The 57,440-nt window shown below is 70.8% G+C and carries 52 protein-coding genes, 1 tRNA gene and 3 pseudogenes (1 of these 56 running past the window's edge); 28 read left to right on the forward strand and 28 right to left on the reverse strand.

All coding sequences use genetic code 11. The features are described from left to right. Positions 1–759: SDR family oxidoreductase (locus QOZ89_RS36810; protein WP_312628508.1), on the reverse strand; the 759-nt coding region annotated here is incomplete at its 3' end. Positions 760–907: 148 nt separating this feature from the next. Between QOZ89_RS36810 and QOZ89_RS36815 the strand changes: the two genes are divergently transcribed. From QOZ89_RS36815 to QOZ89_RS36850, 9 genes and pseudogenes are all read left to right on the forward strand, one after another. Beyond that, positions 908–1,792 (forward strand): helix-turn-helix domain-containing protein, encoded by an 885-nt coding sequence (locus QOZ89_RS36815; protein WP_312628510.1) that lies wholly within the window; start codon positions 908–910, stop codon positions 1,790–1,792. 215 nt (positions 1,793–2,007) lie between these two features. Beyond that, positions 2,008–2,784 (forward strand): AraC family transcriptional regulator, encoded by a 777-nt coding sequence (locus QOZ89_RS36820; protein ID WP_312628512.1) that lies wholly within the window; start codon positions 2,008–2,010, stop codon positions 2,782–2,784. Between the two features lie 76 nt (positions 2,785–2,860). Then, entirely contained in the window at positions 2,861–3,730 is an 870-nt protein-coding gene (locus tag QOZ89_RS36825) for a hypothetical protein (RefSeq protein ID WP_312628514.1), read from the forward strand. Between the two features lie 32 nt (positions 3,731–3,762). Continuing rightward, positions 3,763–4,134: a VOC family protein gene (locus QOZ89_RS36830; protein ID WP_071049541.1), complete on the forward strand. Its 372-nt coding sequence runs from the start codon at positions 3,763–3,765 to the stop codon at positions 4,132–4,134. Between the two features lie 29 nt (positions 4,135–4,163). Then, positions 4,164–4,721, forward strand: coding sequence for a dihydrofolate reductase family protein (locus QOZ89_RS36835; RefSeq protein ID WP_312628516.1), 558 nt, complete (start codon positions 4,164–4,166; stop codon positions 4,719–4,721). 83 nt (positions 4,722–4,804) lie between these two features. Continuing rightward, positions 4,805–5,302: a GNAT family N-acetyltransferase gene (locus QOZ89_RS36840; RefSeq protein WP_071049539.1), complete on the forward strand. Its 498-nt coding sequence runs from the start codon at positions 4,805–4,807 to the stop codon at positions 5,300–5,302. Between the two features lie 305 nt (positions 5,303–5,607). Further along, a pseudogene (locus QOZ89_RS47825) lies at positions 5,608–5,778 on the forward strand (winged helix-turn-helix transcriptional regulator); the annotation flags it as partial. Between the two features lie 47 nt (positions 5,779–5,825). Next, positions 5,826–6,347 carry a hypothetical protein gene (locus QOZ89_RS36845; RefSeq protein ID WP_071049538.1) on the forward strand — a complete coding sequence of 174 codons (522 nt, stop codon included), beginning with the start codon at positions 5,826–5,828 and terminating at the stop codon, positions 6,345–6,347. 487 nt (positions 6,348–6,834) lie between these two features. Continuing rightward, positions 6,835–7,137 (forward strand): sigma-70 family RNA polymerase sigma factor family protein, encoded by a 303-nt coding sequence (locus QOZ89_RS36850; RefSeq protein WP_312628519.1) that lies wholly within the window; start codon positions 6,835–6,837, stop codon positions 7,135–7,137. Between the two features lie 160 nt (positions 7,138–7,297). Here the strand turns inward: QOZ89_RS36850 and QOZ89_RS36855 are convergent, their stop codons facing one another. Beyond that, positions 7,298–7,729 carry a nitroreductase/quinone reductase family protein gene (locus QOZ89_RS36855; protein WP_071049535.1) on the reverse strand — a complete coding sequence of 144 codons (432 nt, stop codon included), beginning with the start codon at positions 7,727–7,729 and terminating at the stop codon, positions 7,298–7,300. 77 nt (positions 7,730–7,806) lie between these two features. Between QOZ89_RS36855 and QOZ89_RS36860 the strand changes: the two genes are divergently transcribed. Next, positions 7,807–8,253 (forward strand): winged helix-turn-helix transcriptional regulator, encoded by a 447-nt coding sequence (locus QOZ89_RS36860; RefSeq protein ID WP_198543289.1) that lies wholly within the window; start codon positions 7,807–7,809, stop codon positions 8,251–8,253. Between the two features lie 213 nt (positions 8,254–8,466). Here QOZ89_RS36860 and QOZ89_RS36865 read toward each other — a convergent pair whose 3' ends face one another. The 3 genes from QOZ89_RS36865 to QOZ89_RS36875 form a co-directional block, all read right to left on the reverse strand. Next, positions 8,467–8,781, reverse strand: a complete 315-nt coding sequence (locus QOZ89_RS36865) for a group II intron maturase-specific domain-containing protein (RefSeq protein ID WP_274536545.1) — start codon at positions 8,779–8,781, stop codon at positions 8,467–8,469. Between the two features lie 66 nt (positions 8,782–8,847). After that, entirely contained in the window at positions 8,848–9,270 is a 423-nt protein-coding gene (locus QOZ89_RS36870) for a hypothetical protein (RefSeq protein WP_071049533.1), read from the reverse strand. A gap of 53 nt (positions 9,271–9,323) precedes the next feature. Then, positions 9,324–9,749, reverse strand: coding sequence for a hypothetical protein (locus QOZ89_RS36875; RefSeq protein ID WP_312628525.1), 426 nt, complete (start codon positions 9,747–9,749; stop codon positions 9,324–9,326). Positions 9,750–9,829: 80 nt separating this feature from the next. Here QOZ89_RS36875 and QOZ89_RS36880 point away from each other — a divergent pair, with 80 nt between their 5' ends. Together QOZ89_RS36880 and QOZ89_RS36885 are read left to right on the forward strand one after the other, a co-directional pair. Next, a complete protein-coding gene (locus QOZ89_RS36880) occupies positions 9,830–9,952 on the forward strand; it encodes a hypothetical protein (RefSeq protein ID WP_274536544.1) in 123 nt (40 codons plus the stop codon). 181 nt (positions 9,953–10,133) lie between these two features. Then, positions 10,134–10,562 (forward strand): SgcJ/EcaC family oxidoreductase, encoded by a 429-nt coding sequence (locus tag QOZ89_RS36885; RefSeq protein WP_071049529.1) that lies wholly within the window; start codon positions 10,134–10,136, stop codon positions 10,560–10,562. A gap of 748 nt (positions 10,563–11,310) precedes the next feature. Here QOZ89_RS36885 and QOZ89_RS36890 read toward each other — a convergent pair. From QOZ89_RS36890 to QOZ89_RS36900, 3 genes are all read right to left on the reverse strand, one after another. Then, on the reverse strand, positions 11,311–11,919 hold the full coding sequence (locus tag QOZ89_RS36890) for a hypothetical protein (protein WP_312628530.1): 609 nt from the start codon (positions 11,917–11,919) through the stop codon (positions 11,311–11,313). Between the two features lie 172 nt (positions 11,920–12,091). Next, the gene (locus tag QOZ89_RS36895; RefSeq protein WP_312628532.1) at positions 12,092–13,369 is read right to left on the reverse strand and encodes an amidohydrolase family protein; all 1,278 of its coding nucleotides are present in this window, start codon (positions 13,367–13,369) and stop codon (positions 12,092–12,094) included. A gap of 45 nt (positions 13,370–13,414) precedes the next feature. Beyond that, a complete protein-coding gene (locus QOZ89_RS36900; RefSeq protein ID WP_241842387.1) occupies positions 13,415–13,618 on the reverse strand; it encodes a response regulator transcription factor in 204 nt (67 codons plus the stop codon). A gap of 75 nt (positions 13,619–13,693) precedes the next feature. On the opposite strand from QOZ89_RS36900, the gene QOZ89_RS36905 reads away from it, so the two are divergent. Together QOZ89_RS36905 and QOZ89_RS36910 are read left to right on the forward strand one after the other, a co-directional pair. Next, a complete protein-coding gene (locus tag QOZ89_RS36905; protein ID WP_312628535.1) occupies positions 13,694–16,045 on the forward strand; it encodes a toll/interleukin-1 receptor domain-containing protein in 2,352 nt (783 codons plus the stop codon). A gap of 730 nt (positions 16,046–16,775) precedes the next feature. Beyond that, positions 16,776–17,873, forward strand: a complete 1,098-nt coding sequence (locus QOZ89_RS36910) for an integrase core domain-containing protein (protein WP_312628537.1) — start codon at positions 16,776–16,778, stop codon at positions 17,871–17,873. Between the two features lie 152 nt (positions 17,874–18,025). Here the strand turns inward: QOZ89_RS36910 and QOZ89_RS36915 are convergent, their stop codons facing one another. Further along, a complete protein-coding gene (locus QOZ89_RS36915; protein ID WP_312628539.1) occupies positions 18,026–18,703 on the reverse strand; it encodes a hypothetical protein in 678 nt (225 codons plus the stop codon). A 282-nt stretch (positions 18,704–18,985) separates the two neighbouring features. On the opposite strand from QOZ89_RS36915, the gene QOZ89_RS36920 reads away from it, so the two are divergent. Next, complete coding sequence (locus QOZ89_RS36920) at positions 18,986–22,510, forward strand: AfsR/SARP family transcriptional regulator (protein WP_312628540.1); 3,525 nt, start codon at positions 18,986–18,988, stop codon at positions 22,508–22,510. Between the two features lie 78 nt (positions 22,511–22,588). Here the strand turns inward: QOZ89_RS36920 and QOZ89_RS36925 are convergent, their stop codons facing one another. Next, on the reverse strand, positions 22,589–23,521 hold the full coding sequence (locus QOZ89_RS36925; RefSeq protein WP_312628542.1) for a TauD/TfdA family dioxygenase: 933 nt from the start codon (positions 23,519–23,521) through the stop codon (positions 22,589–22,591). 508 nt (positions 23,522–24,029) lie between these two features. Here QOZ89_RS36925 and QOZ89_RS36930 point away from each other — a divergent pair. After that, positions 24,030–25,385, forward strand: a complete 1,356-nt coding sequence (locus tag QOZ89_RS36930; RefSeq protein WP_312628544.1) for a M20/M25/M40 family metallo-hydrolase — start codon at positions 24,030–24,032, stop codon at positions 25,383–25,385. Between the two features lie 188 nt (positions 25,386–25,573). After that, entirely contained in the window at positions 25,574–25,981 is a 408-nt protein-coding gene (locus QOZ89_RS36935; RefSeq protein ID WP_312628546.1) for a RidA family protein, read from the forward strand. A 53-nt stretch (positions 25,982–26,034) separates the two neighbouring features. On the opposite strand, the gene QOZ89_RS36940 is transcribed toward QOZ89_RS36935, so the two are convergent. After that, entirely contained in the window at positions 26,035–26,523 is a 489-nt protein-coding gene (locus QOZ89_RS36940) for a hypothetical protein (protein WP_131804224.1), read from the reverse strand. A 309-nt stretch (positions 26,524–26,832) separates the two neighbouring features. On the opposite strand from QOZ89_RS36940, the pseudogene QOZ89_RS47830 reads away from it, so the two are divergent. Continuing rightward, positions 26,833–26,904, forward strand: a pseudogene (locus tag QOZ89_RS47830) (hypothetical protein); the annotation flags it as partial. A 101-nt stretch (positions 26,905–27,005) separates the two neighbouring features. Here the strand turns inward: QOZ89_RS47830 and QOZ89_RS36950 are convergent. The 4 genes from QOZ89_RS36950 to QOZ89_RS36965 form a co-directional block, all read right to left on the reverse strand. Next, positions 27,006–28,073: an integrase core domain-containing protein gene (locus QOZ89_RS36950; protein WP_312628551.1), complete on the reverse strand. Its 1,068-nt coding sequence runs from the start codon at positions 28,071–28,073 to the stop codon at positions 27,006–27,008. A 297-nt stretch (positions 28,074–28,370) separates the two neighbouring features. Continuing rightward, positions 28,371–29,057: a response regulator gene (locus QOZ89_RS36955; RefSeq protein WP_312628552.1), complete on the reverse strand. Its 687-nt coding sequence runs from the start codon at positions 29,055–29,057 to the stop codon at positions 28,371–28,373. Then, complete coding sequence (locus tag QOZ89_RS36960) at positions 29,012–30,184, reverse strand: sensor histidine kinase (RefSeq protein ID WP_312628554.1); 1,173 nt, start codon at positions 30,182–30,184, stop codon at positions 29,012–29,014. The genes QOZ89_RS36955 and QOZ89_RS36960 overlap by 46 nt, the downstream gene beginning before the upstream one ends. Positions 30,185–30,211: 27 nt before the next feature. Then, positions 30,212–32,230 carry an MMPL family transporter gene (locus QOZ89_RS36965; protein WP_312628556.1) on the reverse strand — a complete coding sequence of 673 codons (2,019 nt, stop codon included), beginning with the start codon at positions 32,228–32,230 and terminating at the stop codon, positions 30,212–30,214. Between the two features lie 838 nt (positions 32,231–33,068). On the opposite strand from QOZ89_RS36965, the gene QOZ89_RS36970 reads away from it, so the two are divergent. After that, the gene (locus tag QOZ89_RS36970) at positions 33,069–33,395 is read left to right on the forward strand and encodes a hypothetical protein (RefSeq protein ID WP_312628558.1); all 327 of its coding nucleotides are present in this window, start codon (positions 33,069–33,071) and stop codon (positions 33,393–33,395) included. Positions 33,396–33,523: 128 nt separating this feature from the next. On the opposite strand, the gene QOZ89_RS36975 is transcribed toward QOZ89_RS36970, so the two are convergent. After that, positions 33,524–34,066, reverse strand: coding sequence for a hypothetical protein (locus QOZ89_RS36975; RefSeq protein ID WP_312628560.1), 543 nt, complete (start codon positions 34,064–34,066; stop codon positions 33,524–33,526). 137 nt (positions 34,067–34,203) lie between these two features. Next, the gene (locus tag QOZ89_RS36980; RefSeq protein WP_312628562.1) at positions 34,204–34,512 is read right to left on the reverse strand and encodes an SGNH/GDSL hydrolase family protein; all 309 of its coding nucleotides are present in this window, start codon (positions 34,510–34,512) and stop codon (positions 34,204–34,206) included. 788 nt (positions 34,513–35,300) lie between these two features. Between QOZ89_RS36980 and QOZ89_RS36985 the strand changes: the two genes are divergently transcribed. Further along, positions 35,301–36,680, forward strand: coding sequence for a site-specific integrase (locus QOZ89_RS36985; RefSeq protein ID WP_312628564.1), 1,380 nt, complete (start codon positions 35,301–35,303; stop codon positions 36,678–36,680). Between the two features lie 218 nt (positions 36,681–36,898). On the opposite strand, the gene QOZ89_RS36990 is transcribed toward QOZ89_RS36985, so the two are convergent. After that, the gene (locus QOZ89_RS36990) at positions 36,899–37,204 is read right to left on the reverse strand and encodes a hypothetical protein (RefSeq protein ID WP_312628566.1); all 306 of its coding nucleotides are present in this window, start codon (positions 37,202–37,204) and stop codon (positions 36,899–36,901) included. Between QOZ89_RS36990 and QOZ89_RS47835 the strand changes: the two are divergent. From QOZ89_RS47835 to QOZ89_RS37010, 4 genes and pseudogenes are all read left to right on the forward strand, one after another. Next, positions 37,124–38,001 (forward strand): annotated as a pseudogene (locus QOZ89_RS47835) (site-specific integrase). The gene QOZ89_RS36990 and the pseudogene QOZ89_RS47835 overlap by 81 nt on opposite strands. Next, on the forward strand, positions 37,998–38,930 hold the full coding sequence (locus tag QOZ89_RS37000) for a tyrosine-type recombinase/integrase (RefSeq protein WP_071047986.1): 933 nt from the start codon (positions 37,998–38,000) through the stop codon (positions 38,928–38,930). Before QOZ89_RS47835 ends, QOZ89_RS37000 begins: the two are co-directional and overlap by 4 nt. After that, positions 38,927–39,916, forward strand: coding sequence for a tyrosine-type recombinase/integrase (locus tag QOZ89_RS37005; RefSeq protein WP_071047985.1), 990 nt, complete (start codon positions 38,927–38,929; stop codon positions 39,914–39,916). The genes QOZ89_RS37000 and QOZ89_RS37005 overlap by 4 nt, the downstream gene beginning before the upstream one ends. 88 nt (positions 39,917–40,004) lie before the next feature. After that, a complete protein-coding gene (locus tag QOZ89_RS37010) occupies positions 40,005–40,262 on the forward strand; it encodes a tyrosine-type recombinase/integrase (protein ID WP_312628574.1) in 258 nt (85 codons plus the stop codon). Positions 40,263–40,300: 38 nt separating this feature from the next. On the opposite strand, the gene QOZ89_RS37015 is transcribed toward QOZ89_RS37010, so the two are convergent. Further along, positions 40,301–40,373 (reverse strand) — tRNA-Lys (locus QOZ89_RS37015). A 541-nt stretch (positions 40,374–40,914) separates the two neighbouring features. Between QOZ89_RS37015 and QOZ89_RS48420 the strand changes: the two genes are divergently transcribed. From QOZ89_RS48420 to QOZ89_RS37030, 3 genes are all read left to right on the forward strand, one after another. Next, positions 40,915–40,983: a hypothetical protein gene (locus tag QOZ89_RS48420; protein ID WP_491677125.1), complete on the forward strand. Its 69-nt coding sequence runs from the start codon at positions 40,915–40,917 to the stop codon at positions 40,981–40,983. A 9-nt stretch (positions 40,984–40,992) separates the two neighbouring features. Further along, entirely contained in the window at positions 40,993–41,706 is a 714-nt protein-coding gene (locus QOZ89_RS37025; RefSeq protein ID WP_312628577.1) for a Clp protease N-terminal domain-containing protein, read from the forward strand. A 104-nt stretch (positions 41,707–41,810) separates the two neighbouring features. Beyond that, positions 41,811–43,103 carry a glycerophosphodiester phosphodiesterase family protein gene (locus tag QOZ89_RS37030; protein WP_312628579.1) on the forward strand — a complete coding sequence of 431 codons (1,293 nt, stop codon included), beginning with the start codon at positions 41,811–41,813 and terminating at the stop codon, positions 43,101–43,103. 93 nt (positions 43,104–43,196) lie between these two features. On the opposite strand, the gene QOZ89_RS37035 is transcribed toward QOZ89_RS37030, so the two are convergent. Beyond that, positions 43,197–44,081: a TetR/AcrR family transcriptional regulator C-terminal domain-containing protein gene (locus QOZ89_RS37035; RefSeq protein ID WP_312628581.1), complete on the reverse strand. Its 885-nt coding sequence runs from the start codon at positions 44,079–44,081 to the stop codon at positions 43,197–43,199. A gap of 631 nt (positions 44,082–44,712) precedes the next feature. Between QOZ89_RS37035 and QOZ89_RS37040 the strand changes: the two genes are divergently transcribed. Further along, on the forward strand, positions 44,713–46,449 hold the full coding sequence (locus tag QOZ89_RS37040) for a DHA2 family efflux MFS transporter permease subunit (RefSeq protein WP_312628583.1): 1,737 nt from the start codon (positions 44,713–44,715) through the stop codon (positions 46,447–46,449). 97 nt (positions 46,450–46,546) lie between these two features. Here QOZ89_RS37040 and QOZ89_RS37045 read toward each other — a convergent pair whose 3' ends face one another. The 8 genes from QOZ89_RS37045 to QOZ89_RS37080 all read right to left on the reverse strand — a co-directional run. Further along, the gene (locus QOZ89_RS37045) at positions 46,547–47,311 is read right to left on the reverse strand and encodes a 3-hydroxyacyl-CoA dehydrogenase (protein WP_071047996.1); all 765 of its coding nucleotides are present in this window, start codon (positions 47,309–47,311) and stop codon (positions 46,547–46,549) included. 179 nt (positions 47,312–47,490) lie between these two features. Continuing rightward, a complete protein-coding gene (locus tag QOZ89_RS37050; RefSeq protein WP_312628587.1) occupies positions 47,491–48,666 on the reverse strand; it encodes a CaiB/BaiF CoA transferase family protein in 1,176 nt (391 codons plus the stop codon). 289 nt (positions 48,667–48,955) lie between these two features. After that, on the reverse strand, positions 48,956–50,833 hold the full coding sequence (locus QOZ89_RS37055; RefSeq protein WP_312628589.1) for an enoyl-CoA hydratase-related protein: 1,878 nt from the start codon (positions 50,831–50,833) through the stop codon (positions 48,956–48,958). A 385-nt stretch (positions 50,834–51,218) separates the two neighbouring features. After that, positions 51,219–52,487, reverse strand: a complete 1,269-nt coding sequence (locus QOZ89_RS37060) for an acetyl-CoA C-acyltransferase (RefSeq protein WP_491723689.1) — start codon at positions 52,485–52,487, stop codon at positions 51,219–51,221. 404 nt (positions 52,488–52,891) lie between these two features. Continuing rightward, positions 52,892–53,584 carry an alpha/beta hydrolase gene (locus tag QOZ89_RS37065; protein ID WP_071047999.1) on the reverse strand — a complete coding sequence of 231 codons (693 nt, stop codon included), beginning with the start codon at positions 53,582–53,584 and terminating at the stop codon, positions 52,892–52,894. A 1,129-nt stretch (positions 53,585–54,713) separates the two neighbouring features. Then, positions 54,714–55,643 carry a DUF459 domain-containing protein gene (locus tag QOZ89_RS37070; RefSeq protein ID WP_083418396.1) on the reverse strand — a complete coding sequence of 310 codons (930 nt, stop codon included), beginning with the start codon at positions 55,641–55,643 and terminating at the stop codon, positions 54,714–54,716. A 158-nt stretch (positions 55,644–55,801) separates the two neighbouring features. After that, positions 55,802–57,298, reverse strand: coding sequence for a CBS domain-containing protein (locus QOZ89_RS37075; protein ID WP_312628593.1), 1,497 nt, complete (start codon positions 57,296–57,298; stop codon positions 55,802–55,804). A 13-nt stretch (positions 57,299–57,311) separates the two neighbouring features. Beyond that, positions 57,312–57,440, reverse strand: partial view of a GmrSD restriction endonuclease domain-containing protein gene (locus tag QOZ89_RS37080; RefSeq protein ID WP_312628595.1) — the 3' end only. It continues 1,743 nt past the right edge of the window; only the last 129 of its 1,872 coding nucleotides appear in the window; the start codon falls outside the window, past its right edge; the stop codon is at positions 57,312–57,314.

Genomic DNA, 57,440 nt, shown 5'->3' on the forward strand with positions numbered 1-57,440 from the left:
AATGATCTGGTAGGAGTCGCTGCCCAACACGATCCGCCTGGGTGCCGGAGTCGTGTCCACGCTGCCGATGATGATCGTCGCCATCTTGGCCGGGTCCCCCGGAGATAGATGGGTTTGATCGGCGAGCATGCCGCGGACGAACGCGGCTGGTGTGCCGGCGTAGGCGTCCAGCGCCGGGGCGAGCTGGGCACTGCCGTGTCGGAAGCCGGTGCGGGCGCCGCCCGGCTCGATGATGGTGACGCCGATGTTGAAGGGGGCCAGCTCGGCCATCAGTGCCTCGCTGAAACCCTCGATGCCCCACTTGCTGGCGTGATACATCGACCCGCCGGGAAGGGCGGCCTGCCCGCCGAACGTGGAGATCTGGATGATACGGGCGTGCTGCTGCGCGCGAAGGTGCGGCAGTGCGCTGCGCACGACCTGGATTGAGCCCAGCAGGTTGGTGCCGATCTCGTGGACGACCTGCTCGTCAGTGAACTCCTCGGCCGCCCCAAACAGGCCATAGCCCGCGTTGTTGATGACGACGTCGATCGTGCCGAAGGCGCTGAATGCCGCGTCGACGACCGTGCGAATCTCGGAGGTGTCCGTGACGTCCAGGTGGGCGGACCAGAAACGGTCGCCGTACTTGTCCGTGAGGTCGCGCACCGAGCCGAGGTTGCGGACCGTTCCGGCTACCCGGTCGCCACACTCGAGTAGCTGTTCGGTCATCTCGCGGCCGAATCCGCTGTTGACGCCCGTGATGAACCATGCGCGCTGTGCCATGAGTTGTCTCCCTGTCGAATGGAGGCGGTTCGCCTTCTCATCCGGCAGCATCGGCCTGGTTCAGCGGGGGTAGCCATACTCCCGTCGAGGGGTGCCCCGCTGGGGGCAGGCTAGGACGTGCGCGCGGGCCTACCGTCGTGGTGTGAGCGTGAACAGCATCGGTGAGTACCTGCGGGCCCGCCGGGAACTGGTCCGACCGGACGAGGTCGGCATCCCCGACAGCGGGCGGCGCCGCGTTGCCGGCCTCCGCCGTGACGAGCTCGCTCTGCTGGCCGGCATCAGCACCGAGTACTACACCCGACTGGAACAGGGCAGCGATCACCACCCGTCCGCGCAGGTCCTCGACGCGATCGCCCGCGCGCTGCGCCTGGACACCGACGCCACCGCCCACCTGCACGAGCTGGCCACCCCGACCACCGCCCGTCGGCGACGGGCCCGCCGATCCGAACAAGTCAGTCCCAGCGTGCGACAACTGCTCAACTCCTGGCCCGCCAACCCCGCCTTCGTCCAGGGCCGCTTCCTGGACGTGTTGGCGGCGAACCCGCTGATGACGGCTCTATCGCCGATGTACACACCCGGCCACAACATCCTCCGCGCGGCATTCCTCGACTCCGCGGTGAGCGACCTCTTCTGCGACCCCGAGGTCAGGCTGGAGAACGTGGTCTCCGCTCTGCGGGCCTCGGTCGGCCCCGACGTCGATGACCCGCAGCTCACCGACCTCATCGGCGAGCTCTCCCTCAAGAGCGCTGACTTTCGTCGACTGTGGGCACGTCACGACGTCAAACCCCACGTCGGCACCGGTGTCCACCGAATGCAACACCCTCAGGTCGGTGAGCTGGAACTGCACTACGACAAGTTCCACCTCGCCGGCGCCGACCGCCAGATGCTGACGGTCTATCAAGCTGAACCGGGTAGCCGCTCCGCCGAAGCACTGACACTGTTGGCCACGATCGCAGCCGATCAGCAACACCGCCCCGTCGGACGCGCCACCGACATAGATGCCGACAGCGCCAGCCCGACGCAAGAGACCTAACCACCAGTCCTCCCCAGGCGGCGAGCACATCCAGTCAATCAACGCGAAATGCTTCCGGCCTACCAGACGATCAAAGCAAGGACTCCAGGCAGCCGGGGTTTAGGTCGGCTGCCTCCGCCTTCGACGCCGTCTCGCTCGGCGCCGGACGAGTGGCTAACGTCAAGAGGTGCCGACACATGCTGTCGGTCTCCTCGTGACGGGTGAAGGAGCGTGGTGTGGGCGCCGATCACGCAGACCAGGCGGGCTACGCCGAGTTTGCCGCCCAGATGCACGACGTGTTCCGATGCACGTGGAGGCGCCTCGGGTCGGTGCGACGGGGTGCGAGCGCCACCGTCCTGCCGGACGCCTGTGCGGATGTGGTTGTCGATCAGTCGGGGAGTGCGGTCCTGGTGGGACCCACGATGATCCCTCATCGGCATGAACTCGATGCATCGACCTCGTTGCGGGGGCTCCGTCTGCAGCCCTGGGCGATCCCGCTGCTGTTCCGAACCACCGCGAGCGACCTGCGTGACCAGGTGATCTCGCTGGAGGATCTGCTCGGGAGCCGAATGGCCCGGGCGGTGGCCGAGGCCGTGTGGCATGGCCGCGTGCCGGCGTGCTGGCGCGCGGTGGACACGTCGCCGTGGCAGATCGACCTGGTCAAGGGGCTGCTGACTGCCCCGAGCAGCCTGGTCGAGCACACGGGACGCCGCATCGGGGTCTCGGAGAGGCAGGCGCGTCGCACGACGCGGCAGCTGACCGGTCTGTCGCCCCGCGAGTTGGCGCAGGTCGGTCGCCTGCACCGGGTGCTGCCCCTGTTGGACCGCGAAGACCACCCGCTCGCCACGGCTGCCGTTGAGGCGGGATTCACCGACCAGGCGCACATGACTCATGCGCTCAAGCGTCTGACTGGGGCGACTCCGCACCGCCTGCGCGAGGAGCGGGGTGACCCCGCTAGCTGGCATGGGGATCGCGTGTTGCGCGAGGTAACGGACCTGATCACGGCCGGCTGAGCCTCCACTTCACTCCGTCGCCTGTGGCCGATTGGTACAAGAGTCGTGCGTGCCAGGCGGGGCAAGGTATGGAGTCATGAGCACCGACCTTCAGGCAGCGAAGCAGTTCGTCTACGCCAACGCCCGGCTGCTCGACCGACGCCGGCTTGAGCATCTGCTGGGCGAGGCGTCGGCCGACGTCGTCGTAGAGGTTCTGCGGACCTACCAGAACCCGGACGGCGGCTTCGGGCACGCACTGGAGCCGGACATGAGAGCACCCGGCAGCGAGCCGTCCGCAGCCCTGTTGGCTCTCGAGACGTTGCTCCAGGTCGATGTCACCGACCACCCGGTCATCGAGGCCGCAGCGGACTGGATCGCCACCGCCTCGTCACCGGAAGGCACCCTGCCTCAGATGAGCGCGTCCGGCGCCGGGTATCCACACGCTCCGTTCATCAACCCGGGTGGGCCCACGTTCTTGACCTTCGCCCTGGCCGGGGCGCTGTGGGCAACGACGGTGCGACCGGCGTGGCTGGAGCGCGCTACTGCCTGGTGCTGGCAGGAACTCGAGCAGGCGGAGCGCCCCCACACCTACACGGTGGTGTTCGCGCTGCGGTTCCTCGACGCCGTACCCGACCACGACCGTGCGTGCGCCGCCATCGAGCGTCTCAAACCGCTTCTGGACGCGGACGGCTGCATCCCGGTCCCGGGAGGGATCGAAGGCGAGCGGGTCACCCCACTCGACCTCTCACCGCAACCAGGAACCCGGAGCCGGGGTCTGTTCAGCACCGAGCAGATCGCCGCTGACCTAGACCGACTCGAGACCGACCAGCTCGACGACGGAGCCTGGGACTTCGACTGGCTGCACTGGTCACCGGGACAGGCGCTCGACTGGCGCGGCAGCATCACCGTCAGCACCCTCCAGCGCCTCCACGACCATGACCGCGTTCAGGTCGCCCCGACCGCCTGAGACACGACGCTGACAGAGACGAGGAGACCTCCATGTCGCATCACCACCACGCCATCGACTATGTCGAGCTCCCGGCGCCACGCCAGGAGATGGCCCGATCCTTCTACACCCAAGCCTTCGGCTGGCAGTTCAACGACTACGGACCCGAGTACACCGGCATCCGTGGCCCGGACCCCGAGGGACCCGAAGCTGGAGGACTGGCCACAGACGGTCCGACGCAACCCCTGGTCCTGATCTACTCCGACGACCTCGACGACACCCTCCGCGCCGTCCTCGCCGCAGGCGGAACCGTCCTGGTCGAGCCCTACGACTTCCCGGGTGGACGTCGCTTCCACTTCACCGACCCCTGCGGCAACGAGCTGGGCGTATGGGGACCGGCCCCCCACCCGAACGCGCACCACTGACCGCCCAGAACCAGGAGAACTGGCCACTCATGAGCGAGATCATCAACTCGACCTACCTCACCCTCGACGGCGTCATCGAGCACCCCGAGACCTGGCCCGAGATGGGCGGCTTCGGTCCCGAGGGCAACAAGATCCAGACCGACCTCGTCCTCGGATCCTCCGCCGTGATCATGGGCAGACACACCTACGACGGCTTCGCAGCGGTCTGGCCGACCATGTCGGGGAACCCGCTGGCCGACAAGATGAACGCGATGCCCAAGTACGTCGCGTCCACCACGCTTACCTCACCGACCTGGAACAACACTCACCTGATCACCGGTGATGTCGTGGAGTACGTCACCCAACTGCGGAACGAGGCAGAGGGCAACGTGGTGCAGTTCGGCTTCGGTGCCCTAACCCAGGTATTGCTGTCCGCAGGCCTCCTGAACCGCCTCCGGCTCTGGCTGCATCCGATCCTCCTCGGCCGGGGCGGTCCCGCGGACCTCCTGTATAGAGAGCTCCCCACCACCAAGTGCACCCTCGATCGATGCACGCCCTTGGAGTCGGGGATCGTCATCCTCGACTACCGCGTGACCGCCGCTGGCTGACACCCCGAGGGCCGTGATCGCACCCGCCCGGCCCACTAGCCTGAGTCTGCCGCGCCACCCATTCACGTTCCGGAGGAGTGACGATGGACCTGACGCCGTACGCCCGGAAGCTGGTGCTGCCGTTAGGCTTCGTGCCACCGAGGGTGCTGCGGTACGACGACGTCGTCGCGCGTGCGATCACTCGGGACGATGTCGCCGAGGACGTGCTCGGCATCAATGCGAGCCTCGATTTGATTCGCGAGACCCGCGGCGGTTCATGGCCCACAGAGGCCGTGACCGAGGAAGAGATTATCGTCGATGAGTACTGGCACGAGTGCGAGTTCCGCGACAACAAGTCCTTCAGCTTCATCCTCCGAGCAGATGGTCTTGGCTATGTCGGCTGCGCCTACCTCTACCCGATGGGAGTGAGACAGCCCTTGACGCCAGACCTGGCCCAGCACGACGTCGACGTCAGCTGGTGGGTCACGCCGAAGGCCCACCAGGCCGGCTACTACGCCAAGGTGCACGAAGCGCTGCAACAGTGGGCGACCGAGGACTACCCATTCCAGCGGCCCCACTACTCCAACGCGCGGATGCCCTGAGCGGCAACCGCGTCGCATAGGTGTACTTGGCTGAGGAGTTCGCGTCAGTCGGCTGATCGGGGGAAGTCCTCCCATGCCTGTGTGGCGGCGTCGCGAGCCGACGGGACTCGAGTGAGAAGCCTGGGGACGAGTCGCCCGGCCGGCGGAACAGCGCAGGGAGTCGAAGTCCCAGCCGCCGTCGTCGAGCTGCTCTCGCTCGAGGAAAACTTCACAGGATCCCCATCCGCGTTATCTCGATAAGAGATTGAAGTACTGGAACAGTACCGAAGTCTCTTGGATCGCCGCAAGCGGCATACCATCGTGGGATGCCGGCCTGGAACGGGTACAGCCGCTTCTGCTCGCTCGCCCGCGCCCTCGACCTCGTCGGGGAACGCTGGACCCTGGTGATCGTCCAGGAGCTGCTGCACGCCCCCCGCCGCTACACCGAACTGCGCTCGCGGCTACCCGGGATCGGGTCGAACGTGCTGGCCGAACGGCTTCGCCGCCTCGAGTCCCACGCGATCGTCGAGCGTGTCCCGGCGCCGTGGGTGCAGGTGTCCTCTACCGCCTCACCGACCGGGGACGGCGCCTCGGCCCCGCCCTGGCCGAGTTCCGCCAGTGGGGCCTGGACGAGCTCCTGCCACCCGCCGCCGACGGTGACACACCTGCCGCCGAGTACGACCTGTCCTACGCGGTACCCGCAGACCTGCCGCTGGCCGAGGCCTACGAGTGGCACCTCGACAGCGACGTCTACTCGCTGCGGATCGACCGCACCCGCCTGACGGTCGAAACCGGCTCCACACCCGACCCCGCCCTGGTCCTGCGCACCACGCGGGCGTTCATGCACCGCTGGGTCGCCGGAGAAACAACCTGGGACCGCGGCCGCCGCGACGGCCACGTCGAGGTGACCGGACCCGCCGACGCATGGGACCGCATGCTGCTGGCCACCGCCTACCCAGGCCGACCCGCCAATCTGCTCACCCGACTACGGGCGCAGCCCACCCCAACAGCGCAAGCACCGCCCGCGAGCACGCCAGCCCACCGAAGCCACCCGCCCAGCGGATAGCGTCGCGACCTACGACGCCCGAACGTCCTCGAGAGCCAATCTCAAACGGCGAGCCCGGGCTCGCCAGCGAGCGAGAGTTCGGCGCTCAGTCGCCGACCTGAGCCCCAGACGTCCACGATCGAGCACGATGGCCGCGACCCGGCGCGGCCGGTGAAGCATGCGGACCGAACACCTGACTGAAAGATCCACTGCGCAAGTAAGCGTTCACACGGGCGCACGCCAAGATTTCAGTGCCCAGCTAACAGCGCCGCACGACTGAAACCTTCAGGTGCGGTTGACAAGTACTCTGAACCGACGCCGAACAGTTCAGTAGCGTGCCCTACTTTTCAGTCAACGCTTCAGTTCGGAACCGATGATTTCAGTAGCGCTGCGCTGGCGGCCGTGGCGTTCGCCTGCGCGCAGATCGGAAAGCCGTACGTGTGGGGTGGCAACGGCGACCCCGGGTTCGACTGCTGCTGCGCCAGGACGCGACGCTGAGGCGCCGCCGTTGCGCACCTGGTACGCGGGCATCGGGACCTGCCTGCCGTACCTGGCGACGCACGTCATGGGCTCACCCGGCCATTGGCGGATGTTCCCGACCCGGGCCAACGGGCAGCCGGCATCCGTCGTCTACTACCGGGACGGGCGGCCGGTACCTGCCGTACGGGGTTCGTCGTGCTCACCGCGGGGCGTCGGCGGCGTCACGGCGATCACCGCCTTTGGCGACCCCGGCCTCGTCACCGCGTTCGGCTTCCCGGCGTCGGTGCCGGCGCGCGCAGGGGCCGGGGACCGGGTCCGCATCAGGGACTGACCTCGGCGTCCGTGGCCGCGACGGGCCCGGGCAGCACGTCGGTGGAGTCCGCGCGGATGGGCTGGTCGCAGTGCTCCCAGCGCGGGGCGGCGGGGGCGACGTGGCCGCACGGCCGGTGCCGGTACAGGACGGGGGGCCTTCATCGTGCCGCGTGAGGCGGTCAGGCGGGGGCGGGGACGCCTTCGAGGACGATGACCGGGAAGACGCGGTCGGTGTTCTTCTCGTATTCGGAGGCGCCGTCGGAGACCAGGCCGTAGAGCCGGTCGCGCTCCTCGCCCGCCGTGACGACGGCCCGGGCCGGGAAGGACCCTTCGCCGAGTTCCACCGTCACCGACGGGTTGGCCCGCAGGTTGTGGAACCAGGCCGGATGCCTCGGGGCGCCCGCCTTGGAGGCCATCACGAATACCCGTCCGTCGCCGTCGACCGCGAACCCGAGCGGCACGGTCGCCGGCCGTCCGGTCCGCGCCCCGGTCGTGGTCAGGAGCAGGATCGGGAACGGCGGCTGGCTGACCACGCCGTGGTTGGCGCGGAACTCGCTGATGACGCCCTGGTTGTAGGCCAGGAACTCCTCGTCGGATGGCACGGACGGCACTACACCTCCAGAGTATCTCGAAGAAATTGACCGTACTACGAGCGAGTCTCTCCAAGCAACTGACATATGCTGCAAGGGTGCCGCCGCGAACCTCGTTCGAGACCATCGACTGCTCGATCGCCCGCACCATGGCCGTGCTGGGCGAGCCGTGGACCGCCCTGATCCTGCGTGACCTGTTCATCGGAGTCACCCGGTTCGATGCCCTGAACGCCCATCTCGGCGTCTCCCGCAAGGTCCTCACCCTGCGCCTCAGCCGGCTGCTCGACGACGAAATCGTGGTCAAGCGCGCCTACGCCCACCGGCCGGAGCGGTTCGACTACATCCTGACCGCCAAGGGATGGCAGCTGTGCGACATCCTGCTCGCCATCAGCGCCTGGGGAGACCAGTGGACGACATCAGACGCCGGACCGCCCGCCCTGCTCCACCACCGCCGGTGCAACCACCTCACAACCGCCGAAATCCGCTGCTCTCACTGCGGCGAGCCGCTACACGCCGCGGACACCGAGGTCACACCGCTGCGGTGATCATTGGGGGGGTGTCGCAGCTTCCTGAAAACTGGATCTGGTCGAGTAGCCGGGGGCATCCCAGCCCCCGGCCCTCGCAGATCCGGGCGTGAAGTAGACTCGCCCGGCTCCTGCTGCACATCACGAGCGGTGCCCGATTGGTCGCCGATTGTCGTGGCTCCTCCCTGGATGGTTGGCCCGAACCGTCGGCGTCCGCACCGCCCTACGGGGCGGTCAGTACCGCAGCGCCCAGTGCGCGAACAGGCCAGGGGACCGTTCCCGGACTCCCCCGAGCCACGCCCACGCCCTGCGGTCGCTACGTTTCAGTCGTTTGTATTTCCTCTTTGCCCAGCGCATGAGATGGCGATCGATGCGCACACCGATGGGGATCACCACAGACGGGTAGAACATGGTGAAATATTCCAGCCAGCCCCCATATCCACCGGGTTTGGGCTGGTGGTCGCTCTTGAGGGGCTTTACCGCGCTGGTTCCTCTCGTCCACCTTCCCGCCTCGCTTGCGGGACCCGCATCATCCGGTAGTGCTGACACGTCCCCGCGTTGTCGGGGCTGCTGTCCACCCTTGCCGGCGTCTCCCGGCTCAGGCTGCCCCCTGCTTCAACCATTCCGCTGCGACGAAATGATGACGAAGGTCTTTCTCCCCCGTCCGGTTGATTGCGCCTCGTGGCGCTCGATATCCCACGACCACACCTCGCTGGGACCGTGGGCGACCAGCTCGGGGCGGACGCGGGGTGGATGGATGGCCTGGCGGCGGCGTTCGGACACCTGGCCGGCGGCTCGCGCGATCCGGTACATCGTCGACATCGAGCACCAGTAGCGGCCGTCGTCGAGCTCCCGGGCCCAGACCTGGGGGATCGCGAGATCGGCGTAGGCCGGGCTGGCCAGCAGCTGAAGGACCCGGGCCCGTTCGGACCCGCTCAGCGCGGCGGGCGGCGGGGTGCGTGGCAGCCAGGGGCCGTGTCGCCGGCCCGCGCCGGCGGCATGCCGATAGTGGCTGGCCCGCGAGATACCCGTCAGCACACACGAGGTCCGGACCGCGATCCCCGCCGCTCGCAGCTCGGTGAACGCGCCGGTCAGGACCTCGTCGGTGGATCGTCGCGTTCCGCGCTCTCGGAGATCTCCTCCAAGAGCGCGCGCGCTTTGCCCATGATGTCCAACGCCATCCGCGTTCTCGCCAGCTCGGACGTCAGCTTCTCGTTCTGCCGGCGGAGTTTCTCCAGCTCGACCTGCTCGGCTGACTTCCTGGGCCGGTCCGACGGCGCCGCGCCAGCGCGGGTCAGCCCGCCGGCGTCCCGAGCCAGGGTCCACTCGATGATGTGCGACGAATACAAACCTTCCCGGCGCAGGATCGCGCCTTTCTCGCCGTTCGCCGCGTTCTCGTACTCCGCGACGATCGCCAGCTTGTACTCGACGCTGAACGTCCGCCGCGACGGCCGCGGCGCTGAATCACCAGGACCCGGCGACCGCGCCGGCCGGTCAGGCGAGGTGGACACGACCATGAGGATCTCCCATCCCGCCCTCGATCAGGAACCCCACACTCGCACGGGGTGTCTCACATCAGCCTGGCAAAGAGGGCTGCGTGCCGATGGTCGACGCTCCCCATGAAGGCGCCGACGTCCGCGTCGAACCGTTTCCCACGATGGTGGGCGCACGATGGGGATTCGACCTCTACCTGGGAGCGAGTACGCCGGTCGCCGGGTAGCAGTGCGCAGCATGAACACCGCCGGGTCGGCACTGTCAGCACCCGGGCTGATCATCATGCGAGGTGCCGAGAGCGCGGGCAGGGCCCGGTTCGTTGGTGCAGTGATCGATCGCCGGAGCCTTGACCTCAAGTTCGGTTGAACTCCTAGTCTCCCACGCAAGCCCCCGTGGAGGAGGAGATCATGGGTCGAATCGAGATGCGGCCGGTGCTAGACAACGACCAGGTGGCACACGCCGCGGCCGAGGCTGCCGTGGCACGTCTCGCGGCCGACTTGCAGGAGGGCTTGGACGACGCCGACGCCGACACCTACGATCGGTCCTTCGCCGCGGACGTGCTGTGGGGCAGCCCCTACGGCGCCACCCTGACTGGCTTCGACACGTTGATCGGCGTGCATCGTCGACTTATGGAAGCCGGGACCGCGCCGCCCTCAGAATTCCAGGTCGTCGCGGTGCGCGCCCCGGCGCCCGGTGTCGCGATCGCGCAGATCCGTCGGCGAGCACGCGATGGCGACGGGTTCTCCGAGATGGCCCTGTACACCCTGGTCGAGCGGGACGGCCGGTGGTGGCTGGCCGCCGCGCAGAACACTCCGATCGTCGAGGCACCGGCGTGATCGCGACTACCCCAGAAGTCAGGAGATGGGTCAAATGGCACGCACGGCCTCTGTCGCTCGATCCCGCGGGTCCGCCGCTTGACCTGCCCCAGTCCCTGTCAAGGGCGCGAGTGGTGGGTCTGGCCTCGTCAGTGCGCTCGGCCAGGGAGTTGGTTGCCGCGACACACGTCCTGCTGCGCGCGCTCGTCGAGCAGGCCGGCTTCCGCGCGGTGGCCGTCGGAGCCAGGAGACCGGTGCGGCGCTTGACCGGTTTGTCCGAAACCGGCGGGGGCGACGCTGCCGCTCTGCTCGCCGCCAGCCAAAGCTTCCTGCGGGTCCACGAGGCGCTGCGCGTCGTCCGGTGGCTACGCGCGTGGACCCGCGAGTATCCCGACGATCCCGCTGTCGGTCGTGGCCGGCGCGCGGCGCTTTCCGGGTGTCATGTGTCAGCGAGACTCTGTAGATCATCGGTCGCGGACTCGGTCGTTTCTCAGGCGTCAGGTATACGTCGAGCCCGCCGGTGCCGAAGGCGGCGGGCTGGGCCAGTGCTTCCTTGCCCCAGGCAGCGGCCTGCGCGGTTCCGTTTCGTCGCGGCGCAGGCCGCGCCCCGGATCCCTGGACGATCGAGGTGGGTGCGGCCCCCCGCGGCGCACCCACCTCTACCTTCGCGGCCGGGTCGGGCCCGCCGGTGCGTATCACCCGTACCGCGGGCGGGGACGATTCCCGCCTGCGGCCGGCCCGGTGGTGGCGTCGTAAGTGGGTGGGCGGGTCAGGTTTCGGGGTGGGGACGGGCGGTGCGGACGAGCCAGGCGAGGCCGAGGCCGGCGAGGAGGGCGGTGGGCTGGTGGGGCGGCAGGAGTAGCGCGACTGCGGCGGTGAGCCCGAGTAGCAGGCAGGCGACTCGTGGCGCCGCCCGGCGCCGCCAGCTGGTGACGGCGAGGGCGGCGAAACCGGCCGCGCCGATCAGCATCTTGGGGAGGTGGGCCACGAGTACGAAGGCGCCCGGGTGGTCCCACTGGGCGTCGGTGGCCAGCCGGGTGGCCTCCACGCCGAAGGTCGCCACCCCCCAGGCGACGGCGGCGATGGACAGGCAGGCGGCGGCGGCGGTGAGCAGCGCCCAGCGGGGTAGCCGGGTGTGCGCGGCGAGGGCGGGCAGAGCCAGGGCGACGACGGCGAAACCTAGCGCCATGAGCATGTTGGCGGTGACACAGAGCGGGCTGCGTACCGCTTCCCGGCCGGTGAGGTCGGACAGCAGGGCGAAGCTGGAGATGTAGGCGGCGGCGCCGACCGCGCCGATCAGGCCGCCCGCGACGACGGCGACCTGGGCGGCCTGGGCGCGTGCGGCGGTGGACGGGGCGTGAGTGGCGGCCATGGTCATGGTGTCCTCCGAAATCGTCGGTCGTTCGGACCTGGTCGGCTGTCGGGATGCGCCGCCGCTCTGGTTGGCAGCAGCCTGCGTGCTGATGTGGCTCGACCCGGCTCCGGTCCGGAGGGAAGACCGTGTCGAGCGTTCGGCGTGGGTGGTCGTCTGCCGTTGTTCCACTTGGGTGTCAACGGATTGCGGGGTCGGAGCCGGTGGCCGGGTGTGGCAGGCTCGGCGTGCCCACATCTGTGACGCGATGTCCTCGGACGTAGACGGCGCGGATGCGGTGCAACGCCGCGGGGTCGGTCAGGGGGTTGCCGTCGACGGCGAGGATGTCGGCGTCGTAGCCGGGCGTGAGCCGGCCCTTGCGATGGCCGAGGCGGCAGACGGCGGCGGCGTGAGAGGTGACGGCGCGCAGCGCCTGGGCGGGAGTCGCACCGATCTCGGTGAGCTGGCCGACGGCCCAGCGCAGCACGTCAGGTGGCTTGAGCAGGCCAATGCCGGCGTCGGTTCCGACGGTGATCGGCGCTCCGGACTCATAGAGCCGGCGGGCGTTCGCGATCAAGGCCGGCAGGCGGGCGGCTATCGCGGGCGGCATCGTCGCTCCGGGAACCGGAGCTACCCCCCGGGTGATGCCGAGCATGATGCGCCGGTCGGCGATCGTCGCGACCAGTTCGTCGGGGGGCGGGTCCACGCCGTGGGCGGTCATGAAGGTGACGTGCTCGAGGCCGTCGACGCCGGCCGCGACCGCGTCGGCGACGGCCTGGGTGCCGTGGGCGTGGGCCGTGATCGGCAGGCTGTGGCGGTGGGCCTCCTCGACGGCGGCCCGCAGATCGTCCGGTCCGAACTGCGCTAGCTCGGGCCGGCTGCCAGGGGTCAGGTTTCCGCCACTTGCCATGATCTTGATGACGTCGACGCCGGCCTCGGCGTGCGCCCGGACGGCTGCGCGTATCCCGTCGACGCCGGTCGCCGCGCCGCCGAGGTAGTGGCAGTGCCCGCCGGGCGTGGTGATGGGTGGTCCGGCGGCGACGATGGTCGGCAGCGACGAGTCGGAGCTGGCGGCGGCACGCAGGGCGAGGCTGAGGTAGCCGCGGTCACCGAGGTCGCGCACCGTGGTCACCCCGCCGCGGGCGGCGCGCCGGGCGGCGGCGGCCATCGCTACGAGGGCGGCGGCGTCGTCGCGGCGGGCGAGGTTGCCGACCGGGTCCTCGCTCGCGTCGAAGGCCAGGTGAACGTGGGTGTCGATCAAACCGGGCAGCAGCGTAGCGCCGGCGAGGTCGACGACCGTGGCCCCGTCGAGCCGGTGGACCCCGTCGGGCGCGCCGGTCCCCGCGTCGACCGCGACGATCGTTGCGCCGTCGAGGACGACCGTCGGATCGGCGGTCAGGGTCGAACTGGTCCCGTCATACAGCCAGGCGGCGCGCAGGACGGTGAGCCTGTCGCGCTCGGTAGCGGTTGTGGTCATGCCCGGCAGCATGCGGCCGCCACCCGTCCGGCCGCGTCCAGGCAATTACTCAGTCGCGGTACTTATCTCCTGCCACGGCTGGCCGGCGGCGACCCAGGCGGCGATCTGAGCCCGGTTGGTGAACCCGAGCTTGCCGAGGATGTTCTGGACGTGATTTTCCGCGGTCCGTGCGGTGATGTGAGCGGCCGCCGCGATCTGGCGGCTGGTGAGCCCTTGGGCTGCAAACCTGCGCCTGCGCTCCCCGGACACCCATGTTTCTGGCAGCCTGTCGGCATGATCACGGGGGCAGGCCGGTCCGACACGCAGCCCAAGGCTGGAAACCGGGTGGACTACTTTATTTCCTACACCGGCGCGGACCTGGCCTGGGCGGAATGGATCGCCTGGCAGCTGGAGGCGACCGGCCACACCACCCTGATCCAAGCCTGGGACTTCGGCCCTGGCGCGCACTTCGTCACCGAGATGCACCGGGCCTCCCAGGCGGCGGAACGGACGATAGCCGTGTTGTCGACCGCCTACCAGCGGTCCGACCACGCCGAAGCGGAGTGGCAGGCCGCCTGGGGCGCCGACCCGTCCGGGGAGATGCGGCGCCTTCTGGTCTTCCGTGTCGAAGACTGCGACCGACCTGGGCTGCTGCGCCAGCTGGTCACCGTCGACCTATTCGGCCTCGACCACGATGCGGCCCGGGACCAGCTACTGGCGGCCACGGCCAACCAGCGGAGGAAACCAGCGAAGTCGCCTGCGTTCCCTGCCATCTCCACGGAGCCGGGCGGCAGCGTGGCACCGCCGAGGTTCCCCTCGTCCCGTCCACCCGGCGCGGTCCGGGTAGGCGACGCCGACCCGCGCCGGTTGGGAGTCCATCCGGCGATCAGCGTGGCTGGGGTTCCCGACGACGCTCCACCGGAGTACGTGCTGCGTGACGTCGACACTGCCGAGTTCGGGGTGCGGGCCCGGCTGCGGGCCGCGGCCGGGCGGGGCGGGTTCGTGCTGCTGGTCGGCGGGTCGTCAGTGGGCAAGACCCGCTGCGCCTACGAGGCCCTCGGGGCGCTGCCGGCGGACTGGTGGCTGGTCCATCCCGCCGGCCCGAGGGAGGTGGCCGCCCTGGTTGGCCGGGTGCCGGGCCGGACGGTGGTATGGCTGGACGAGATCCAGCGCCACCTCGACGGCGAGAACGGCCTGACCGGCGGGACGGTGCGGGCGCTGCTCGCCGCCCCCGGCCCGGTGGTAATCGTGGGCACACTGTGGCCGGGTCGGTACGCCACCTACACCGCCCTACCTTCGGGCGGCGCGGACCCCCGGGCACGAGAGCGGGAAGTGCTCGACCTGGCCGACGTGGTCCGCGTCGCCCCAGACTTCAGCGCGGCCGAGCAGACCCGCGCCGAGAAGGCGGCGGCAGGGGATCGCCGACTGCGAGTGGCGTTGGACTCGCGCGGCTACGGGCTGACGCAGACATTGGCCGCCGCCCCCCATCTGGTCGCCCGCTGGGACGACGCCAAAACCGCCCACCCGTATGCATGGGCGGTGCTGACCGCGGCGCTGGACGCGGCCCGGCTCGGCGCCCTCCGCGCGCCGCTGCCCGCGGACCTGCTACGCCGAGCGGCCGTGGACTACTGCACTCCCCGCCAGCAGGCCGAAGCCCCCGCCGGCTGGTTCGAACAGGCCCTGGACTACGCCACCCGCACACTGCATGGGGCGACCGCCGCCCTGACACCGGTCGCCTCCGGCAGTATGGGCCAGGTCGCCGGCTACACCGTCGCCGACTACCTCTTCCAACACGTCACCGCGGTTCGCCGTTTCGACCGTGTCCCGGCTAGCACCTGGAGCGCCCTCGTCGAGCACGTCAATGACGCCGCCGACTGCACCCGACTTGCCGACAGCGCCTTGGCCAGGCTGCTTTACGGCATCGCCATCCCTCTCTACCGCGCCGCCGCCGACGCCGGCGACATTCATGCCTCCGCGCGGCTCGCCGACGTGCTGGCCGAACGCCGCGACCTCGACGGGCTACGCCGCCGAGCCGACACCGGTGATTCTTTCGCCGCACATACGTTGGATCGGCTCTTTGTCGACGACCTAGTCGAACGCGGCGATCTTGACGAGCTGCGTCGCCGGCCCCACCTCGACCTTGGGTATGCCATGCGGCGGCTCGCCGACGTGCTGGCCGAACGCGGCGACCTCGACGAGCTACGCCGCCGAGCCGACACCGGCGATCCTTTCGCGGCCCAACAGCTCACTGACGTGCTGGCCGAGGAGGACTTCGACGAGCTGTGCCGCCAAGCCCGCAGCGGCAACAATCCCTACGCCGCCATGAGCCTCGCCAAGATTAACATCGACCACTACGACCGTTACGACGACGACACACTGCGAGCTTTCATCGAAGGCATGGGCGACGGGCATGCCTTATTGCTACTAAGACGGCGGACGATCAACCGCATCGACGACCTCGACGAACTGCGTCGCTGGACCGACGACGGCAATACCTATGCCGCCCAGCGGCTCGCCGATGTGCTGGCCGAGCGCGGGGACCTCGACGAGCTGCGTCGCTGGGTCGACGCCGGCTATCTCTATGTCGGCGAGAGGCTGGCCAGCCTGCTGGCTAAACGCGGTGGGAGCGTCGAAGCCGACCGGCTGCGGCGGTTCGGCTTCAACCCTGACGGCTCGATCGCTTCCGGCTCCCAGTAGCCAACTAAACACCGGTCGCGCAGCCAGTCGATGACCCGAGCGACGGCCCGGCCGGTTCCCACGCACACAACCCGCCGATCCACCACCCCGACCACATAGCCCTACCCACACCGCCCCCGGGGCCACCACGGCCCCGGGGGCGGTGTCGTACCACCCGCCGATCAGGCGCCCGCCGGGCCGCACCCGGCCCCACTTCCGCACCGACCACACCCGCGCCCGACGGCCGCACCCCCGACGACCCCTACCGCACCACCCACCCAGCCCGACGCAGGTGCGCGGGTCGCGCCCGCCCGGCCCGCGGACGGGGCCGCCAAACGGCTCCCCACGGCCCCAGGCAGCCCCCGGCACCCCCAAACCGCACCGATTACAAGTGGGGCGGATTGTGGATACGAACCCTCAGGTTCGGGAAGTGCCGCCGACCTGCCGGCGGCCATCCGAGACTGCCCGCTGGCAGCCAGTGGGTGCCCGATGACGGCTGTTACGGAACGTGGTAGACCGATATGGGACGCGATAACCATGAGTGAGCGGCGTCTATCAGCTGCCAGCGGGCAGATCCAGATCCCGTTCTCACTTGCAAAGCCAAGGATGGCGGCCGTCGGGCACAGCGCTGTTCCTGCCGAGAATGCGATCCGCCCTGCTCAGGCGGTCGCAGTCGCGGCTGCCGGCTGTGGGCCCTTCCAGCGCCCGGTCCTCGCTCCTCGCGTCGGTGGCTGCGCGAGGATGCCGGTTCGTGCTGGTTCGACTGACCTACCTCGGTGTCACGAACGCGTTCGCGCTGCTATGCCTGCTGCCCCGCAGTGATCGCGACAAGGACATCGAGATCCTCACGCTGCGCCACCAGATCGCGGTACTCCAACGTCAGCTCGACGGCCAACGGATCCAGTTCCAGCCCGCCGAGCGCGCCCTGCTGGCGGCGCTCCCGCACACATTGCCGCGGCCAACCCTTGGCCGCCTGCGACTCCTGGTGCGCCCGGACACCGTGCTGCGCTGGCACCGCGACCTGATCGCGCGCCATCACGCCGCCGCCGCCCGTCCCAAGCGGCGCGGCCGTCCCCGCACCGTGAGCTCGATCCGCGCCCTGGTGCTGCGCCTGGCCCGGGAGAACAACAGCTGGGGCTACCGGCGGATACACGGAGAACTGCTGGTCCTCGGCATCAAGGTCGCCCCGTCCACGGTCTGGGAGATCCTGCACGCCGCAGGCATCGACCCCGCACCCGACCGCACTGCGACCACCTGGGCCGACTTCCTACGCTCCCAGGCCCACGGCCTGCTCGCCGCCGACTTCCTCGAGACCGTGACCCTGACCGGGACGCGTCTCTACATCCTCGCCGTGATCGAACACGCCACCCGCCGCATCCGGGTCCTCGGCGCCACCGCGCACCCCACCGCCGCGTGGGTCACCCAGGCCGCCCGCAACCTCGCCATGGACCTCCACGACGCCGGGATGACCGCCCGCTACCTCATCCGCGACCGAGACAGCAAATACCCGGCGATGTTCGACGCGATCCTCGCCGACGCCAGGATCACAGTCGTACGCAGCAGTGTCCGAGCCCCACGCATGAACGCGATCATGGAACGGTGGGTAGGAACCTGCCGCCGGGAGCTCCTCGACCGCACCTTGATCTGGAACCAGTGCCACCTCCTGCACGCGCTCCGCGAATACGAGGCGCACTACAACGGACACCGGCCACACCAGGGCATCGCCGATGCCCGGCCACTCCAACCGCTGCCCGAACCGGTCACCGACCCGGACCGGCTCGCCCACCTAGACATCCGCAGACGCGACCGCCTCGCCGGCATCCTGCACGAATACGAACACGCCGCCTGACAGCCCGGACGCATTTTTCGGCAGGAACAGGCTTGTCGGGACAGCGAGTCACCGTCCGTGCGGCGCGACCCGCCCGAGTCTGAAGGCCGCCCGATTCGACGGGTGGCCCACCTCGCGAGATTCGCCTGATGTTCCAGCCGCCTCGTGTCCGGTCACCTGGAGGCGGCGTATTCGGACGGCGCGGCCGAGCTGGCCCGGCGGGCGGTCCGGCCCCGTGCCGCCAACCGGCCGCCGGGGCCGGTCCGCCTGGGCGACCGTCGGTCGAGGTGCGGGGCGAATGCCCGGGCGTCCAGCGCCTCGCGCACCGGCGCCATCCGGGGGCCGCCTTGGCCGACCATCAGGAACAGCCAGCCGACGAGGAGCAGCAGCTCGGCCTCAGTGAGCCGGGGACCGTACCCGGCCGGTCGGACGACCGGCGACCTCGTGGCGGTGACGATGCCCGTCCCGTCCATGGCGAACAGGACGAGGTTGCGCCCAGGCAGCGAGCCCGGCCCGCCAGCGGTCACGAAGCCGCACTGCCAGACCAGCCAGGTCGGGACCGACCAGCTGGCGCGGTGGCCGGAGGCAAGGACGACCAGCGGCTGCCCGTCGCCGACCAGGATGTCCGCGAGCGGCGCCCCCGACTCGACGTCCCGGACGACCAGGCATCCGACACGGCGCTCGACGGTCAGCGCGCCGGCCAGCGGCACGGTCACGTCGTCGCCGGCCGCCCAGGCCGAGCGTAGGCCGGCGATGACCGCCGGGTCCGTGTCGAGCACGTACTGGTTGCCGGCCCGGTCCCACGCGAAGGCGGGCCGGGCCGCCAGGCTCGCCGCGAAAATGTCGACCATCTGCGCCGCCCTCCTCGGTGTCGTGGATCTCAGGAGAGCGCCCGGTACTCACCGCCCGATCACCACGGGCGTTGATTTCCCGGTGACCACAGGCCGGCGCGGGCGGCCGGGCCGGCCGGCGCGGCTCGGTCGAGCACTCGACCGACAAACGACGGCGTTGATTCCGCGTTGACCGATGGTGGGCAACGCGATGGGGAGAGGCCCGGCAAGTTGCCGATTCCGGTCGGCCGGCGCCGGGTCCGCCCGCACACTGAAGATTCGCCCTGCGCACGGTAGGTCCTCATGCACTTTCGAGTTCTCGGCCCGTTGGAGGTCGTGTCCGGCACCGGTCAGGTGACCCGGGTGGAGAGCGGCCTGCGCCGGCTGCTGCTCACGGCGCTGCTGTCGGAGGCGAACCGACCGCTGAGCGACGAGGAGCTCGTCTCGGCGCTATGGGGTGACGACTGGGATACCCGCGCGACCGACGTCGTCCGTGGCCTGCGCGAGCAGGTGCACCGGCTGCGGAAGCTGCTGCGCGCGGCGTCCGGCGACGATGTCCGGCCCGTCGAGCGGGTGCACAACGCCTACGTGCTCACCGTCGGGCCAGACGAGCTCGACGAGCTCGTGTGTGTGCGCCTGATGGAGCAGGCACAGCGCCTGGTGAAGACCGACCCGCTGGCCGCCGCGGAGCGCGCCGACCGGGCCCTCGGGCTGTGGCGCGGCACGCCACTGGCAGGGCTCGACGCGCGGCCGTTCGTCGTCCGGTACCAGCGGCGCCTGAACGAGCTGCGGCTCACCACAGTCAAGAAGCGGGCCGAGGCCTACCTCGTCTCCGGCCGGCCGGGCCCGCTGCTGACGGATCTTCCGGCCGTCCTGGCCGAGTTCCCGGACGACGAGAGCCTGCGGTCGGGGCTGTCGCTGGCGCTCTACCGCGACGGCCGGCGCGACGAGGCGCTGCGGGTCTGCCGCGACGGCCTGGCCCGGCTCGACCGGCGCGGCCTGATCTCCGAGGATCTCCGCGAGCTGGAGCACGCGATCCTCAACGACGCGGACCGCCTGCGCTGGACGCCCCCGCGGGTCACCGCGCCGACGGGCGAGCAGGGCATCTCCGTGCCGGTCCCGGCGCAGCTGCCAGCCGGGCCGCGGCACTTCACCGGCCGGCGCGCCGAGAGCGAGCGGCTGCTGCGGCTGCTGGAGGCCGCCGCCCGGCCGGACTCGGGCCCGGTCGTCGCGACGATCACCGGCCGGCCCGGCGTCGGCAAGACCGCGCTCGCGCTGTACGTCGCCCACCGCGCCCGCGTCGACGGTGGCCAGTTTTCGCACGGCGCGCTGTTCGCGAACCTTCGCCCACCGTCGCCGTCGTCGCCGCTCGGGGAGGCGGCGGACCCGTCGTATGTCCTGGGCGGCTTCCTCATGGCACTGGGCACACCGCGCGACCGCATCCCGGACGACCTGGCCAGCCGCGAGGCGCTCTACCGCTCCGCGCTGGACGGCCGGCGGATGCTCGTCCTGCTCGACAACGCCGTCAACGAGGACCAGGTCCGGCCGCTGCTGCCTGGCTCGGCGACCTGCGCGGTCGTGGTGACCAGCGCCCGCGCGCTCACCGGCCTGGACGCCGACGAGATCCGGCTCGACTCCCTCGACGCCGACGACTCGCTCGCCCTGCTGGCCGAGATCGCCGGCCGTGCCCGTGCCTACGCCGAGGCCGACGAGGCCCGGGAGATCGTGCGGCTCTGCGGCCACCTGCCCATCGCCATCCGCAATGCGGCCGCGTGGCTGACGCGCCGACCGGACCTGGCCCTCAGCCGGATGCGCCAGGAGCTGACGAACGCTCCGCTGACGGTGCTGCGAACCGGCGACCTGGAGGTGCCGCGCAGCTTCGCGCTCAGCTACCGTGAGCTCTCGGCGGAGGCCCGCCGCGCCTTCCAGCTGCTGTCCATCCCCGGCTGTGAGGAGGTCGGGCAGCTCGACGCGATGGCGCTCACGGGCTTCGACTGGGCCACCACCGAGAAAGTCCTCGACGAGCTCGTGGCGGCGCATCTCATCGATCAGGTGACGGACAACGCGGGCACCGAGTCCCGGTTCCGGTTTCACGACCTTCTCCGCCTCTACGCCCGCGAGCCTCTGGACGTGCGCGACGTCGCGGGCCGCGACGCCCGCGACAGAGATCGACGGGCTGCGCTCAGCCGGCTGCTGGAGACGACGCTGGCCGCGGCGGAACGAGCCGCCACCCTGTTGCACCCGGGCAACACGCGGTTCGTGCAGCGGGTCGGCGAGCCGCCTTGGGCGCCGGATCCGCTGGCCGTCGCAAGGGTGGTCGTCGAGCCGAACACCTGGTTCGCTCGGCGCCGGGCCGACCTGGTGATGCTTGTCGACCAGGCAGGGGCGGCGGGTTACGACGAGCTGACCTGGCTACTCGCCTTCGCGCTCGTCGACTTCTTCGAGGCGACGGGTGGTTGGAGCGACTGGCGACGGACGCAGGAATCGGCTCTGGCCGCGGCGCGCCGACGCGAGTCGGGACCGGCGGAGGCCAACGCCGTCCGGCTGCTCGGCCGGCTGGACCGGCTGCGCGGCAACCACCGCGCGGCGAGGCAGTCGCTGAAGGGGAGTCTGGAGCAGTTCCGGGCGTTGCGGCACCCCCTCGGCGAGGCCTCGGTGCAGCGCAATCTCGCCGAGCTCCACCTCGACGAGGGGATGCCGGAGAAGGTCATCGAACGCGCCGAACGCAGCCGGCTCCTCTACCTGGAGCATCAGCAGCAGTTCGGGGTGGCCCGGGCGCTGGACACCGCGGGCCGTGGGCATTTGCAGGCCGGCCGGGTGGCCGAGGCGCTCACCCGGTTCCAGGCCGCGGTCGCCGCGTTCGCGAAGGAGGGGAACGTTCTGGCGGACCGGCAGACCAGCATGGCGCTGGGCGAGGCCTTTCTGCACGCCGGACGAATAGAGGACGCCCGGCAGATCCTCACCGAGGTCGAGCGCTACTTCGAGACAGAACGGCATCCGCTCGACCAGGCGCGCGCCCTGTTGCTGTTGGCCGAGTCGCACGGGCGGGCCGGCAACGACCAGGAGGCGTTCACTACCTACGACAAGTGCATCGCCATCTACCAGGCCCGGCGGGACAACGTCGGACAGGCGCGCTGCCTGGCGCAACGCGGTCGCCTGCTGGCCTGGGAGGGTGACACCGAGGCCGCGCGTGCCTCCTGGCGGCAGGCGCTCGCTCTGCTGCGCGACCGGGACCAGGCGGTCCGCGACGAGCTGCGGCGCTGGCTCGCCGGTGACGGCCCCGGCCCCCGGCGCGGTGCCATGGGCCGCCGGGTGCACGCGGCGTTCGACCACGACGGTTTCAGCGAGGCCGTCGCGGCCAGCGCCTACCTGATACGGATCATGGCCACCTGGAGCCAGATGCTCGACCTTCCGCACCAGGCGGGCTTCCTCGACGCGCTGCGGGCCGCACTCGAAAACGGTGCGCACGCCGAGATCCTGCTGCTCGATCCCGACTCACGGCATGCCGACGACCGCACCAGCGACCTGGGAGGACGGTACGACGTCGGCGCGCTGGTTCGCGCGAACCTGAAGGCGCTCGGGGCGTTCACGGACTCGCTGCCGGCGCCGTCCCGGCGGCGGTTGGTGGTGCGGCTCTATGACCGACCGCCCAAGATCGCTTTCTACCGTTCGGACGAGACGATGCTGGCGGCCTGGCTCACGCCAGGGCAGTCCGCGAGCGGCGGCCGCCAGTACGAGATCGGTCTCGACTCTGACCTCGCCCAGTTCATCGAGCAGCAGTTCGAGGAGACGTGGAACGTCAGCCAGCCACCCGACCTGGTGTCCTGACCGGCGCGGTGTCCTAGACCGCCGCGGTGAGCTGGCCAGTGCGGTGAGCTGGCGGCCGGGCACGGCCGGCCGGCGGCGTCAGCCGACCGGCGTGGCCTCGGCGGCGTCATGGCCCGGTTCGCGACGCCGCGACCAGACGCGGATCAGGCACCGGCCCGGTCGCGCCGCGGGCGGGTCGCGGAACGCGGTGCGGGCGTGCACCACGGTCCGGTCGTCGAGCAGCAGGCAATCGCCGGGCCGGAGCGTGAGCCTGAGCTGAAGGTCCTCCCGGGCCAGGGTCGCGTCCATGAGGTCGAGCGCGTGCAGCTGCGCCGCAGTCAGCGGCTGGTCCAGGTCTCGCGCCGCGGTCTCGATGCGAAAGCGGTTGCAGCGGACCGTGAACCAGTCGCCGTCGACCTGGAAGACCGGTCCGACGGTGTGATCGGGCTTGTCGGCAGGCAGGCTGTCGCTCGACCGGTTGAACGGGAAGTCGCCTTGAAGAACGCGGGCCGCCGCCGGATCGGCCTGAAGAATCTCCTCCCAGACGGCCCGGGCGCTGACGAGAATGGTCTCCCCGCCGGACTCGGCCGGCGAAACGGCGAGCATCAGCAGATAGTCGATGGGCTTCGACGAGACCCAGCGCGGCGCGGCGTCGTTGTGCAGGTCGAGCCGTTCTCTGCTCTTCGAGCTGCTGGCCACCCTGGAGGCGATCATGCCAATCTCCATGCCGATCACCTGGCCCTCGTCACGGACGAGGTAGTTCCGGTTCCCGTCCCAGTCCTGCGGCTGGACGGTGCCGAACTCCCCCGCGACCGCCAGCGCCAGCCGGGTGGCACCGGCCAGGTCGCCGTCGTCCACGGGCAGACCGGTGAGCAGCGCGATCCCCGGGCCGTCGAGCCAGCGCCACACGTCCTTGTCGATCCGGCCACCCGGGCCGGGCCAGGGGAACCGCCAGCACCGTCGGCAGATGTCCTGGGTGCGCCACGCGGACGGTGGCACCCTGCCGTCGCAGGAACACCGGCGCTCGACCATCGTCTGCCGCCTCGGCCTCGGTGGAGTGAGGCCTTCGTTGTACCGCGCCGGCCTGCGGGTGTTGACAAGGGCACGCAGGGCTTCCGCCCCTGCTCACTGCCCGAATCCGGCTTGGCCGCGCGGAGCCCCCTTTTTCGCCCCCCGCTTCTCGTCCCCGGTGGACCGCGAGGGGTGCGCGGCTGGTCGGCCGTTGACCCAGAACAACGCGACCGTTTCCGCTGTGTCGGATCCGTGGACCTCGACCGGACTGATCCCGACGCCCACTGGCGATCACACTGGGTGTTCACCCGCCGTCGGGCGGCCACCGGAACGCGCGCATGTGCGCCGTCATCATGCGACTCTCGAAGTCGAGAACCTGCTCTGCGGCCGCGACCTGGGAGGTCCTAGCCACGGATACGTCGCCCGCGGGCCTGGCCGCAGAGACACCGCCATCCCACCGTCGAGGTCCGGAGGTCCTCCGCCGGCCGGGCGCCGCGCGCTGGGCCTGCGCACGCGAGGGAGTGGATTCGTGACCTTGGAAGACAGCCGGGTGAACGGCGCGCCGGCCGGCCTGACCGGGGATACGGCGGACCTACTCCAGCAGATGATCCGGAATGAATGCGTCAACGACGGTACGAAGGCCTCCGGGCACGAGTTCCGGAACGCACAGACACTCGCCGCCTATCTGGGCGACACCGGCTTTGACGTCGCCCGTTTCGAGCCCGCCCCGGGTCGCGAGTCGCTGGTCGCGCGCATCGAGGGAACGGATCCATCCGCGCCCGCCCTGTGCCTGATGGGGCACATCGACGTCGTCCCCGTCGACCCGGCCGGCTGGACCAGGGACCCCTTCGCCGGAGAACGGGTGGGCGACGAGATATGGGGACGCGGCGCCGTCGACATGCTGAACCTGACCGCCTCTATGGCGGTCGCCTTCCGGCAGCTGGCGCTCCACGGGCCTCGGTTCGCCGGCGACCTGGTCTTCTTCGCCGCCGCCGACGAGGAGTCCGGCGGCGAGCACGGCATCCGCTGGCTGGCGAAGAACGAGCCGGACGCGATCCGCGCCGACTACGTCCTGACCGAGAACGGCGGCCTGCACAACGGCGCGCACGTCGGCGTCAAGGTCGCCGAGAAGGGGGTCGCCTGGCACCGGCTGCGAGTCCGCGGAACGGCCGGCCACGGGGCGCGGCCCTGGCGGGCCGACAACGCGCTCGCCCGCGCCGCGCAGATCATCCAACGTCTCACCGACTACCGGCCGGCCCCCCGCCTGGACGACCTGTGGCGCCTGAAGGTGGCCACCCTTGACGTTCCGGACGACCTTCGCGCCGCGCTGCTCGACCCGGCCCGCCTGGACGACTGCCTGGGCACCATGCCGAACAAGAACCTGGCCGCGTACCTGCATGCCTGCACGCACACGACGTTCTCCTGCAACGTCGTGTCCGGGCCCATGAAGACGAACGTGATACCGGGAACGGTCGACCTCGACGTCGACGTCCGCAGCCTGCCCGGCGAGGACGCCGACGAGGTCCGCGCCCATCTGGTGGCCGCCCTCGGCGACCTGCTCGACGACGTGGACGTCGACATTTTTCTGCACCAGCCGGCGAACGCGAGCCCCACCGCGACGCCCCTGTGGGACAGCCTCCAACGCGCGGTCAACCAGCGCTTCCCTGCTTCGCGGATCGGCCCGGAGCTCGCGGTGGGGCTGACCGATGCCCGGATCTACCGCGACCTGGGTGCGGTCGCGTACGGCGCGGGGCTGTTCAGCCCCACGCTCGACCCGAGCGACTACGCGCGCCGCTTCCACGGCGACGACGAACGCATCGACCTGGAATCCCTGGCGCTGAGCACCAGATTCTGGATCGACGTGGTCAGCGACTTCCTGGGCTGAGCCGCCGTCCTGCCCGCGGCACCAGAGAGCGCATGTGCGGACCGAGTCCTGCCGGTCCGTGCCTCAGAGTCCGGGAGGAATCTCTCGGAACGGGGCGCTGTGGCCCAGGCGAACCAGGACCGGCAGCGCCGGAATGACTCGGACCGCTTGCTGACGAGCAGCGTCGCGGCGGGCGGTACGGTCTGCGCATGTCCGACGCCGTCACCCGCCGAACGATCAGCCCTGACAGCATGGCGCCTCCGGCGGCCCGCTATGCGCACGCGGTCCTCGTCGAGAACGCCAGCCGGTGGCTGCACACCTCCGGAGTCGTGCCGGTGGCACCGGACGGTTCGGTACCGGACGGGGTGCCGGCCCAGGCGAGCCTGGTGTGGGACAACATCGCCGCGATACTGACCGAGGCCGACATGACGGCCGAGGACGTCGTCGGCATCACCACCTACCTGGTCGTCACCGCGATGACGCCCGGGCTGGCGCAGGCCATGGCGGCACGCGACGCATTCCTCGGCGGCCGCCGGGTCGCCAGCACGCTGGTGACCGTCCCGGCGCTGGCCCAGCCGTCCTGGCTGCTCGAGATCGCGGTCGTCGCCGCGGCGTGAGCGGGCACAGGCGGACCACGACCCCGAACCGGCAGCGGAGGAGACGACGGAGGTCAGGCAAACGGCCCGCAGACACCCACGGTCTGTTTGAATGAGCTTGCAGTGACATGGCCGGCCGCGTTCTTCCAGGTGAAGTAGGCCGTATAGTTGATCTTGATCGTTCGGACGGTGTCCGGGCAGGTGGTCTCAGGGGTGAAGTAGATATCCAGCGCGCTCGCCCAGCCGTCGTAGTCAGTGAAGGTTCTGGTGCCGCCACTCGCCGCAGGAACGGTGATCTTACTGAAGGCGACCCAGTAGTTGGCGTCGTCCTTGGCATTGTCGGTGATGTCCGCCTTGAAGCGCACCTTGCGGCTGCCGTCCGCGGCGACCCGCTGGTGGACCTCGACGCAGCGGATAACGGCCTTACCTTGGCAGTAGCGGCTGTAGATGAAGTCCGCCCGCGCCTCTCCTGGCGCGATGGTCATCAAAGCGGTAGTCGCGATACCGACCAGGACCAGGAGCATCGAGACTTCGGCACGCCGTAAACGCAATCGAGCAGTCATATGGCCTCCTCCACGACTGATTCCTGAATGGCGCCAGTGTGGCACCGTTTTCCGGTGTCGCTTGGGGACCCCTCCTCATCCGCAGCGGCCCTGATCACACCAGCGCCCGGCGACGGACAGCAGCGCGCAGCCGGTCGAGGGGCGCTTGGTGAGCTGTTCGCCGTTCTGATCAGTGGCCGGCACGTGCGCCGCGATCGGCGGCACGGTTGCTGGTTGGATACGCTCATGCGAGTCGGCATCCACCTTCCCCAGTACGGCAGCGTCGCGGGGCCCACGGCGATCGCCCGTGCGGCGCGGCACGCAGAAGAGCTGGGCTTCGCCGATGTCTGGGTGAGTGACCACACCGTCCATCCGGCGGCGCTGAGCTACCCGTCGCCGTACCTCTACGACCCGCTGTTGACGCTGACCTGGGCGGCGGCGTGCACCGAGCGGGTGGGACTTGTGGGGTTCCAGAACTCGGCCACCTGCGTTGAGCTGGGGTTTTATGCGACTCGTTCGTACTCGCCGATCAGGCCGCCCAGGACGGGCCGGCGCTTGATCCGTTCGGTGGTCAGGTCGGCGATGGGGTGGTCGGGTCGTGGTGGCCGGAGATCGCGGCTGCGGTGGGGCCGTCGTCCGTTGTAGTGCCGCATGTATTCGGCCAGGACGGCCCGCAGGTGCCGTTCGCTGAAGATCAGCAGGCGGTCGGTGACCTCGGCCCGGATGGTGCGGACAAACCGTTCCGCGTAGGCATTTGCTCGGGGAGCTTGAGGCGGGATCTTGACCGCGGTGATGCCCGCGTCGGCGAGGACTGCGTCGAACGAGGCGGTGAACTGCCCGGCGCGGTCGCGGACCAGGAACCGGAACTCCGCCGCCCGATCCCCGAGATCCATGAGGACATTGCGGATCTGCTGGGTGGTCCAGGCTCCGTCTGGGTGGGCGGTGACGCCGACGAAGTGGACGTAGCGGGCGCCGACCTCCATGACGAAGAAGCAGTACAGACGGCGCAGCGTCACGGCGCAGTCCACGTGGAAGAAGTCAACGGCCAGCATTGTCGATGCCTGGGTGCGCAGGAACTGCCGCCACGTCGCGTCGGTCTGACGTTGAGGTGCTGGGGGGAGCCCGAGGGACTTCAGGACGCGGCGGATCGTGGACGCGCTGACCCGGTGGCCGAGCTTGAGCAGCTCGCCCTGGATCCTCTTGTATCCCCACGTCCTGTTCTCGGTCGCGAGCCGTTCGATCAGCGCGGCGATCTCCGGGTCGACCGGCGGTCGTCCGGTCCGGTGCGCGTAGGTCCACTTCCTGGTGACCAGGCGTCGATGCCACCGTAGAACGGTGCCAGGGGTGATCAACCGGTGCAGGCGCAGCCTTCGCGGCAGGAGCCGGATCAGCGCGGCGAGCACGGCCCGGTCTGCCCAGTCCCATCTCGGCCGCGGCCGGGTACGGCGCAGCACTGCGACCTCGTGTCGAAGGACGAGCAACTCGATGTCCTTGGACGCCGACGAACGGCCCAGCAGTACCAGCCAGCTGCACATCTGGGCGAAGGTCAGGTAGAGCAGGCGTACGGCCATAGTTGACCATCATGCCGACGGCCGGGCTGTCGCATCGTCCCAGCTCGCGAGCCCAGGCCGACTTCTGGCACCCAACAGGTGGGGCGACCGCGAACTCCGCTTCGAGTACGCCTGATCGATGGGGGTGCCCAACAGCTGCGCGAGAATCGGCGTTAGAGGTTCGTCATTCGGGATGGCTCCGGCGCAGGCGAACCGAGGGCCCGCTGCATACCCAGAATGACTGACGTCTCTGTCTGGCCGTTGGCGCGGGGTGGAATCTCCGGACTCGCCCAGGCGGGTCAATGCTCGGCGAAGCGCCTAGGGGAGCCCGGCTTCGTAGGCGGCGATCACGAGATGGACCCGGTCGCGAGCGCCCATCTTCGCGAGGATGCGGCCCACGTGAGTCTTGGCGGTCAGCGGGCTGACGACCAGCTCGTCCGCGATCTCCTGGTTGCTTCGGCCCGCGGCGACCAGCCGAAGCACCTCGCGTTCGCGCGCCGTCAGGCTAGCCAGCCGCTCGGGCGCAGGCGCGTCCGGGTGACTCAGCGCACGGGTGATGACCGCACTGGTCGCGCCGGGCGACAGCAGCGCCTCCCCCGCCGCGATGGTGCGGATGGCGTCCAGCAGCGCGTCCGGACGGGTGTCTTTGGGCAGGAATCCGCACGCCCCCGCGCGAAGGCCGCGCAGTACGTTGGTGTCTGTCTCGAACGTGGTCAGGATCAGCACCTTGCTGCCGCTCGCTCCGTCGTCAGCGAAGATCTGCCGAGTCGCCTCGATGCCGTCGGTGCTTGGCATCCTGATGTCCATCAAGATGACGTCGGGGCGCAGGTCCCGGGTCAGCGTCACCGCCTCGTCGCCCGTGCCGGCCTCCCCGACAACCTCCATGTCATCAGCGGAGTTGACCAGCAGTGCGAACGCGCCGCGCACCAGAGTCTGGTCGTCGGCGAGCAGGACCCGGATCACGATGGCACCCGCCAGATCTCCGGGAGCGGCAGGCTGGCCCATACCTCGAATCCTCCGGACTCGCCCGGGCCGGCGGACAATTCGCCACCGACGGCCTGTGCTCGCCCTGTCATCCCGGCGATTCCGAAGCCGGGTGTCACGGTTGAGCTCGGTCGCGCGGGCCCGTGATCGACGACCGCGATCCGCAGCCGGTGGCCGTTCTGGTCGAGCCGGACGGTCGCGTGCTTGGCCGTCGAGTGTCGAATGACATTGGTGAGCGACTCCTGGATGATCCGATAGGCCACGACGGACACCGTCGACGGTAACTCGTCCGGGAGCCCGTCAGCCTCCACGTCGACTCGGACATCAGCCGCCTCGGCCATCTCCACCAGACGCTGCAGCTCGCCGAGGTGGGGCGCTGGCTCGGTTGGCTCGGCCTCGCCACCATGCAGCACGTCCAGAACGGCACGCAGCTCATGGAGCGTGGCCCGGCTCGTGTCCGACAGGTTATGCAGCGTGCTGGACAGCTCCCGCAGCGACGCATCCCCGCGCCTCGGCAGCTGGTCGATCAGGTGCGCAGCGACGGACGCCTGGACGTTCGCGACCGCGAGGCCGTGCGCTAGGACGTCGTGCAGCTCGGCAGCGATCAGGACCCGCTCCTCGGCGACCCGCCGCTCGACCTCGTCGGCACGCTCCTGCTCGAGCCGCGCGGTGACGGCGGCCTTCCAGTTTTCATGGAAGCGGACCGCCAGCCCGGCAAAGAAGGCCATGAACAGCCAGCCGACGCCGAGGAGAGCATCGTCAGGTGCCCCCGACGCCTCGTCGGCGAGGACCGGCACGGTCACCGCGGCCACCGCCAGCAGGGCGGCGGCGGCCCGCCGCGGTGGCTCGCTGCAGCGCGCCGCCGTGAACGCCGCCACAAGTGAGGCCGGCATCGTGGCCTCATGGGGATAGTCGAGGATGTGGTACGGCATCGACACGGCGAGGACCGCGAGGACGACGAGGATCGGCCAGCGCCGGCGGGCCAGTAACGGCGCCGACATCGCGCCCAGGAGCGCGATCGCCCACAGATCTACGCTTCGCTCGCCGTCGAAATCGACCGCCTCGAGCGTGATCGCGACGACGACGCCGAGCACGAACGACGCCGCCGCCGCCAGCCGATCGGCGACTGGCGGACGGAGCGCCATCATCGTTCACACAGGGTCATCGACACAGTCCTATGCCGCGCGCCAGAGCTTGCTGGGCCACCAGATCCGCGAACCCAGCGACATTGTCAGTGCAGGAACCACGATGGTCCGCACCAGCAAGGTGTCGATGAGCACGCCGACAGCGACCAGTATCCCAATCTCGACGAGCATGACGAGCGGCAGCGTGGCGAGCACCGCGAACGTCGCCGCCAGCACGACGCCGGCCGAGGTGATAACGCCGCCGGTCACCGCGAGGCCACGCTTCGTGCCATCGACAGTGCCGTGCCGGGCGGCTTCCTCACGTACCCGGGTCATCAAGAAGATGTTGTAGTCGACACCGAGTGCGACCAGGAAAAGGAACCCGATCAGGGGCACCGACGGCTCCAACCCGGCGAAACCGAGCACCTGGTCAAACAACAGGTTGCACAGTCCGAGGGCTCCGAAGAACGACACCACGACGGTGGCGACCAATACCAGCGGAGCCACGATCGCCCGCAGCAGTAGCCCGAGGATGGCGAGCACCACCAGCAGGATCAGCGGCATCACCAGATTGCGGTCGCTTTTGTTGGTCTCGGCCTCGTCAAGCCTTTCGGCACTCGGCCCGCCGACCAGCACGGCCTCACCGGCGACCTGGTGCACGTGCTCCCGCAGCCGCTTGATCGTTGCCGTCTCACCCGCGCTTTCTGGCGAGTCGACCGGGATCACGGAGATCTCCACCCAGTCGTCGCTGGCCCGGCCGATCTTGGCTTCGGCAACCCCCGGCGTACTTTCGACGGCGGCCAGGACCTCGCGGCTCTGGTCCGGCCGACTCATCACGGTGAGCGGCTGACCGCTCTGGTCGGGGTACCGGGCCTCGATCAGCTTCGCCCCGGTCACCGACTCCGGTGTCGAACGGGCGAACTGGTCCAGCTGCGGAAGCGAGCCGCTGGCACCCACTGTGCCCAGCGCGAGACCGCCCAGGATCATCAGCGGCACCGCCCAGCTGACGACGCGGCGGCGCGCAACCAGCTCGCCAAGCCGAGCCCACCGAGAACCAGATGCGTGTGCCTCAACCCCGACTCGCGGCACGAACGGCCAAAAGACCCGGCGCCCGAGCACCACCAGCAGGGCCGGGAAAAGCGTCAGCATGACGAGTAGCGCGGACCCGATGCCCGCCGCACCCACCGGGCCGAGACCGCTGGTGCTGTTGAGATCCGCGGCCAACAGGCACAACAGGCCGGCTACCACCGTCGCTGCCGAAGCGAGGATTGCCGGGCCGGCCCCACGCAGCGCCGCCAGCATCGCGTCGATCGGCCGCTCGTAGTGATGCAGCTCCTCGCGGTAGCGAGACACGAGAAGCAAGGCGTAGTCAGTGCCCGCGCCGAAGACCAGGACGATCAGCAGCGCCGAACTCATGCTCGTCACGGTGAAGTCAAAGACCTGGGTGAGCGCGTAAACAACACCCATCGACATGATCGCCGCGACCCCGACCGCCGTGAGCGGGACCAGCCACAGCAGCGGACTGCGGTACGTCAGGATCAGCAGGACCGCCACCACTATGGCAGTAGCGAGCAACAACGTCGAGTCGACGGCATCGAAGACCTCGTCCATGTCGGACCCTAGCGCGGTCGGACCGGCGACATATGCGTTCAGACCGTCCGGCCGGTCGGCGAGAAGGTCACGCGCATCCGCGGTCGCGCCAGCCTTCTCGCCGATCGCCTCGCGGTCGAGCGGCAGCGTGTACATCAGGGCCGTGCCGTCGTCGGAGTCGACGATCTGGGGCGGCGCGTCGGTGTCGTTGCCGAATCGCTCCGCCAGCTCGCTCTGGCCGCGTACGACCGCCTCCCGATCGCCCGGTTGGAGGCCGTCGGGTCGTTCGTACACGACCACGAGCAGGCCGTTCTCACCGCCGGGCAGCTCGGCCTCGGCCTGGAGCGCCTTCGTCGACTGGGCGCTGGCCGGCAGGTAGTCGGCCTGGCCATCGCGGGTCACCGAGTCGAGCTTGCCGGCGAGTGAGTAGCCGCCCACCACCAGCCCGATCCACACAGCCAGCATGAGCCACGGCAGCACGGTCTTGGTCCGTGATCTCTTCGGTCTGGTATCGGCACCGGAATGGTCGGGCGCCCGTAGTTCAGAAGCCATGGCGATCACGCTGCCAAGCCGGCGCGGCTGACGCGTCTGGCCACGGCAGACACTTCGCCGTACTCCGCGCGGAGTACGGCGGCGGCTGGGGCAGACGGCTAGGGCGGCGATCAGAATAGAGAGGGGCGTCGCAGCGCTACCTCACTCAACCAGCACTAACTACAATCCGTCACGACCCGCCGTGACGGACGGTTACGTCCCGACGTGACAGAGAGTGAAGAAATCTGGGCCCGCCTCACCAAAAACGATCATGCCTCATGACACGGTTGTGCGGAATGAGCACACAATGAGCACACATCGACGATCATCGATACGAAAAGACTAGATCAGAATCGCAAACCCGCAGGTCAGCGGGATGTCGATTGAGCCGACGAGGGGACTCGAACCCCTAACCGCCCGTTACAAGTCGGGCGGATTGTGGATACGAACCTTCAGGTTCGGGAAGTGCCGCCGACCGGCCGGCGGCCATCCGAGACTGCTCGCTGGCAGCCATTGGGTGCCCGATGACGGCTGTTACGGAACGTGGTAGACCGATATGGGACGCGATGACCATGAGTGAGCGGCGTCTATCAGCTGCCAGCGGGCAGATCCAGATCTCGTTCTCACTTGCAAAGCCAAGGGTGGCGGCCGTCGGCACAGCGCGCCGGCGCCGCGCGCAGGTGGCTGCGTGGCGGGACGTCGGGTCCTGGCCGTGCGTGGCGTGTGCGACGCTCCGCGATCACCAATCCGCTGAGCCCGTGGGCGTGACATGCTTTGCGATTGCGATATGGAGTCGCGTACGGCCCAGGCGGAGAACCCGCCGCGCCTGGTGGATGTCTGCCCCGATCTTATCGGGGACATCGTCGCTCTGCTACGGGCGGTGTCTCCCGATGATCCGGTCGCCGACTCGATCGCGGGCCTGCCCTTTCACGGGGTCCGCGACGGCTACGTACTCACCGCTCCGCTGGGGTCGCCCACTCCGACGGTCATCGACGTCGGGCAGGGAGACGAGGTGACCTTCCTGCTGGGGTTCGATCCTTCCCGCTCGCTGGTCACCTGTATCGATGTCCTCGATGGCCGCGAACTCCCCGACCACCGAGAACAGGCGATCTAGAGCACCAGCGACGCCGGCCCGGTGGCCGCATGTGCGGCGCAGGCAGGCGCCAGCCGCCGCCGGCACCGGTCGCGTATCGGCGCAGGCCGCGCTTGACGCCGCGGGCCCTGCACCGCCACCGAGGGCGCTCAGCCTGGTAGGCGCAGGCCGGGTGGGCAGTCGCCGGAGATGGATGGGGTGAGGACCGGTGCCGGCGTCGGCGCCGGGCCACCACGGCCGGGATCAAGGACGACCTGGAACAAGGGCGCCCGGATCTTCCCGATGTGAGCTTCTGGGCCGAACTGCGCGTAGACATTGACACCGGAAGGCCACGTTTTCGTGTGGGGCCAACTCGACGGGACAATCTTTGTCCCGTAAGCAGAATAACTCGGCGGTTCACATTTGAGGTCGACCATATTGACGCCCTGTCTGGTGAGCCGCGTCAACAAGGCGGTCATTTCCTCGAAAGGGTCTTTACCGGCCGGGATCTGCACGACGACGGTGACCTGCGCCGGAGTGATCCCGGAGCCCAGGCTCTCGAGACGTATAACCTGCGTAGCGCCGGGAACAACGGGCTCTGTGTATATCGGGTCCTTTTTAAGGTCGGCAAGCTTTGCCCTTTCCATCGCACTGGGCTTCTCGACCGGCACGACGGTGCAGCCGGCGGCCGCGAAGGCGACCGCCAGAGCCAACAGAACGGACGAGTAGTACCCGCCGCCGAAGCTCGGGCGGCTGCCGCCTCGGCCGGTATGGAACCTGGTCCGGCACGCAGTTTTTCCAGGTGGTCTGGCCGGTGATCGCGAGGGGTGGTTCTTGGACGTGCGCATCGTCATAGGGCCGAGTTGACGAGCGATGCGAACGCTCCGTGGCCAGTGGCATCCGGGTGGATTGTACCTTTCCCCAGGAAGGTGATGGCCATGATCCATTCCTGCGAATGGTCGGGGACGCATGCCTCGTGGGCTGGCGGGCCCGCGAAGGTGCTCGCCGGGTTGACGAAGAGGGCGCCGGCGTTGGCGTCCGTCACAGCCTGCTGGGTTACCGAGTTGAGGCGGTCGGTCATCTGAGCGAACCACTGCCACATCTCATAGGTCGTGAGGCTACAGGCAACGTCGGCACCGAGCACTTGTCCGGTCGTCATGGGTGTGGATATCGGAGAACGATGATCTGGGCGTTGGGCGCTCCAGGCCCAGGTCAAGCTCACCCCGCCTGGCCGCGAGCCGCTGATACGCGGCCGCCTTCAACGCCTCCACCCCGGCGGTGACGGCGGCAGCGAGCCGGGAGGCCCTTGCGCACGCCCCTCGAAGATCATCTATGGCGGCCGCTCCCCGCGCATGCCGGCGGAAGTTTGATCTGAAGGTGATCTGAACTCTCAGCGCCGTCACCCTGAAGGTGCAGGTAGACGGCTGATCGGATCACGTTCAGATCACCTTCAGACACGTTGTCGCCCAATGGAGCCGTGCTTCCTACGGCGACGTCATCACAAGTCCGGCCCCGCTCGCTGCTCAGCGACAAGGCTGCGTCGGACGGTGCGCTGCATCTTCAGAACGTTGCGCCGCCTAAGCAACACGCCACCGTCCGGTACATCGCCCGCTCCGTCGGGAGGCAGAAGCCCTGCCGCCGCGGTCCTCCTGCCGACCGCCGAGACGACCCGGGCCGACCTGTCGGCACGCCGTCGAGAACCGCGCCCGATCGTGTCCGCCACGGCCCGCCCGACCGGAGCGATTATCGCAGCGGACCAACTGACGTGTCGAAGCCGACGGGGTTCCCGAAGCTGCTTGACAGCAAATAATAGGACGAGCATAAATCGCTCAGGAATCATGCATTCCCCGCGTGGTCCAAATAGCAAAGCGGTCCGACCATGATTTTTAGACGTCGGACGACCTTCATACCGCGGCTCTCCTACTGCCATCGCTTCGAGCAATGGCCGTGCCCAGAAAGGTAGACATCGACAACGTGGAAATCCAGACAGAAAGGCGCTGCGGCTGCCGAGACGCCGAGACCGGCAAGCAGCTCGGCAAGCGCTGCCCGAAACTCAAGGGCCGAAAGCCACACGGAAAGTGGTCGTGGCGGCTGCGAGTACCAGACGAACTTGTGCCGCTCGTTGGGAAGACACAGCTACGCGGCTCGGGATTCGAGAGCGCCGACGCAGCCAAAAAAGACGCAGAAACGCAGCTGTCGAACGTACGGGCCGGACGCAAACACCTCGGTAGTCTGACCACCGGCGACTACCTCGACCAGTGGCTGGCCGGCAAACGACGGCTACGTCCCACCACACGGCGAAGCTACGAGACTCACATCCGGATCTACCTTCGCCCCCTGCTCGGCTCGGTTCCCCTCGCCGGACTCGACAAGACCCACATCGACGCCGCCTACCGGCGGATCGAGGCAAACGGCGCTGGCAAGACCCGGCCAGCCGGCCCAGCGACCATCGCGCGGATCCACGCCACCCTACGCGCCGCGCTGAACGACGCGGTGAAGAACCGGCGCCTCGACTTCAACCCGGCAGCCGGCGTCGAACTGCCCGAACACCAACCGCCCGACCTCGAACCCTGGGAAGCACGCGACATCGGCCGATTCCTCGACCAGGCAGCCAAAGACCGCCTCGGCCCGATGTACGAGCTGATGGCGCTCGCCGGCCTGCGCCGCGGTGAAGCCTGCGGAGCCACCTGGGACGGCCTGGACGAGACGACCGGCGTCCTCGTCATCCGCCAACAGATCGTCGAGTACGGCGGCACGTTCGCGGTCTGGCCACCCAAGACCAGATCCGGCCGGCGAAAGGTCGACCTCGACGCCACCCTGCTCGGCTCACTCGCCCTGCACCGGCTCGCCCAGGACGCCGGACGCCAACTGATCGGCGACGCCTGGGTCAACGGCGTCCTGCCCGACCAGCACGGCAAACCGGTCACCCTCTCAGGACTGATCTTCACCAAGCCAGAGGGCGGACACCTGGACCCGCAGTACGTCAGCAACCACATGCAGATCATCGCCCGCAACGTCGGCCTATGCGCCACCGTGTCCGCGGACGCACCGGCAGGGTCCCTGACGGTCGACGTCGGGCGCCGCCACACGGCCCCCGAGCGGACGTGGACGGTCTACCGCGACCGCGAACCGATCGGCCAGGTCACCGTGACCCGATGCGCCCGCCGCCGCGGCTCGGGCGCGACGCTCACCTTGTCCACCAGGCTCGGCCTCGACCTACGCAAGGGCGACGAACTCGGCGAAGACCTCCTGTCCCGCCGCCGGCTGCACGATTGTGCCGACCTTCGCGTTGTGCCGACGGGGTCGAGCATGTCGCTGGCAGCGTGATGACTCGCTCGTGCTATGTCGGCACAACGATTCCCCGATGATGGTTGTTTGATCATAGTTTCCCCGTGTCCTGACATCGAGTTCAGGGAGGGGAGATGGCTGGTCCTGGGAGTCGGGTGAGCCGGGTGCTGATGCGGGGGTCACTGGTACCGCACGCCGAGGAGTTCAGGGGCGAGTTGCTGGGGCGGGGCTACACGCCGCTGACGGCGGTGAACCAGTTACGGCAGGTCGGACGGTTGAGCTGCTGGCTCGAGGAACGCGCGCTCGAGGCGTGCGACCTCGACGAGGAGCGCATCGGCCAGTTCCTGGCGTTCCAGCGGGACGCCGGGCGGCATAGGGCGGGGTGGTCCCGTCCTGGCCTGATGTGCCTGCTGGAGATGCTGCGCCGCACCGGGGTGACGCCGCCCGCGGGGCCGGCGGCGCGGCCGGCCTCGGCGACGGATGTGCTGGTCGCCTCGTTCGAGGGATACCTCGCCAGCGAGCGGGGGCTGGCCGCCGGCACGATCGAGGGTTATGGCGGGCACGCGCGCCGGTTCCTGGAGGCGTTCACGCCCCCGGGCGGCCTCGCGGCGCTCAGCGCGCGGCAGGTGACGGCCGCGGTGCTCACGGAGTCCGCCCGGGTGGGAGCGAGCGCGACGCGGTTCTACCTCGTCGGCCTGCGGTCGTTCCTGCGTTTCTGCTTCGCCGAGGGGCTGGTGCCGGTCGATCTGTCGGCCGCCGCGCTGGCGATGACCGGGCGGCGCCGCGCGCTGCTGCCCCGCGGGATCACCCAGGACGCGGCTGCGGCGCTGCTGGAGGGCTGCGACCGGTCGGCTCCGCTCGGCCTGCGCGACCACGCCATCGTGATCACCTTGCTGCGTCTCGGCCTGCGCGCCGGCGAGGTGGCCGCCCTGAGACTCGACGACCTCGACTGGCGGGATGGGCAGATCACCGTGACGAGCAAGGGCGGCCGGTGCGACCTGCTTCCGTTGCCGGCCGACGTCGGCGCGGCACTCGCCTCCTACCTGCGGCACGGCCGGCCAGCGAGCACCAGCCGGGCGGTGTTCCTGACGGCGCGGGCGCCCTACGCCCCGATCGCGCCGGGCACCGTGGCCTCGACGGTGCGCCGCGCCTGCCGGCCGCGGGGATCGACGAGATCGGGCCGCACCGGCTGCGCCACACCGTGGCCTGCGAGATGGTCCTCGCCGGTGTTCCCTTGGTGGCCACCGCGCAGGTGCTGCGCCACCGATCTCTGCAAACCACCGCTCTCTACGCCCGCGCCGACGTCGGACAACTGCGTGCTCTGGCGCTTGCCTGGCCCGGGGCGGAGGCGGACCGGTGACCGCGCTGGCCGGCCAGGTCGAGGACTACCTACGGCTGCGCCGGGCCCTCGGCTACCGGCTCGAGCGCGAGGAACGGTGGCTTACCGACTTCTGCTCCTATCTTCAGGTGGCGGGCACGACGACCATCGGCAGCCGCCTCGCGATCGAGTGGGCGAAGCTGCCCGCCGGGGCGTCACCGGCGCACTGGGCCCAGCGCCTGGGCGTGGTCCACCGGTTCGCGATCTGGCTGCACACCCTCGACCCGGCAACCGAGATCCCGCCGACCGGCGTGTTCCCCGCCCGGCGCCACCGCGCCACCCCCTACCTGTTCACCGACGACCAGATCCGCGACCTGCTGGCGCGGGCTCGGGCGCTGCACCCGCCGCTGCGGGCCGCGAGCCTGCACACCCTGCTTGGACTGCTCGCGGTCTCGGGCATGCGCATCGGCGAAGCGGTCACGCTGCGACGTGACGACCTCGACCTGGACACCGGGCTGATCACGATCCGTCTGGCCAAGCACGACCGCGAGCGGCTCGTGCCGCTGCACCCGACTGCCACCGCGGCGCTGCGCCGCTACGCGGCCGAACGCGACCGGCTCTGTCCCCGGCCACGCGCCGAGACGTTCTTCCTGTCGAGCACCGGCGGCAGGCTCGACCGCAGCGACGTGGGCAGGGCGTTCCGAAGGATCACCACCGAGGCCGGCATTCGCGATGAAACAACACATCCGCGCATACATGACCTCAGACATGGTTTTGCCCTCCAGACCCTGATCCGCTGGACCCGGGCCGGGCTGAGTGTCGACGCGAACATTGCCGTGCTGTCGACCTACCTCGGCCACGTCGCCCCGTCCGACACCTACTGGTACCTGTCGGCAGCGCCGGAACTGATGGAACTCGCCGCCCAGCGGCTCGCCACCCGACCGCGCCACACCGCAGGAGGGGCACAGTGACCACGCTCGCACCGGCCCTCCAGGGCTTCTTCACCGAACGGCTCATCGCGCAGCGCGCCGCCAGCCCGAACACGATCGCCAACTACCGGCAGACGTTCCGCCTCCTGCTGACCTTCGCCTCCACCCGCCGCGCCACGACGCCCAGCCAACTGGCCGTCACCGACCTCGATGCGCCCATGGTCTCGGCGTTCCTGTCCCACCTTGAACGCGACCGCGGCAACAGCCCGGCGACTCGCAACAACCGGCTCGCCGCGATCCACTCGCTGTTCGGCTACATCGCCCTGACCCAGCCCGAGCATGCCGCGACCGCCCAGCGGGTCCTCGCGATCCCGACAAAACAGGCCGAGCGGACCATCGTCACCTACCTCACCGAACATGAAGCGAACGCCCTACTGGCCGCCTGCGACCAGCGCACCTGGACCAGCCGGCGCGACCACGCCATGTTCGCGCTCGCCATGCAGGCAGGGCTGCGGATCTCCGAGCTCGCCGCACTGACCCGCCAGGACATCACCCTGACCACCGGCGCCAACGTCCATACCATCGGCAAAGGACGCAAGGAACGCCGCACCCCGCTCGTCCCCGTCACGAAGGCCGTGCTCAAGGCCTGGCTCGCCGAACGGCCAGGTGCCCCCGGTGACCCGCTGTTCCCGACCACCACCGGCAGACACCTCAGCCGTGACGCGATCGAACGCCGCCTCGCCCGCGCCGTCACCACCGCCGCCACGACCTGCCCGTCGCTGCGCACGAAGCACGTCACCATGCACACGCTGCGGCACACCGCCGCCATGCGACTGCTCGAAGCCGGCAACGACATCACCGTCATCGCGTTGTGGCTGGGACACGAGCAGCTCGCCACGACGAACATCTACCTGCACGCCGACATGGCGCTCAAACAGCAGGCGATCGACAAGGCCAACCCACCCGCCGCCACGCCCGGCCGTTACCAGCCGCCCGACCCGCTGCTCGCTTTCCTCGAGGCCCTCTGATTACACCGACACGGCGCGGGCCCGCGACCCCCTGACCATCGGGACGCGCGCCTGCGTCGGCACAACGCGAAGGTCGGCACAATCATGGTTGCGCCGACGTCGGCGCAACCACGACCTGCGGCACTCCTCCGCGTCGATCCAGCTCGACCAGGGCATCGACATCACCCTGGTCTCCAAACGGCTCGGCCACTCGTCCACGACGATCACCGGCACCCTGTACGCCCACCTGCTGCGATCCACCGGCCAACGGGCCGCCGAAACGGTGGCGAACGCGATCCCACGCCGCACGCAAGATCACGCCCACATCGCGCCCACAACGATCACTAACGAAAAAGACCGGCTCTAGGCCGGTCAGTTCCCGCAGGTCACAGGCCTGCAAACGGGTGCGCCGCCAGGGACTTGAACCCCGAACCCGCGGATTAAGAGTCCGCTGCTCTGCCAATTGAGCTAGCGGCGCATGTTCCTCGGTCTTACTTCTTGCTGCTGGCCTTGCCGTCAGGCGCGCCTCCGCGTCGACGTGGACGACTGTACCAGCTCGCAGGACGGACGGGTGGGCCGGGGCCCTCTCATCGAGCAAGGCCCATCGTCGATCTGCGCCGGTAAGTCCTGCCCATCACCACCTCCACAACCTCGGGCCAACCCAGGCCAATCCGCACCTGACCGTCCGTCAGGCTCGCGGCGTCCCGCCCCCGGCGCCGACCCGCGCTCGACCATGAAGGCGGCCACCGCCGCGGCCTCATAGGGCCGCAGCCCTGGGGCGATCAACACAGACAGCGCGATCGTCAGCATATGTTGACGACGATTTTTCGTCAGCATATGCTGACGAAATGCCAACCGCCGATCTTGACGCTGAGCTCGATGCCGGTCTCGGTGATGCCGTGCGAGCGGTGGACCCCGATACCGGGCTGCGGGCCGTAGCCCGTCTCCGTCGGCTCGTGGAGCAGTTGGAAGCCGAGCAGGTCGCGGCCGCTCGGCGGGCGGGCTGGTCGTGGCGAGAGATCGCTGTCCGGCTCGGCGTCACGAAACAGACCGTGCACCGCAAGTACCACCGGACTGACGAAAGCTGAGGGGGGCCGATGTTCAGCGGCGACCATCCGGAACTGAGCCGAGCGGTGGGCCGGGCCATGGCACTGGCCCGTGGCCTTGGGCATGCCCGCGTGGGCAGCGAGCACCTGCTGCTCGCGCTCGCGACGGGCGACGGTGCCGTTTCCGCCGTGCTGGTCAGGCACGGCACGTCGGCGGCCGTGCTGCGGGAAGCCGTCCTGGTGGCCGCGCCCGCCGGGGCTGGAGTGGCAGTTGATCGGGACACCCTGGCCACGCTCGGCGTGGATGTCGACGGTCTGCTTCGCCTTGCGGGGACGGGGGTGCGGTCGCTGGATCGACCGCCCCTACGCGAGCCGCTGCTTCCGTTGGGCGCGGCCGCGGCAAGGCGGCGCTGCGCCCGGATGAGCCCGCCGCTGGGCCTCGACGCGCAGGCAGCCTACGAGGCGTCGCTCCGCCTGGCACTCGCCCGCCGCGAACGCGCGCACCGGCCCGAGCACCTGGCCCTCGCGCTCGGCGCGCTGGACCCCGGTGCCGCGTGGGTGCTCGCGAGCGCGGGCATCGACAGGCACGCCCTTGTCGCCGACCTGGCAGCCACCTTCCCTCCGCCGCGCCGCAACGCCCTGTTCCGCGCCGAACGCCAGCTCGGGCGCCGAACCCGCGGCCATGACCTCATCCGGAGATATGAGCGCACCACGGGACGTACGGCCACGGCGGGCGGCACCGTCGCCGTGCTCATCGACGCCTGACCTTGCCACCGGGCGCCGGCTCACGCGCGGCGGACTCGGCCACCGGGGTCTCACCGCGGAGAATGGTGAGGGCACAGCCGACGACCGCGGAACCACGGAGGACGATGAGCCGCCACCGCTTCCTTGACCACCCCGGGCCGATCCCGTTGGCGCACCGGGGCGGGGCTGGGCCGTGGCCGGAGAACTCATGGCCGGCGTTCGAGAACGCCGTCGCGCTCGGGTACCGCTATCTGGAGACCGACGTCCGTGTGACCCGTGACGGGACGGCCATGGTCCTGCACGACTCGACCCTGGAACGGGTGGCGGACCGGCCCGGCCGGCTCGCCGACCTGCCCCTGGCCGAGGCCAGCCGCGTCCGCCTGCGCCGTCCGTCCATAACGCCCACAACCTCGGAAACGCCGTCCTCGTCGCCGTCGGCGCCCGGCCAGGCCGTTCCCCACCTCTCCTCCGCTTCCCCCTCCGGCGGTTCGGCGGTCGACCGCGCCCAGGCTGGCGGCCCGGCCGGCAACCCGACTGACAACCCGGGCGCCGACCGCATCGGCGGCGCCGAGGTTCGTTCGAAGAGCGCCTGGGCGAGTTCGGACGAAGGGGAACCGATCCCACGGCTGGACGAGTTGCTGGACCGCTGGCCGGAGGTTCGGCTGAACCTCGACGTCAAGGAGCCGGCCGCGCTCGAGCCGATGCTCGCGGCGCTGCGCCGGGCGAACGCACTGGACCGCGTCTGCGTCACCTCGTTCGACGACGCGGTCGCCCGCGAGGCGCGCCGGCTGGCCGGGCCGGGGCTGTGTGTCGGAGCGGGGCTGTCCGCGATCGCCGTCGCCCGCCTGTGCAGCGTCCTCCCCCCATGGCTGAGCCTCGCCAGACGAGGCTGGCGACGGCCCGCGGGCGGCAGCGGCAGCCTTCGCCTGAACGGCGACCGCGGCGACAACGGCGACGCCCATGGTCATGGTGTGAGCCAGGCCGGACCGCGGGCGAACAGCGTGTTGGACGCCGAGACGCGCGACGATGCCCGGCCCGCGGTCGTGAGATCGGAAGATCTTGCCTGCGCCGCCGCCGGTCAGCGCGGCGACATGTCCAACCGCGATGCATCGAACGGTGACGCGGCCCTGGTGCCGGCCCAGGCCACTGGGGCGACGAACAGGCAGCCACGGCGGCCTCGCGGTCTGATCGGGCGCGACGTCGTGCAGGTGCCGGTGGCGTTCCGGGCGCTCCCGGTGTGCGACGCACGGTTCGTGCGCTACATGAACACGCTCGGTCTGCCGGTCCACGTCTGGACGGTCAACGACGAGGCGTCGATGTCCATGCTGCTCGAACTCGGCGTCGACGGAATCATCACCGACCGGCCGGAGCTGCTGCGTGACGTTCTGCGCCGCCACAACCTGTGGTCGACCGCCTGACCTGACATCGCCGCACGGGACTCGTCGGTGCCGTCCCGCGCTGGGACGCCCGTTCACCGGGAGGCTGGGACGTCCGTCCACCAGGTGGCGGCGTCACACGCCAGTCGGGTCACCGTCAGCCGGGCGAGCGCCGTCACCGCCGTCACCGTCACCGTCGTCGCCGCCGTTCCGTTCGGTGGCGAGGGAGGCCGCGATGCCGTCGATGAGCCAGGTCAGGCCGTCGGTGAAACGACGGTCGGCGGCGGCGGTCTCGGCCTCGTGGGCGTGGATCACCGAATCGATCCCGAAGTCGGCGATGTGCGGGTACTCGCCGGTCTCGACCAGCCGGCGCAGGTAGCCCTCGGCCGCCCGGAGCCGCGAGACGTGCTCAGCTCCGACGCCGCCGGCCGTCCCCGCGTCGTCGCCCGTCTCGTCGCCATGGGACGTCGGCAGACCGGCCAGCTCGCGGACAACCTGGCCGACCGTGTAGGTGTCCACAGCGACCATGATCGCGATCTTTTGTTCCCTGCCGACGTCCAGCCTGGAGAGGGCGGCGAGCGACTGGTCGAAGTGGCGCAGCGCGTTCGGACCGATCGCGGCGCGCTTCGGGACCACCGACAGCATCCATGGATATCGCCGCGCCGCGGCGCGGGTGTGATGAGCGATCATCCGCAGCGCCTCCCGCCAGTCCGCCGGCAACTGGCCCGGAACCAGGGTCGCCCCCGCCGCCTCGTTGACCATCAGGTCGATCAGGTCCTGTTTGCGGGAGAAATGCGAGTACAGGCTCATCGGCCGGGCCCGAAGCGCTCCGGCCACCCGCCGGATGGACACCGCGTCGATGCCCTCGGCGTCCGCGATCGCCATGGCGGCGGCGACGATCGCCTCCCTGGTCAGCGCCGACGACCGTTCGGCGCGCCGGGGACGCAGCCACAGCGCCTCCAGCGCTTCGGGATCGTCAGCGGACGCCGGATCCGAACGGTCCGATCCTGGCGGAGCCACCGGTCCGGTCGGATAGGCGGGGGCATCTGGGGTTGTTGTCCCACGGCGGGGGCGGCCTCGCCAGCCCAGCAGGCCGAAGGCATCCCCCGTGCTCGCGCGTCGCCCTTCCAGGGGGCCGGCGGGCCCCACAGCCCCTGGGTGACCGGAGGGCGTGACGTGCCCGGGGTCGCTGGACCCGGACCCGGACGAGTACGGGCCGCCAGGTGGGCCGGACCCGGTGGCGGCGACGTTCGGCGTGCGGGGCTTGTCCGCGTGGCCTCGCATCGCCCAAGGATACGGAGCTGATTGGACCCTGTCCGGAATCTGAGATCATCAGGCCACCGGCAGGCCGCGCCACGCGTCAGAGGGCGGAACGCGCGCCGGAAGCCCGCGCTCGATACGCCGTATCGAAGGCGATACACTGTATCGGTCAGCCATGGTCGCCATCCCAAGGCTGGCATCACGACGCGCTCCACGCTCCGCCGCCGCCGGAAACTCGCCACCGCCGCGCCCTGGCCCGGCGCGAACCGCGAGCCGAAGGCGGGCCACCGGCGGCGCGCCGACGACACTGGCAACTGGCAACGACGACCACCACCCGTGCGGGGCCCTCCGTCGAAGACCCAGGGCACCCATCGCCCCAACGGAGAGGCCGATGAGCTCGTCATCCCCCGCGGCGCCCCGGACCGCCCGGCAGACCTCCCCGGCCGGCGCCGGCACCAGCGCGAAGGGCGAGAAGCTCGACCCGGCGCTGGTCCGGCTCGCGCTTGTCATCCTGGTCGGCGTCGTCGCCGTGCAGCTGGATGCGACGATCACCTCCGTCGCCATCCAGACCCTCGGCAAAGAGTTCGACGTCGGCGTCTCGACGATCCAGTGGGTCTCCACCGGCTACCTGCTGGCACTGGCGATGGTGATCCCGCTGACCGGCTGGTCGGTCGAGCGGTTCGGCGGCAAGCGGATGTGGATTCTGTCGCTGGGCATGTTCCTGGTCGGCTCGGCGCTGTGCGGCGTCGCCTGGTCGGCGAGCAGCCTGATCGGGTTCCGGGTGCTGCAAGGCCTGGGCGGTGGTCTACTGCTACCGCTGATGCAAACGATCTTGGCGCAGGCAGCCGGCCCGGCTCAGTTGCCGAAGGTGATGGCGGCGGTCTCCCTCCCGGCGGTCGTGACCCCGGTACTCGGTCCGGTCCTCGGCGGCGTGATCGTCGACAACATCAGCTGGCGCTGGATCTTCTTCATCAACATCCCGGTCTGCCTCATCGCGATCTTCCTTGCCCAGCGCGTCCTGCCGGCCACCCGGGCAAGCGAACGCCATCCGCTCGACGTCGTGGGCCTGGCGCTGCTCTCCCCCGGCCTGGCCGTCGCCGTCTACGGCTTCTCGGAGGCTGGCAGCAAGGGCAACTTCGCCAACGCGCATGTGCTGGTCCCGATGCTGATCGGGCTTGCGCTGCTCGCCGCCTTCGCCGTGCACGCGCTGCGCACCAAGGTCGAGCCGATCATCGACCTGCGGCTGTTGCGCAACCCGGCGTTCCTCGGTTCGACGACCCTGATGTTCCTGTTCGGCATGTCGCTGTTCGGCGCGATGTTCCTGACGCCCCTTTTCGAGCAGATTGCCCGCGGTCGGGACGCGACCGGCGCCGGGCTGCTGCTCGCGCCGCAGGGCCTCGGCCTGGGAATCGGGATGATCTTGGTCGCTCCACGGGCGAACAGGATCTCCCCGCGCGTAATGGTGATCTTCGGCCTCGCTCTGACCGTGCTCGGCTCGATCGCCTATACCCAGGCCGGCCGCGGCCCGAGCGAGTGGCTGCTCGGGTTCTCGCTGGCCGTGCGGGGCGTCGGCATGGCCGTGACGATGATCCCGGTGATGACCGCGACCTACCACGGGCTGCGCCACGACCAGATCCCGCGGGCGACCACGGCGTCGCGGATCCTGCAGCAGATCGGCGGCTCGATCGGCACCGCGGTGCTCGCCGTCGTCCTCGCGACCCAGATCCGCGGGCACGCCGGCGCTGGCGCCTCGATCGCGGTGGCGGGTGGCTCGGGGGATGGGCCGATCCCCAGCTGGGTCGCCGACGCGTTCGGGACGACGTTCTGGCTGCCGGTGATCTTCACGGTCGTCTCGGTACCGGCGGCCTTCCTCCTGCCCAGGCGCCTTGCCGGCGCCGAGGCCGCCGTGGCCGGGCCCGCGGCGACGACCGAGCCCGCCGGCGTCGGCGCGGCCGTGTCCGTATCCACGGACGGCGTCGAGATCGTGACAGCCGCGCCCAGCGTGACGGCGGGCGCGACGGAGGCCGTCGCGATCGAGGCGAACGCGGACGGGCAGGAGCCGTCGTCGCCGCCCCCGGCCCCACGGTCGGCCCCCGAGCACGCGTCTCCGACCGCCGTGCCCGACTGAGCGGCGCCGACACCCAGTCCCGCCTTTCGCGGGGGTGAGGGTCGCCGACGCGCCCCTCACCCCCACATCTCGTCATCGGCCCGATGGCGAGAGCCGGCTAGCGCGGGGCCATGCGGATGGCGCCGTCGAGGCGGATGACCTCGCCGTTGAGCATCGGGTTGGCGACGATGTGCTCGACCAGCGCGGCGTACTCGTCCGGGTCGCCGAGCCGGCTGGGATGCGGAGTCTGCCTGCCCAGGGACTCCTGCGCCTCCTTCGGCAGGCTCGCGAGCAGCGGCGTCGCGAACAGGCCGGGCGCGATCGTGACGACGCGGATCAGCTTGTCGGCGAGGTCACGGGCGATCGGCAGCGTCATGCCGGCGATGCCGCCCTTGGATGCCGAGTACGCCGCCTGGCCGATCTGGCCGTCGAACGCCGCGACCGACGCCGTGTTGACGATGACGCCCCGCTCGCCACCGGGCAGCGGCTCGGTGCGCGCGATCCGCTCCGCGCCGAGGCGCAGCACGTTGAACGTGCCGATCAGGTTGACGCCGACGACCTTGGCGAACAGGTCCAGCGGGTGGACACCCGCCCGGCCGAGCACCCGGGCCGGCGGGCCGATGCCCGCGCAGTTCACCACCAGGCGCAGCGCTCCCAGCTGTTCGGCCAGGTCCAGGGCCGCGGCGACCGCGCCCTCGTCGGTGACGTCGGCCGCGGCGAACCGGGCTCGCTCGCCGAGTTCCGCGGCGGCCTGCTCACCCGCGCTGGTCGGCAGGTCGAGCAGCACCACGCTCGCCCCGGCCTTGGTCATCCGACGGGCCGTCGCGAGCCCGAGGCCCGAGGCGCCGCCGGTGACGACGGCTACCGCACCCGCTATCTCCACGTGTCCTGCCCCTTCATGTTCATGCTCTCCTGGTGCGTCGCCATCCTGGTTCGCCGTCGCACACGCACAGCCCATCATAATGAGCACTCACTCATAAGCGCTCCCGACTCACGCCGTGCCGGAGCTCCGGCCTATGCCCGTGCCGGCGCCTCGGCCTAGGCGGCGGCCCGGGCGTCGGCTTAGGCCTGGGCCGCTGGCTGCTCACCAAGCCAGTCGGCGAAGACCTCGTCCGTGTCGGCGCCCTTAGACGGCGGCGAGGTCGGGGTGCCGGGAACGGTGCGCGAGAACCGCGGCGCCGGCGCTGGCTGCTCGATGCCGTCCATGGTGAGCAGCGTGCCGCGGGCGGCTAGGTGTGGATGGGATCCCGCCTCGGCCCAGGTCAGCACTGGGGTAACGCAGGCATCTGTGCCGTCAAAGACGGCCGCCCACTCATCCCTGGTCTTCGACAGGAAGGCCCCGGTAAATCGGGCGCGCAGCTCCGGCCAGCCCGCACGCTCGTTCTGGCCGGGCAGGCCGGCGTCAGCGAGCCCGAGGCCGGCGAGCAGCGCGTCGTAGAACTGTGACTCGATCGCGCCGACCGCGACATAGCGGCCGTCCGCGCAGACATACGTGTCGTAGTACGGCGCACCGCCGTCGAGGACGTTGACCCCGCGCTCGTCCGACCAGAACCCGTCGCCGCGCCAGCCCCACATCATCTGGGCCAGCACGCTCGCGCCGTCGACCATCGCCGCGTCCACGACCTGGCCGGCACCGGACCGCTCCCGCTCCCAGAGCGCGGCGAGGATGCCGGTGAGCAGGAACATCGAGCCGCCGCCGAAGTCGCCGACGAGGTTGAGCGGCACCGTCGGCTTGCCGTCCCTCGGGCCGATCGCGTGCAGGACGCCGGTGATGGAAATGTAGTTCAGGTCGTGGCCGGCCGTGTGCGCCCATGGGCCCTCCTGGCCCCAGCCGGTCATCCTGCCGTAGACCAGGCGCGGGTTGCGCTCCAGGCACACGTCGGGGCCGATTCCGAGTCGCTCGGCCACGCCGGGCCGATAGACCTCGATGAGTACGTCGGCCCGCTCGACGAGCGCGAGCAGTCGTTCCGTGCCCGCGGGGTCCTTGAGGTCGAGGACGACCGAGCGCCGGCCGCGCAGCAGCTGGTCACCGGTCTTCGGAGCGCCCTGCACACCGCCGCCGCTGGGCCGGTCCACCCGGACCACGTCGGCGCCGAGATCGGCGAGCACCATCGCCGCATGCGGTCCCGGCCCGATCCCGGCGAGCTCCACCACCCGCAGGCCGGCCAACGGCCCCGTCGACGCCCCGGCCCCCGTTGCGGCATCGCCGGACGTCGACGCTCCAGCGCCTGGCTCCATCGGCTCGTCACTCCCTCTCCGAACAGTTCGCTGTGCGGACGGCGCGCGCCGGCCGCGGGCCGCGGCCGCGGCCGCGCCCGGCCGCCGGCCCCGCCGGCATGCGGGGACGGGCTGACTCTCGCCGGGGGACGGGGCGTTGGCGCGGAACCGCTCCAGACCTCTCCAAGACCGCTCCGGGCGTAGGCCTAGAACCCATTTCGGCGACCGCAGACTGGTTTACCGCCGTGACCCCGCCGCGTCCACCGATCGGTCACGGCACGGTGACGACGGCGAACGGGCGGGCAGGCTGTCAGGCGTACGGCTCGCCGCGCTCGGCTCGCGCCACCAGCGGCGCGGGCGGGGCGAAGCGGGCGCCGTGGCGGGCCGCGAGCGCGCGCGCCCGGGCCACGAAGCCGGCCACCCCGCCGGGATAGCCGTTGACGTACCGAAGGGCCCCGCCTGTCCAGGCCGGGAAACCGGCTCCGGTCAGCGAGGCGACGTTCGCCGCCGCCACCGAGCCGATCACGCCCTCGTCGAGGCAGCCGACGGTCCACAGCGCCACGGCGAACAGCAGCCGCTCCTTCAGCTCCTCGAACGCGATCCCGGCCGGCTCCCCGACAGGGTCCCCGGCGCCGTCCCCGCCGCCGTCCCCGCCGCCGTCCCCGCCGCCATCGCCGTCGCCGTCCTTGCCGAAGTGCTCCCGCAGCCCCTTCCACAGGCCCGCGCGCCGGCCGTCGGCGTATTCATAGAACCCGGCGCCAGAAGCACGGCCGGACCGGCCGAACTCCTCGACCATCCGGTCGAGCACCGCGAGCGCCCCGTGGTCCTGTCCCGTGGCGACGGCCCCTCCGCCCGCCGGCGCCTCGGCCACGGCCACGGCCACGGCGACCGCCGCCGCCGCCTGGACGGTGGCGAGCGTGAGCTCGTCACACAGCCGCAGCGGCGATGAGCGGAAGCCGGCCTGCATGCCGGCCTGCTCGACGGACGGCGCGGGCACGCCCTCGCCCACCATCGCGGCCGCCTCGGCGAGGTACGCGCCGAGCAGGCGGTCGACGAACGCCTTCGGCGCCTCGAACCGTGCCCGGCCGCCCGGACCATCCGCCGAGGCCGCGCCTTCGGCGACGACCCGGCCCATGTCCACGAAGAACGCCTGGACGAGGTTCTTCGACGCCTGGCTGGTCACCAGCTCGGCGAAGTAACGCGACTCGACGACGCCCGCGGTGTCGACGTCGAGCTGGGCACCCTCGACCGCGGCGGCAAGGATCGCGGGCCCCGCGACCTGGGCCGCCCCGGCGGGCTGGCGGCGCAGGCCCGCGGGCAGCGACGCGAGCGCGGCGGCGAGCGCGGGGCTCGCCGGGCCGCCACCGGGAATCTGGTAGCCCGGGATGTCCCAACGCGCCACCGGTGCCGGGTTCGCCCGGATCCAGGCCTTCGCCGCCGGCACCAGTTCGTCCCGCGTGGCGACCAGCCCGTCGACGAGCCCCAGGGCGCGCGCTCGCGCCGCGCTGTACCGCTGGCCCTGCAGCAGGACGTTGACCAGCGCGTTCAGCACCCCGAGCAGGCGGACCACCCGCACCACCCCGCCGCCCGACGGCATCAGGCCAAGCGTCGCCTCGGGCAGGCCGAGCTGTGTGCCGGGCGCGTCCAGGGCGACCCGGTGGTGGCAGGCGAGCGCGATCTCCAGCCCGCCGCCGAGCGCGGCGCCTCCGAGCGCCGCGACCACCGGCCGGCCGAGCATCTCCAGCCGGCGCAGATGGTCCCTGCCTACGGTGGCCAGCTCGAACGCGGCCCGCGGGTCGGCCAGCTCGGCCAGCTCACGCAGATCGGCTCCGGTGGCGAAGGTCGGCTTCGCCGACGTCACCACCACGCCGGTGAGCGACGCGCGCTCGCGCTCCAGCCGCTCGATGACGGCGCCCAGCGAACTCCGGAAGGCCGCGTTGGTGGTGTTCGCGGGCTGTCCGGAGTCATCGAGCGTCAGCACGACAATCCCGTCCGCGCCCCGCTCCCACCGGATCACCCCGATCCGTTCGGCCTCATTGCCCGGCTCGCCGCTTCCCGGCTCGCCGCTTCCCGGCTCGCCGCTCCCCCGCTCGCCGGCCGCGAGCTCGGACGGCGGCGGTACTGGCGGCCGGGTCGCCGCGGGCGCCGTCGTCGCCGCGGCCGTCGTGGTCGCGGCTGTCGTGGTCACCGTCGAGGCCGCCACCGTCGAGGCCGTGGATGGCGTCGCGGGCGCCCGCGACGCCTCGGAGGGTGGCGACGCCGCGGAGGGCGACGTTGGGGCGGACGGCGGGTCCGCCACGGAGGTCGACCGTGCTTCGGACGTCGGCTCCGCCTCGGACGTCGGTACCGCTTCGGACGTCGGCTCCGCCTCGGACGTCAGCGCGGTCGACGGCGCTGGCGACGGCTCGGGCATCGGCGTCGTCTCCGGGTCGGGAAGGCCGCGGGCGGCGGCGGGGTGGGCAACGGAGGTGGGGCATCGGAGGCGACTGGTACCGGCGAGCGGACAAGGGGGACGAAGAAAGGATGAACGGGGAGATGCGGCGCGTCGCCACCGGCCCCGGTCCAGGAGACCGTCAGACCCGCTCCAGCAGCGTCGCCACCCCCATTCCGGCGCCCGCGCTGACGCTGACGATCGCCCGGCGGGCGGCGCGCCGCTCGAGCTCGTCGACCGCGGCGATGACGAGCCTCGCACCCGTGGCGCCCAGTGGGTGGCCCAGGGCAAGCGCGCCGCCGTTGACGTTGAGCTTCTCGTCGGGGATGGCCAGGTCCTTCTGGTAGGCGAGCGCGACGGCCGCATAGGACTCGTCCGTCTCGAACAGGTCGACATCGTCGACGCCAAGCCCGGCGCGGGCGAGCAGCGCGCGGGTCGCCGCCGACGCGCCGCCCAGCGCGAGCGTCGGGTCGGACCCCGCTGGCACCACGTCCACGACCCGTGCCCTCGGCGTCAGCCCCAGTTCCTCGCCGGCCCGCTCACCGCCGACGAGGACGAGCGCCGCGCCGTCCGCCGGCCCCGCCGAGCTCCCCGCCGTGTGCGCGTGGTCCACGCGTTCGAGCCAGTGGTAGGCCCAGGTCGCCACCACGTCGAAGCCCGCCTGTTCGCCGGCCTGGGCGAACGCCGCCGGCAGCCCCGCCAGGTGGCCGGCGGCGGCGTCCAGCCGGGACTGTTCGACCAGGACGCCGGCCCCGACCGGTCCGATCCGCTCGTCGTGGTCGAGGACGAGCAGGCCGTGGTCATGGACGGCGACGACCGAGCGAGCGAGAAGGCCGTCGGCCCAGGCGTCCGCGGCCAGCCGGCGCGACCGCAGCGCGTAGGCGTCGAGGTCCGCGCGGGTGAGGCCCGTCAGCGTGGCCAGCAGGTCGGCCGCGACGCCGGCGGGGACGAAGCCGGTCTGGTAGTTGGTCGCCGGGTCGCTCGCCAGCGGCCCGGCGTCCGCGCCCGCCGGCACCCGTGACATCGACTCGACGCCGCCGGCGAGCAGGAGATCGTCCCAGCCCGCGCGCACCCGCGCCGCGGCCAGCGCGACCGCGTCGAGTCCCGACGCGCCGAGCCGGCTGACGACGGCCCCGCAGACGGTGTCCGGCAGGCCCGCGACCAGCGCCGCGGCCCTGGCCAGGTCACCGGCCTGGTCACGGGCCGGGCTGGCGACACCGAGCACCAGATCGCCCAGGCGGCCGACGTCCAGCGTCGGGTTCCGCTTGCGCAGCTCGTCGACCAGACCAGCCACCAGCGAGACCGGCTTCACCCCGCGCAGCGCTCCGTCGACGCGCCCGCGTCCCCAGGGCGTGCGGACCGCGTCATAGATGAAGGCCTCGCCCGTCACCGTGCCAGCCAAGCCCGCCACCCCACCCTGGTCAACCCGTCCACTCCGCCATGGTCACCCCTGTATCCCAGCAGCCCACACCAGGCTTACAGCAGGGTGGCCACCCGGACGGATGCGGCGACGCTCGGACAGAACGGGCGGGATGGGACGCGGTGGGCCGGGACCGGACCGGACGGGCTGCCCGCCGGCCAGCAGATCTGCCGGCAGACCCCCAGATCGCGGACATCCAGATCGCCGACCTCCCAGATCGGCTTCCAGACCTCCCCGATCGCTTACCTCCCAGCAGACCTCCCAGCAGACCTCCCAGATCGCTTCGCGATCCGGCAGGAACCCCGGCTTCGCGATCCGGCAGGAACCCTGTCGCCAATCGGGCAGGGACCCCGGATCCGGCAGGGACCCTGTCGCCGATCCGGGAGGGACCCCGGCTAGGCCGATCCGGCGGGAACCCAGTGGGCGGGGGCGGTGGCGACGTCCTCGAGGAAGGCGATGGTGTGGGCCGCGGTGGCGCGCCAGCTCGTCTCGGTGAGGACCTGGTGGCCGCCGGGGACGGCGACCAGGCGGGCGCGTGAGGCGGTGCGGGTCGTCATCCGGACCACCTGCAGGGGGCTGACCTCGTCGCCGACGCCATGCACGAGCAGGATCGGCAGGTCGGGCAGCGCCCGCGGCGGCGGCTCGGACGGGATCTCGCCCGCGACCGGGCGGTAGAGCAGCGGCAGGCCGAGCAGCACGAGCGCGTCGGTGCGCAGCGCCGGCGAGCCGGCGACGGCGAGCGCTCGCAGCGCGCCGGTGTCCGAGCCGACCAGCGCGAACGGCCGCCCCGGGACCCTGCACTCGCCAAGGGCGAGCGTGCTGTCCTCCCCCATGCCGAGATAGGTCACCTCGTAGCCGTCCAGCGCGAGGCGGAACGCCAGCGGCTCGAAGAGCTCGGCGGACTCGCCGCGACCCGGGAGCACGACGACGGCGCCGCGTGGGTCTCGTTCCGGCTCGGCGCTCGGCCAGGACCGGGTGTCCCGGCGGTGCGCATCGTTCTGCCGAGTCCCCGGTGACGCGGCGTCGGTCCGCGCTCGCGCCTCGGGCGGCCGGGCCGACGGCACGGCCGGAATGAGCGTTGGGGTCATCGAACACTCCTGGTTTCTGGCCGGCACCGCTGCCAGCCGTTGTGCTGCCGGTCGGCGGTCGCCGGCCGTTGGTGCCCACCGGCGGATGCCGGCGCCGGGCGCCACCCGGGCTCCCGCCGGACCCGGGGTCCCTGCCCGATTGGCGACAGGGTTCCTGCCGGATCGCGGAGCGATCTGGGAGGTAAGCGATCGGGGAGGTCTGGGAGCCGATCTGGGAGGTCTGCCGGCAGGTCCGCGATCCGGGAGGTCTGCTGGGAGGTCGGCGATTCGGTGGGCGGGGGTCGTCCCCCGGCCGGCGGGTGCCGCCCAGGGGTGTCGTCCGCCGCTGGCCCGGCGGCCACACCGACCGAGACCAGTGGCATCCCGTGGTACGCGGCGGGGGCGGGGCAGCGCCCACGGGCGGTCTCGCGATTCAGACGACGGCGGACAGTACCGCGCCCGTCGCGGTCGGACGCCGCGGGGGCACGTGTTCACGTTGCGCTTCCGAAACCTGGCCGACGACACAGCGGAGTGGCGCTGGGACGAACTCCGGGCGAAGAGGCGGACAAGTGCCGCGGCGGTCCCGCCGGCCCGTGAGCGGGTCCGAGCGCGGTTCTGGACGAGTCCGATGCCCGCATGGGGCCGCGGCGAACGCGGGACGGCGGGAGCCCGCCGGCGCGATGGCGGGGCGGGCAGGCGACCAGTCGGGAACGCGCAGGTCAGCGGCACCGGGGCGAGAGTACGCCGGCCGCCCGGCTGACGCGGGTCAGGCGGATCGCCGTACCGGGCCGTTCGCCGGAAAGCGGGATGGACACGGCCGCGACGGCGTGATGGGGGCCGCGTGGCGGCCAGACAACAGTCGGGCGTGTTCGGAGAACATGACTCTATGTTCACTGGATCAGTAGAGAATGTCAACGATCGGAGCGCCGCCGGAGACCTCGTCGACGCGGAAGCGAAACATCTTGGATACATAGTGGCACGGCGACGACCATCCAAGCGCACTGGGCAGCCAGCTGGCGACAGCCCGGTGACGCACCGCGAGAACGGCATGAGCGCGGCGCGCACCGGTAGCCACGCGCCGCGTCACGCGCGTACCGGGCGCGTCATGAGAGGTACGAGCGGCACGCCGCGCGACGCGGTGGGGCACCGGTCAGCCGAGCACGCCGCGCGCGACCGCGAGGCCGTAGCGGCGGGCCCCGCCGGAGTACACCGGGCAGACGCCGGCCGGTTCGGTGGGACGCGGGCAGAAGTGTATGCCGTCAGGAGCCCGCACCACGACCCGGCCGTCGGGGCCGCAGGAGTCCTCGGGGGCACAGGGCAGGGTGGTGGTGAACCGGCCGTGGTCGGAGATGGACTGCCCGGCGCGGATCACCCTCGTGTGCGGCGTGGTGCTCGCGATCTGCGCCCAGAGCCGGTCGAGCTCGGTGCGCCCGTCGGCGTCGACGGCCTCCCCGCGCCGCGGCGGCGTCTCGACGAGGCGCACCTCGACGCCGCTTGCGGCCAGCTTCTCGGTCATCGCCGTCACGTCCGCGCGGTAGGCGGCGATGAGGTCGCGCCCGCTCATGCAGGGCGGCCGGTTACCGGAGAAGGCGATCACCGCGATCGTCGGCTGGAAGTCCCGGATCGTGCCCGACACGTCGTCGAGCCAGTTGCACGGCGCGGTGCCACTCCACATCTTCATCAGGATGGCGTGCGCGCCGGCCTGGGTCGCCGCCGCCCGGAAGTCATCCTGCGCCTCGACCATCAGCGAGTCGCCGTACACGACGATCCGCGGGTTCGCCGGCAGGTAGCCACGCAGGACGACCGCGCCCGCGAGCCCGGTAACGGCCACCGCGAGCAGTGCGACGACCTGCCAGGACCAGGACCAGGGCCGGGGTCCGCCGCGTACACGCCCGGCCGGCTCGCCGTGCCGGTGCGACGGCTCTCGTCGCTCTCCCGGCGCTCCGGCCTCGCGCCGCCCGACCGGGTCGGCGCGCCGCTCGAACGCGCCGGGCCCCGAGGGCGTGCCCGTGGAGGCCGACGGGCCGGATGGTGGCGACGGCGGAATTCGCGGAGATCGTTCGGACTGCGCGGTGGACACGGCGCTCCTTGTCCGTAAGGAAGTGCTTTGTCTCCCTTATGGACGCACCGCGCCCAGGGAAAGGTTGAAAGCTGGCGGTGGCCTCTTGATGACACGCGGGTGCCACAGGTCCTCAGGGGGCGGTCGACCGGAGGCCCGCGATCAAGACCGGCAAGGGGTCAATATGGATCAACGCCCTTGAGCACGCCGCAGAACTGACGCAGATGTTCCTTCTGCCGGTCGGTGAGCGGCCGCGGGTCGAAATGCATGATCTCGTTACGGATCCGCCGGACCTCGTCGAGGTCGCGGAGAAACTGCTGGTGATCGACCGTCGCCCAGCTGAGCTTTGCCCACTGGTCGGGCGGGCGCAGCAGCTTGAGGTACTCCCCGAACATCAGGTTGCTGATGCTCGTCGCGTCCGGATTGACGGCTCGCAGGTCCTCAAGGCCGAACCTCAGCCCCAGGCATCGGCGCAGCCGCCGCTCGATCTCACCGATCAGGAAGTAGGGGTGCGCGAGCCGGTCGTAGGCGTTCGCGAGATCAGCGGTCGTGACGATGCCGCAGACCCGGCCGTCGCGCCAGACGACGACGAACCCGCGCTCGGTCACCCTGGGCAGGGTCGCCAGCAGGTCGTCGGTCACCTGGACGCTCTCCACGTCCGGGTCCGTCGCGTTCTCGAGAGTCTGCTGCCTGTGTGAGCCCTGCAACGTCGCGATCGAGCGCCAGGTCACGGCGCCGCGCAGGTTCGACGTTCCGTCCAGGACGGGCACCTGGGAATAGCCCAGCTTCAGCATGAGCGTGGTCGCCTTGGGCAGCGGCGTGCCCGAGGGGACGCTGCGCACGCCACCCGTCGCGCTCGGCAGGTGGCCGACCTTCATCGCGACCCATGGCGGGGCGTCATCCGCGTCGGCCCGCGGCTGCCCGGGCGCACCGCCTTTCTTGCGCCGGCGGTTGCGTCTACGTCCGGCGCCCGCCGGCGCCCCGTCGGACGGCGCCCCATCGGGCGCCGTCCCATCGGGCGCCGTCCCATCGGACCGCGCCACATCGGACCGCGCCACATCGGGCTGCCCCGGCTTCGCCGAGGCGTCCACCGGGCTCCGGGCCGTCTCGTCGGCGCCCTGGGCGGGCGCGGCACCGCCGTCCCCGACGGCCAGCGCGCAGCCGTCACCGTCACCGGCGGCGGCGGCGGCGGGGTCGCTCCGCGAGCTCCCGTCCGGGGCCACGCCGGCCCCGCCACGGTCGTCAACACCCGCGTCCGGGGGCCCGTCAGACGGGCCAGAGCCGGAGTCCGGCTCGTCATCGGGCAGGCCAGAGCCCAGGTCGGACTTCTCCTCGGGCGAGCCGGAGTCAGGCTTCTCGTCGGGCGAGCCGGAGCCGGAGCCGGGCTTCTCGTCGGGCGAGCCGGAGCCGGAGTCAGGCTTCTCGTCGGGCGAGCCGGAGCCGGAGCCGGGCTTCTCCTGGGCGCTCGGGCCGGGTTCCGGCAGCGGGACGACGCGCACGAGCGTGCTCAACGGCCCGCGGGCGAATCCCGGCTGGGTCGTCAGCCCGACGGCCGCGAGGTCCCGGCTGATCCGGGGCACCGCGATGTCGTCGCGGACCCGCTGGCCCCACTTCGCCAGGAGCTGGCCGATCGTCAGCGAGACGTCCCGCAGCGCGCGGATGTCGTCGGTGTCCACCGCGAGCTCCGCCTCAGACGCCGGTCGGGACCGGGCCGCCGGCCAGGCCCGCCGCCGAGGTGCGCACCGCGTGCTTGCCCATCGCGTCGTCGACCAGGTCCAGCAGCCGGGCGGTCCGGTCGGCGTAGAAGGCGTCGAAGTC

Origin of the sequence: Pseudofrankia coriaricola (assembly GCF_032027725.1) — a bacterium.
Taxonomy (GTDB): domain Bacteria; phylum Actinomycetota; class Actinomycetes; order Frankiales; family Frankiaceae; genus Pseudofrankia.

Excerpts from the sequence above, each read along its gene's own strand:
- QOZ89_RS36825 (WP_312628514.1), top strand. The coding sequence starts at position 2,861 with ATGAGCACCGACCTTCAGGCAGCGAAGCAGTTCGTCTACGCCAACGCC.
- QOZ89_RS36830 (WP_071049541.1), top strand. The coding sequence starts at position 3,763 with ATGTCGCATCACCACCACGCCATCGACTATGTCGAGCTCCCGGCGCCA.
- QOZ89_RS36835 (WP_312628516.1), top strand. The coding sequence starts at position 4,164 with ATGAGCGAGATCATCAACTCGACCTACCTCACCCTCGACGGCGTCATC.
- QOZ89_RS36840 (WP_071049539.1), top strand. The coding sequence starts at position 4,805 with ATGGACCTGACGCCGTACGCCCGGAAGCTGGTGCTGCCGTTAGGCTTC.
- QOZ89_RS36875 (WP_312628525.1), bottom strand. The coding sequence starts at position 9,749 with ATGGTCGTGTCCACCTCGCCTGACCGGCCGGCGCGGTCGCCGGGTCCT.
- QOZ89_RS36885 (WP_071049529.1), top strand. The coding sequence starts at position 10,134 with ATGGGTCGAATCGAGATGCGGCCGGTGCTAGACAACGACCAGGTGGCA.
- QOZ89_RS36890 (WP_312628530.1), bottom strand. The coding sequence starts at position 11,919 with ATGACCATGGCCGCCACTCACGCCCCGTCCACCGCCGCACGCGCCCAG.
- QOZ89_RS36895 (WP_312628532.1), bottom strand. The coding sequence starts at position 13,369 with ATGACCACAACCGCTACCGAGCGCGACAGGCTCACCGTCCTGCGCGCC.
- QOZ89_RS36915 (WP_312628539.1), bottom strand. The coding sequence starts at position 18,703 with ATGGTCGACATTTTCGCGGCGAGCCTGGCGGCCCGGCCCGCCTTCGCG.
- QOZ89_RS36920 (WP_312628540.1), top strand. The coding sequence starts at position 18,986 with ATGCACTTTCGAGTTCTCGGCCCGTTGGAGGTCGTGTCCGGCACCGGT.
- QOZ89_RS36925 (WP_312628542.1), bottom strand. The coding sequence starts at position 23,521 with ATGGTCGAGCGCCGGTGTTCCTGCGACGGCAGGGTGCCACCGTCCGCG.
- QOZ89_RS36935 (WP_312628546.1), top strand. The coding sequence starts at position 25,574 with ATGTCCGACGCCGTCACCCGCCGAACGATCAGCCCTGACAGCATGGCG.
- QOZ89_RS36940 (WP_131804224.1), bottom strand. The coding sequence starts at position 26,523 with ATGACTGCTCGATTGCGTTTACGGCGTGCCGAAGTCTCGATGCTCCTG.
- QOZ89_RS36950 (WP_312628551.1), bottom strand. The coding sequence starts at position 28,073 with ATGGCCGTACGCCTGCTCTACCTGACCTTCGCCCAGATGTGCAGCTGG.
- QOZ89_RS36955 (WP_312628552.1), bottom strand. The coding sequence starts at position 29,057 with ATGGGCCAGCCTGCCGCTCCCGGAGATCTGGCGGGTGCCATCGTGATC.
- QOZ89_RS36960 (WP_312628554.1), bottom strand. The coding sequence starts at position 30,184 with ATGATGGCGCTCCGTCCGCCAGTCGCCGATCGGCTGGCGGCGGCGGCG.
- QOZ89_RS36970 (WP_312628558.1), top strand. The coding sequence starts at position 33,069 with ATGGAGTCGCGTACGGCCCAGGCGGAGAACCCGCCGCGCCTGGTGGAT.
- QOZ89_RS36980 (WP_312628562.1), bottom strand. The coding sequence starts at position 34,512 with ATGACGACCGGACAAGTGCTCGGTGCCGACGTTGCCTGTAGCCTCACG.
- QOZ89_RS37025 (WP_312628577.1), top strand. The coding sequence starts at position 40,993 with ATGTTCAGCGGCGACCATCCGGAACTGAGCCGAGCGGTGGGCCGGGCC.
- QOZ89_RS37030 (WP_312628579.1), top strand. The coding sequence starts at position 41,811 with ATGAGCCGCCACCGCTTCCTTGACCACCCCGGGCCGATCCCGTTGGCG.
- QOZ89_RS37040 (WP_312628583.1), top strand. The coding sequence starts at position 44,713 with ATGAGCTCGTCATCCCCCGCGGCGCCCCGGACCGCCCGGCAGACCTCC.
- QOZ89_RS37050 (WP_312628587.1), bottom strand. The coding sequence starts at position 48,666 with ATGGAGCCAGGCGCTGGAGCGTCGACGTCCGGCGATGCCGCAACGGGG.
- QOZ89_RS37065 (WP_071047999.1), bottom strand. The coding sequence starts at position 53,584 with ATGACCCCAACGCTCATTCCGGCCGTGCCGTCGGCCCGGCCGCCCGAG.